Below are 55833 nucleotides of genomic sequence, written 5' to 3'. Positions count from 1 at the left end.
TGAAGGTGGTCGGCTCCCCTATTTCCGAGAGCCGCCTGCGTGCACTCTATTTCACTCGCGCTACAGCTCCCTATGGCGATGGCCCGCTCTACCATCACATCGGCCTCTATACCTATCGCCGCACGGCCCTTGAGCGTTTCGTTTCGCTCGGACCATCCGTGCTGGAAATGCGCGAGAAGCTGGAGCAGCTGCGGGCGCTGGAAGCGGGCATGCGGATCGACGTGGAGATCGTTGACTCGGTGCCGCTCGGCGTCGATACTCCCGAAGACCTCGAAAAGGCCCGCGCGATCCTCGCCGGCCGCCCCCTCTGAACGGACAAAAATTGATGGTTTCGCAAACCAACCGCATCGCCTTCCAGGGCGATTTTGGCGCCAATTCCGACATGGCCAGCCGCGACATGTTCCCGGCCATGGAACCCCTGCCCTGCCCCACCTTCGAGGATGCCTTTACGGCTCTCGAAAGCGGCGAAGCGGATCTGGCGATGATCCCGATCGAGAATACGCTGGCCGGTCGCGTGGCCGACATCCATCACCTGCTGCCGGAATCACGCCTTCACATCATCGGCGAATATTTCATGCCGATCCGCTTCCAGCTGATGGTGCTGCCTGGTGTTAAGCGCGACGAGATCCGCACCGTGCATAGCCACATCCACGCGCTTGGCCAGTGCCGTAAGATCATCCGCTCGAATGGCTGGAAGGGCGTTGTGGCCGGCGACACCGCAGGCGCCGCGAAGCTGGTGCAGGAACGCGGTGACCGCTCCATGGCGGCGCTCGCGCCACGTCTTGCCGCCAGCCTCTACGGGCTCGATATCCTGCAGGAGAATGTCGAGGATTCCGAAAATAACGTCACGCGCTTCGTTGTGCTGTCCCGCGATGAAAAGTGGGCGAAGCGCAAGACAGATCAGGACGTGATCGTCACCACCTTCGTCTTCAACGTGCGCAACATTCCGGCAGCGCTTTACAAGGCGCTCGGCGGCTTCGCGACGAACGGCATCAACATGACGAAGCTCGAAAGCTACCAGCTGGGCGGCAAGTTCGTGGCGACGCAGTTCTACGCGGATATCGAGGGCCATCCCGACGATGCACCGGTACGGCGTGCGCTGGAAGAACTGCGCTTCTTCTCGGAGAAGGTCCGCATCCTCGGTGTCTATCCCGGCCACCCGATGCGCGGGTCGCTGAACGGCGGCTGAGTGTCGGGGCTAAAGCTACGGCACCGGGCATTGTGATCTATTGTCCTGTTAGTGCAGGAGATAAGGAGCCCGCATGCTCGTCGGTATTCTGGCCGGGCTGTTCACCGGTGCGCTCTGGGGGCTGACGTTCGTGGCGGCACCGCTTGCCGCCCCTTTCAGCATGTGGGACCTGACAATTGCCCGCTATGGCATTTTCGGGCTCACTTGTCTTGTTCTGATGCTGCATCCGCGCTTTCGCCTGCAGCCGGATCTTGGTGCAAAACGAATACTGATGGGCATGGGCCTCGGGCTCATCGGTTATGTCGGCTACTTCCTGACAGCTTCGCAGGCGGTGCTGTGGGCTGGCCCTATCATTCCGCCGCTGATCATCGGCACTATGCCGGTCGTGCTGCCCGCGATTGCCAATATATTGGACAAAACCATGCAATGGCGGCGCCTTGCCATGCCCCTTGTCATGATTGCGCTCGGCATCCTCGTCGTGAATGTGGAACTGGTGACGAGGCTTGACGTCCAGGGCCAGCGCATGACGCTGGCGGGCGCAGGCTGCGCAGTGGCTGCGCTGCTGGTGTGGGTGGGTTACGGCATCATCAATGCCAATGTGATGCGTTCACCGAACCGGCCGAGCAATCTGGACTGGACGAACCTGCATGGGTTTGGCGCGGCACTCGGCTCCCTCACACTGCTGCCGCTCGCCTCAGAACATTTCACCACGGCGCCGACCGAGATGCAGATCCGGTTCTGGGGCATCGCTCTCATCCTCGGCATGGCAGCTTCCTGGGCCGCCACCTGGTTCTGGAGCCTGGCTTCCCACCGTCTGCCGCTCGCCTTGACGGCGCAGCTTATCGTGGCGGAAACCCTGTTCGGGTTGATCTTCGGGCTTATGCTCAACGAGCGCTGGCCGACGCCCTATGAGACGATCGGCTGCTGCCTGCAGATCGTTGGTGTATCGCTCGCCGTGCGGGCCTTCACCCGCAAGCCGGCGCCCTCGCCATCAACGTGACCACTCCACCCAGTCGCGCATCAGACGGTGGGCGATGGCCCCGCGCGGCGGCGCCGACGGCCCCTGCGCGCCGGGATCCGCCTCTAGCATGGCGGCAACCTCCTGCCGCGTGAACCAGCGGCAGTCCTCCAGCTCCTGCTCGTCACGGGAAATCTCGGTCGACAGCGCCTCGGCATAGCAGCCGATCATCAGCGAATGCGGCATTGGCCAGGGCTGTGACGCATGGTAGCGCACGCGGCCCGTGCGGATGCCAGATTCCTCCAGTGTTTCGCGGCGCACCGCATCTTCGATCGTCTCGCCCGGCTCCACAAAACCGGCGAGCGTGGAATACATCCCCGGCGCGAAATGCGGCCCCCGCCCCAAGAGCACCAGATCGCGCTTCACATCGACCGTCAGCATGATCACGACAGGGTCGGTGCGGGGAAAGAGCATATGCTCACACGCCGTACAGACCCGCTTGTAGCCGCCAAGCCGGCTGACGGTCGGCGCACCGCACTTGCCACAGAAACGGTTGGCATCGTTCCAGTTCATCAGGCTGAGTGCCTGCGCCATCTCGCCCAGCGTCTCCTCGTCCACCAATGCGAAGCGAAATGCGGAGCGGGCATCGGTGGCCTGGAAGGGGGCAGACACATCATCGGGCTCGATACGGGCGGGTACGGCCAGGCGAGGTGAACCATCGGCGCGATGCCCCAAGAGGATCGTATCCTCCCAAAGCGGCTGGAACTGGTCCGCCTCGGACCTCAGAAATACCGGCCGCAAGCTTGCACCTTCGTTTTTGAGGATAAGCTTGCCCTTGGCGAAGATGAGAAGTGCGGCTTTCTCAGCGGCGAGCGCCGAGGAGAGGCTCTCTTCCGTGCGATGTTCGGCATCGCGGTTCAAACGGTTTCCGGCAAAGGCGGTGAGGCGACTTGCTTCCGGATGGGGAGCGGAGGTCTCGAACAGATCAACAGTCATGGAATCATAGAGCCTGCATCAGAGAGCGGAGAAAAGTCTGCTTGACGGTTTCGTCATACGCTACGGCGGAACCATAGCCCCAGATCGGCCCAGGCCAGTTGGGATCGCCTTCATTGCGGGCCACCACATGCACATGCAACTGGCTGACCACATTGCCCAAGGCGCCGACATTGATCTTCCGGGCGCCCGTGACTGTCTTCAACGCCTCTGCGACGAGGTTGGTCTCGAAGGTCAGCATGGCCTGATCGAGCGGCGCGAGTTCGAAGATCTCCGTCTTGTCCGGCCGCTGTGGCACCAGCATCAGCCAGGGCCAACGGCTGTCTTTCAGCAGGCGCAGCTGACAGAGCCCAAGGATCGTGAACAGCTCGGAATCCTTTTCCAGCCGGGCATCCAATGCAAATTCGCTCAAGGTTTCCTCCTTGTTTTTCAAAACTGCTAGCAGTTTTTTTGGGGCTTGGCTTGCATTTGCTGCGGGAAACGAACATATGTCCCCTCGGGAGGTTGGTGGTGGACGAGCCACTCGCCAACCGGGTCAGGTCCGGAAGGAAGCAGCCCTAACGAGCCCGGCACGGGTCGCCGTGCCAGCCTCCCACCTCGTTATTCACTGATCATCATCCAGGTCAGCTTCCGGTCGGCTTTCTCAAGGCTGGAATGGCCATGCAGGCTGGCGGACGACATGAGCGACACCGGACCGACACAGACGGGACAGTCCGGCAGCGGAGGCGGCGCCTACCGCGTTCTCGCCCGCAAATACCGCCCCAAGGATTTCTCGGACCTCATGGTCGGCCAGGAGCCGATGGTCCGCACGCTGACCAATGCGTTCGAGACCGGCCGCATTGCGCAGGCCTATATGCTGACCGGCGTTCGAGGCGTCGGCAAGACAACCACGGCCCGCATTCTCGCCCGCGCGCTGAACTACAAGACGTCTGAGATCGACAAGCCCACCATCGACCTGCGCGTGCCCGGCGAACATTGTCAGGCGATCATGGAGGGCCGCCATGTCGATGTGATCGAGATGGACGCCGCCTCCCATACCGGTATCGATGATATCAGAGAGATCATCGAGCAGGTGCGCTACCGCCCGGTTTCGGCGCGCTATAAGGTCTATATCATCGACGAAGTGCACATGCTCTCCACGCAGGCCTTCAACGGCTTGTTGAAGACGCTGGAAGAGCCACCAGAGCATGTGAAGTTCATCTTCGCCACGACAGAAATCCGAAAAGTTCCAATCACGGTGCTGTCACGCTGCCAGCGCTTCGACCTGCGCCGTATCAGCGCCGCCGATCTGGTGCATCTGTTCTCGTCCATCCTCGGCAAGGAAGGCGTCGATTTCGATTCCGATGCGCTAGCTATGGTCGCGCGCGCCGCTGAAGGCTCAGCTCGCGACGGCCTTTCGCTGCTCGACCAAGCGATTGCCCATGGCGGCGGACGGGTTGAGATCGAGACCGTGCGCAGCATGCTGGGCTTGGCCGACCGTGCCCGCATCGTGGATCTGTTCGAACATGTGGTGCGCGGCGACGTGACGGCGGCGCTGACAGAATTCACCGCACAATATGAAGCGGGCGCCAACCCGGTCGTGGTGCTGACCGATCTCTCCGACTTCACCCATCTTGTGACCCGCATCAAATACATCCCCGAAGCCAGCGAAGATGCGTCGCTGAGCGAAGTGGAGCGCCTGCGCGGCGCCGAGTTTGCGAAATCCGTTGCGGTCACCACGCTGTCACGCATCTGGCAGATGCTGCTGAAGGGCATTCCGGAAGCGGAAAATTCGTCGCGTCCGGCAGGGGCTGCCGAAATGGTGCTGATCCGCCTGACGCATGCCGCCAATCTTCCCTCGCCGGAAGATGCGGCGCGACGCGTCGCAGAGATCGTCAATGGCGGAGGTGCTGCGGTTACCGGCCCCTCCGGTGGCAATGGCGGGCCAAGGGCAAGCCTTTCGCAATCTGCGCCTGTCATGGCCCGCGGCACCGATTCGGGGAATGCCCAGCGCATGCAGTCGGGCCAGCCGACTGCCATGCTGCAAGCGGTTCCCTCCCCGGCACCGGATGCGGTGCCCGTGGGCCGCGTTGAAGCAAAGCCTGCCGATGCGCCGCAGCCGAAAGTACCGGTGCGCTCGCTGCAGGACATATCCGATCTCTGCACACAGAACCGCGACCCGAAGCTGAAGGCGCTGTTGCGCAGCTTTGTGCGGCTGGTGAAGCTGGAGCCGGGTCGGCTCGAAATCAATCTGCCGCCTGATGCGCCGAAAAGCATTGTCGGCGATCTTCAGCGCCGCCTTGAGGAATGGACCGAGATCCGCTGGATGGTCATCCTCAGCCGTGAGGCAGGCGCGAAGACCCTTGCCGAAGCCGAAAGCGACATGCGCGAGGCACGGCTCACCGATGCACGCTCCGATCCGGATGTCGCGGCGATCCTTGCCCAGTTTCCGGGCGCGCGCATTACCGACGTACGGGTGACGCTGAAGGTCGAGGACACGGAAGACGAAGCGCCGCCACCGGCCGTGGTGGAAACCGAAGAGGGTGACATCCTGCCCGGCGACGATATCGAGTTTTGACAGGACCACATCAAGAACAAGGAGAACAGCCTTATGCGTGACATCATGGGCATGATGGGCAAGGTCAAGGAAATGCAGGCCAAGATGGAAAAGATGCAGGCGGAAATCGCCTCTCTCGACGTCGAAGGCAAGGCAGGCGGGGGTCTTGTGACCGTACGCCTCAACGGCAAGGGCGAACTGCTGGGCCTGAAGATCGACCCATCCCTCTTCAAGGAAGACGAGGTTGAAATCCTCGAAGATCTCGTCATTGCCGCCCACAAGGACGCCAAGGAGAAGGCCGAATCGATCGCTGCGGAAAAGACCCGCGAACTGACCGCCGGCCTGCCGATCCCGCCCGGCATGAAGCTGCCGTTCTAAATAATTACTGTGCCTCGATTTCGGCTCTCAATCGCGCATTGATGGGTGCCAAGAGAAAGCGCGAGCGGCTCTCCTCAGAAAGCCGCTTCCGGAAATGCTGCATCATTTCCGGGATCGTCACGCGCTCGCCCTCAAAGGCCTGAGAGGTTGCGCCTTCGCCCACCATCACGGAGCCCCCGGCAATCACCCGACAATAGAATCCGGGCCTGAGTGCCTTGGTGTAACGCTTCGGAAAGGTCGGATCGTCCATCCGCGCCGCAAAGGTGGCGCAGGGAATGCGCGCCGAGGTGGCCTCCAGGATAACGCCACCCTCCAGCACCAGCCGGTCGCCTGCGGCAATATCCCGGTTATCGAGCCCGTCGATGACGAGGTTCTCGCCGAAGGTGCCAGGTTCGAGCGGTCTTCCCAACTGCTCCGACCACCAGTCCAGCGTGACGCCACCTTCCACATAGACCGCCTGCTCCGGCCCGCCATGATATTTGCGGTTACAGATCTTGTCGCCGAGCAAGCCATTCTCGTCGATCAAGACCGCGCCGGTGACCGGCATTTTGTTGATGCCTGTCTTGTAGCTTTTGCCGGGCAGCTTTTCCGCGCGACCGATACAGATGGCACTGACTTTCATGCGGGATGCCTCAAACTCATGATTCCGTTTGCGCAGCATATCGTCTAAAAGCGGCGCATGGCAAAACGCGTCACCGGTCCTGAAATCGAAAAACTCATCCAGCTGCTTGCAAAGGTGCCGGGGCTCGGCCCCCGCTCCGCCCGGCGAGCGGCGCTGCATCTCATCAAGAAGCGCGAACAGCTGATGGGGCCGCTTTCCCATGCGCTAGGCGAAGCCTATGACAAGGTGAAGGTCTGCTCGCGCTGCGGCAATGTCGATACCATCGACCCCTGCACCGTTTGCACCGATGACCGGCGCGACCAGTCCGTCATCATCGTGGTGGAAGACGTCTCCGATCTCTGGGCGCTGGAGCGGGCCGGCGCCATGAACGCCGCCTATCACGTGCTGGGCGGGACGCTGTCGCCGCTGGACGGTGTCGGCCCCGATGACCTCAACATCAAGGGCCTGATCGACCGGGTGAGCGAAGGCGGCATTCGCGAAATCATCCTGGCGGTCAACGCGACCGTCGAAGGACAGGCCACCGCGCACTATATCACCGACCGGCTGACGGAACTGCCGGTCAAGATCACCCGCCTGGCCCATGGCGTGCCCGTTGGTGGCGAACTGGATTATCTCGACGAGGGCACGCTGACGGCGGCACTTCGGGCGCGGACAGTGATTTGAGGGGATGGAGAGCGACTATGAATGACTTCGTGCGGGCGCTCACCTCCTTCTGGTTAAAGGCTATAATTCCAATCTGGCGACAGCCGTTGGGGCACCCCTACCTCCCCTTGAGGGGGAGGTGGGAGAACGCAGCACTCTTCACTCGCCTTCTCGCAACACTGGTTATCGCAGCACTCCCCCTCCCCGCCCATGCCGCTCCCTCCAAGTCCGAGGTCGAAGCGCAGTTCCGCGGCTGGATCAAAAGCGAAATCATCCCCGAAGCCAGAAAGGCTGGCATATCCGCGCGCACCATCGACACGGCCTTCGGCGATGTGAAGCTCTACTGGGACTTGCCGGACCTGGTGCCGCCGGGCACGACACCACCGAAACAGCGGGACCAGAGCCAGGCAGAATTTGCCTCACCGGGCGCCTACTTCTCCGAGCAGCGTCTCCAGATGCTGGCAACGACGGGCCGCTCGCTTGCCGCGAACTACGCCAGCACGCTGAAGAAGATCGAGCAGACCTATGGCGTGCCGGGCGAGATCGTGCTTGCCGTCTGGGGCCGCGAATCCGGCTATGGAAAGGCGAAGCTGCCCTATTCGGCGCTCAGCGTTCTCGCCACCAAGGCCTTCATGTCCACCCGCAAGGATATGTTTCGCAAAGAGCTGATCGACGCGCTGAGGATCATCGAGCATGGCGACGTCACGCCGGACCGGATTATGGGCTCCTGGGCGGGCGCGCTCGGCCAGCCGCAATTCATGCCCTCCAGCTATACCAAATATGCCGTCGATTTCGATGGCGACGGGCGGGCAGACATCTGGAATTCCGTGCCGGATACGTTGGCCTCGATTGCGCATTACCTGGCGCTGCGCGGTTGGCAGCGCGGCCGCGACTGGGGGTTCGAGGTGGAAATTCCGGCCAAAGTATCCTGCGCACAGGAAGGGCCGGATCTGGCAAAACCCATATCAGCTTGGTCAAAGCTCGGCATCAGCAGGATTGGCGGCAAGGCCTTTCCCTCAGCAGAGACAAGTGCAGACGGGATGATGATGGTGCCGGCCGGCCGGCATGGGCCGGAATTCATCGTGACGCCGAATTTCTACGTCATCAAAGAATACAACAATTCAGATCTCTATGCCCTCTTCATCGGCAATCTGGCCGATCGCATCGCCCATGGTGGCGGCGCCTTCCAGGCGCCCTGGGGCAATGTCGGGCATATGCTGCGCTCAGATGTGCTGGCTATGCAGAAAGCCCTGCAGGCCAAGGGCTACGACATTGGTAATGCGGATGGTTTGGCAGGCTTCAAGACACGCAGGTCGCTCGGCGACTGGCAGGCCAAGAACGCTATTGCACCCACCTGCTTCCCGGATGAGAGCCTGAAGACCAAGCTTCGCTGATCCTCAAAAGGTTAGTTTGAACCCCTCATGCGTCGCTTCGAAGCCGAGCTTTTCGTAGAACCGAAGGGCATCCTCGCGGCGCTTGTCGGAGGTCAGTTGTACAAGGCCGCAGCCGCGGGCGCGACATTGCTCGATCGCCCAGCGGATCATCTCCCCACCCAGACCGCTGCCGCGCTGGCTGCTGGCAATACGCACGCTTTCGATCTGGCCACGCCACAAGCCCAGCCGCGACAGGCCGGGGATGAAGCTCAGCTGCAGGCAGCCGATCACCGCATCCTCATCGTCCACCGCAACGGCCAGCCACTGGTTCGGATCCCGTTCAATTGCCTCGAAGGCCTCCACATAACGGCGATCGACAGGATCGGAGATCACCTCGCGCGTCAGCCCCAGCGCATCGTCAGCCAGCATGGCAATGATGGCAGGCAGATCGGAAGCGGTTGCCTTGCGAAACTCAGCCATGGCAAGCCTCAATGGTGGATATCTAGTGCGGTCTTGTGAAACACGTCGTCGCGCGGCGGGATAGCTTGCCGCTCGATCATGCGATGAACGCGGGGACCCTCCGGCCCCGCATGCAGCGCACGGATTCGTGCCCAAACTTCCGAGTCCGCCTGGGTGCGACGCTGGTTATGGCGCACATAATCCGCCCAGGTGGCTGTGTGATAGGTTTCGGTCCAGATATCAGGGTTTTCCAGATCACGCAGCAGCGCCCATTGGCGAGCGCCATCGCGAATGCGGATGCGCCGCCGTTCCTGCATCAGTTCCAGAAATTCAGGCACATTCTCCTCGCGGATCGTATAGTCGATCAGAAGCACAATCGGCCCGCTGCGCGGCTGCAGGTCGAGCCGGAGGGACGGCTCGCGGAAGGTGCCGGCGGGATCGAGGTTCAGCGTCTCCAGCGAGGGAAGCGCGAATTTCCAGCCGACGGCTGCGCCGAATACCATGGCAAGGCTTGCCAGCATCAGCGAGGTCCCAACGCCGTAATCTTCCGCCAGAGAACCCCAGATCCAGCTGCCGGCGGCAATGCCGCCAAAAGCAGCCGTCTGGTAGAAGGAGAGAGCCCGTCCGACGACCCAGCGCGGGGTGGAGAGCTGCACCGTGGTGTTGAAGAGCGAGAGCGCCAGCACCCAGCAGGCGCCGGGAATGAGCAGGACCGCACAGGTGAGCCAGGTGTTCGTGCTCAAGGATGTCACGACGGCACTGACCGCGAAGCCGGTGAAGGACAGGCGCACGATCATCTCGCTGGAGAATAGCTCGCGCAGCCGCGCATTCAAAAGCGCCCCGCCGATGGCGCCGACACCGAAGGCTCCCAGCATCAAACCGTAGGTCAGTGGTCCGCCGGAAACCAGATCGCGCGCGACAAGCGGCAGAAGCGCGAGGATGGCGCTGGCGGCAATGCCGAACAGAGCCGAACGAAACAGCACCTTGATGAGCTTCGGTGACATCGCCACGTAGCCGAAGCCGGCAGAGAGCGCGCGGCCCAGGGTCTCGCGGGGTAGCGTGCTGACAGGCACATCCGGTTGCCAGCGAAACAGGGCGTAGAGCAGCGGGAAATAGCTCAGCGCATTGGTGGCGAAGGCAGCAGCAGCACCGAGCGCTGCAACGATGGCGCCACCAAGCGCGGGCCCCAGGCTTCGCGTGATGTTGAAGCCAACGCTGTTCAAGGTCACCGCCGCGGGTAGCACTTCGCGCGGCACGATATCACCCACCGAGGCCTGCCAGGAGGGGTTGTTGAGCGCCGTGCCGCAGCCGATCAGAAAGGTGAAGGTGAGCAGCAGCCAGGGCGACAGCCAGCCGAAATAGGCGAAGATCGTTAGCAGGATGGAGACAGCGAGCATGAAGACCTGCGCGGTCAGCGTGATGCTGCGGCGATTATAATTGTCGGCGAGAGCCCCCGATACCAGCGAGAACAGCATGATGGGCAGAGCGGTTGAAGCCTGGACCAGCGCCACCATGTTTTCCGAGTCGGAAATCGCCGTCATCATCCACGCCGCACCGACCGCCTGGATCAATCCGCCGAAGTTCGATGCAATGCTGGCGATCCAGATGGTGCGAAAGGTCTGGTGCGCGAAAGGCGCCAGAGGCGAGATTCGCGTGGGCACGTGCAACCTCTTGGTTTTGTTTTTGAGTCGTGTTCCGCCTAACCTAGTTCCTATGAGCGCATGGGCAAGCCAAAATCGCACGCAGCACGCTCTTGGCCCCTGCCCTTGCAATGCCGGGCATTCAAGAGTATATGAAACCTAAATTCTTGATCGTCAGATGAAGAGTGGGCCCGGAACGGACCCGCTCTTTTTTGTTAGGCGGTCATGGCAAGCTAAGTTTCTCGCCCCTTGTGCGAACAGCGCCGGAAGACCATATGCAGGAAAGCCTAAAAGAGCCGCGTCTCATTGTCGAGACCGGCCTCGATCTCAGGATCGCTGAAATCATCGAGCCTACACTCGACGCGATGGATTTTCGCCTCGTGCGGGTCCGGCTCCTGAATCAGAACGGGCTCACCCTTCAGATCATGTGCGAGCGCAACGACGGAACCATGACCGTGGAGGACTGCGAAGCGGTTTCCATGGCGATTTCTCCGGTTCTGGATGTGGAAGATCCCGTCGATAAGGCGTATCATCTGGAAGTGTCGTCGCCGGGCATCGATCGCCCCATGGTGCGCAAATCCGATTTCGCTCGCTGGAGCGGGCATCTCGTGAAATGCGAGACCTCGGTTCTCCTGGATAACCGCAAGCGTTTTCGCGGCAAGATCACGGAGGCCAATGACGAGGGCTTCACGCTGGAGCGCGACCAGGTTGCCTACGGCGAGGAGCCGCGTGTGACCATTCCGTACTCGGCTCTGTCCGAGGCGAAACTTATTCTGACCGACGATCTGATCCGCGACGCACTGCGTGCGGACAAGTTGGCAAAGGCCGAGGCCGCCAACCAGAACGACGAATCAGACGACGAGTAATCAGTTAGTTTTTGCGGGTGCTTGAGGATAAGCCCCCGGATATCGATCCACGGAGACCGACGACAATGGCAGTGAGTGCGAACCGGCTAGAACTTCTGCAGATCGCAGATGCAGTGGCGCGCGAAAAGGTCATCGACCGCGAAATCGTGCTGGCCGCCATGGCCGATGCTATTCAGAAGGCCGCCCGCTCCCGTTACGGCACGGAGAGCAATATCCGCGCCGACATCAACCCGAAGACCGGCGAAATCCGCTTGCAGCGTCTTCTTGAGGTGGTCGAGCAGGCCGAAGACTACAGCACGCAGATCCCGCTGCTTCTGGCACGCGACCGCAACCCGGATGCCAAGATCGGCGACTACATTGCCGATCCCCTGCCGCCGATGGATTTCGGCCGCATTGCCGCCCAGTCCGCCAAGCAGGTCATCGTGCAGAAGGTGCGCGAAGCCGAGCGTGACCGTCAGTATGACGAGTTCAAGGATCGCGTCGGCGAAATTGTCAACGGCACGGTCAAGCGCGTGGAATATGGCAACGTCATCGTCGATCTCGGCCGTGGCGAAGGCATCATCCGCCGCGACGAGATGATTCCGCGCGAAAACATGCGCTATGGCGACCGCGTCCGCGCCTATGTCTACGACGTCCGTCGCGAGCAGCGCGGCCCGCAGATCTTCCTGTCGCGCACACATCCGCAGTTCATGGTGAAGCTGTTCACCATGGAAGTGCCAGAAATTTACGACGGCATCATCCAGATCAAGTCGGTTGCCCGTGATCCGGGTTCGCGCGCCAAGATCGCCGTCATCTCGAATGATAGCTCGATCGACCCGGTCGGTGCCTGCGTCGGTATGCGCGGCTCGCGCGTTCAGGCCGTTGTCGGCGAACTTCAGGGCGAAAAGATCGACATCATTCCGTGGACCGCCGAACCGGCTTCCTTCATCGTCAACGCCCTGCAGCCGGCGGAAGTCGCCAAGGTCGTTCTGGACGAAGATGCAGAGCGCATCGAAGTGGTCGTTCCGGACGAACAGCTGTCGCTTGCCATCGGTCGTCGCGGCCAGAACGTGCGCCTGGCTTCTCAGCTGACCGGCTGGGACATCGACATCATGACGGAAGCCGAGGAATCGGAGCGCCGCCAGAAGGAATTCAACGAGCGTACGAACCTGTTCATGGATGCGCTCGACGTGGACGAAATGGTCGGCCAGGTTCTGGCCTCGGAAGGCTTTGCCCAGGTGGAAGAACTGGCTTACGTCGATCTCGACGAAATTGCCTCAATCGATGGCTTCGACGAAGATACCGCAAACGAAATCCAGACCCGCGCCCGCGAATATCTGGACCGTATCGAAGCGGAAATGGATGCCAAGCGTCGTGAACTGGGTGTTCAGGACGAATTGCGCCAGATCGACGGCCTGAACGGCAAGATGCTGGTGGCACTCGGTGAAGACGGCATCAAGACCATTGAAGACTTCGCAGGCTGCGCCGCTGACGATCTCGTCGGCTGGAGCGAGCGCAAGAACGGCGAAACGAAGAAGTTCGAAGGCCTGTTCTCCAAGTTCGACGTATCGCGCGTCGAGGCGGAAAACATGATCCTTCAGGCGCGCCTGGCGGCTGGCTGGATCACCGAAGAGGATCTGGCCCGCGAACAGGCAGCGCTGGAGGCTGCATCGGATGAATCGGAGGAGGCGGAAGCCGCCACCGAGGAATGATGGCCGCGGCAATTGCCGAGGACCGGGACGATGATGACGGAGAGATCGTTGTGAACGACCGCACCTGCATCGTCACCCGGGAGGCTACCTCACCGGAACGGCTGATCCGTTTCGTTGCAGGCCCGGATGGAGCAATCGTTCCGGACCTGAAGCGGCGCCTGCCGGGTCGGGGCTGCTGGATCAAGGCCGAACGCGCGCTGGTCGAAAAGGCCATTGCGCGCAAGCTTTTTGCCCGGGCGCTGAAGGCGGAGGTGAAGGCCTCCCCAGAGCTTGGCGCCCTGGTTGACCGTCTTCTGGTCGCCGACGTGGCAGGCATGATGAACATGGCGCGCAAGGCCGGCCAGTTCATCAGCGGCGCCATGAAGGTGGATGCTGCGATCCGTTCGGGAGAGGCCGTAGGCGTCTTCCACGCGGTCGATGCGGCGGCAGACGGTGTGCGAAAGATTGACCAGGCCCGCAAGGCCTGGCGGCTCGGAACGGATGCAGACGAGGATATTCCATCCTTCAAGCTCTTTTCCGCGGCCGAAATGGACGAACTGATGGGTCAGAATGCTTTTATCCATGCCGCGGCGCTTGCCGGACAGGCGGGTGAGGGTGTAGTGAAGCGCGCAACAATGCTCGAAATGTACCGCAATGGCGGTCAATCCGGAGCGGAAGGCGGCGCCGGCCGGTCAGACACATGACGCGCGGTCAAGGGCATAAGCCGGCAACCGCAATGGATGAGATGTATTGAACGACAGGATCTGATGGTTGCCATCTGTTCCTGCCGGAAGGAACAGGAACGGAATGACCGACAGTAAAGACGACAAGACACTCAGCGTTTCGGGCAAGAAGACCCTCACCCTGAAGCCCTCCGGGATGAGCCAGGGTACCGTACGCCAGGACATGGGTCGCGGTCGCACGAAGGCGGTCGTGGTCGAAACCCGCAAGCGCCGCCCGATGCGGCCTGAAGACGAAAAGCCGATTACGCCAGTGGCAGCACCTGCACCGCGCCCTGTTGAGGCCGCCCAGCCGGCAGCCCAGCCACGCCCAACACCAGCCGCCGCTCCTGCTTCGGCATCGGCGCCTGCTCCTGCTCCGCGCATTCACCAGCCGGCTCCGCAGGGAAACAATCGCCCGCAGCAGAACAACCAGCAGGGCCACCGTCCGCAGCAGTCGAACAACTATCAGAACCGTCAGCAGGATCGTCCACGCGGTGCCGTTCTGCATGATCTGTCTGCGAACGAGATGGATGCACGCCGTCGCGCGCTGATGGAAGCCCAGGCGCGTGATGCAGCCGAAGCCAAGCAGCGTGCCGAAGATGAAGCACGCCGTCGCATCGAGGACGAGCGCCGCGCTGCAGAACAGCGTGCGGAAGACGAACGCCGCGCCGCCGAAGCCAAGGCTGCCGCCGCTGCAGAAGCTGCCGCGCCGAAGTCGGAAGCAGCAGAAGCGGTAGCGCCTGCACAGCCAATTGCCGAAGCACCGGCATCGCGTCCCGCCGCACCCGCTGCCGCCCGCCCTGCAGCACCGGCTGGCCAGCGTTTCAACGATGGCCGTCCTCAGCCGAACCGTCCCGCGCCGCAGCCGGCACCGGCAGCGCCCGCGATGCCCGTTCGTGGCCGCAAGGCGTCCGACGACGAGGATGACGATCGCGGTCCAGCGCGTGGCGCCCCGGTTCGTGGCAAGGCACCCGTGCCTGCGCCCGCCAAGGTTCCTGCCCGTCCGAAGGAAGACGATCGCCGCCGTGGCAAGCTGACGGTAACAACGGCTGACGTGGATGACGACGGCAATGCGCGCGGACGCTCGCTGTCGGCCATGCGCCGCCGTCAGGAGAAGTTCCGCCGCAGTCAGATGCAGGAAACCCGCGAAAAGGTTATGCGCGAGGTGATCCTGCCTGAAACCATCACCATTCAGGAACTGTCGCAGCGCATGTCTGAACGCGCCGTCGATGTCATCAAGTACCTGATGAAGGAAGGGCAGATGATGAAGCCGGGCGACGTCATCGACGCCGACCTTGCTGAACTTATCGCGACTGAATTCGGTCATACCGTGAAGCGCGTATCGGAGTCTGACGTTGAAGAAGGTATCTTCAACGTGGCTGACGATGCCGGTGAAATGGTATCGCGTCCGCCTGTTGTCACGATCATGGGTCACGTGGACCACGGCAAGACCTCGCTGCTCGACGCCATTCGCAAGACCTCGGTCGTATCGGGCGAAGCCGGTGGCATCACCCAGCATATCGGTGCCTATCAGGTCGAGCAGAACGGCCAGAAGATCACCTTCATCGACACTCCCGGCCACGCTGCGTTTACTGCGATGCGTGCCCGTGGCGCGCAGGCGACGGATATTGCCGTTCTGGTCGTGGCTGCTGATGACAGCGTGATGCCGCAGACGATCGAATCGATCAACCACGCCAAGGCGGCCAACGTGCCGATCATCGTGGCGATCAACAAGATCGACAAGCATGAGGCAAACCCGGAGAAGGTTCGCCAGCAGCTTCTGCAGCACGAAGTCTTCGTCGAATCCATGGGCGGTGAAGTCCTTGACGTCGAAGTGTCTGCCAAGAACAGGCTCAACCTTGACAAGCTTCTGGAAGCTATCCTTCTGCAGGCAGAAGTTCTCGACCTGAAGGCAGACCCGACGCGTACCGCCGAAGGCACTGTCATCGAAGCGCAGCTCGACCGTGGTCGTGGTGCGGTTGCCACCGTGCTGATCCAGAAGGGTACGTTGCGTCCTGGCCAGATCATCGTGGCAGGCGATCAGTGGGGCCGCGTGCGTGCACTGGTCAACGACAAGGGCGAGCACGTCAAGGAAGCGGGTCCTGCCATGCCGGTCGAGATCCTCGGCCTGTCGGGCACGCCTGCTGCCGGTGACAAGTTCGCCGTGGTCGAAAACGAAAGCCGTGCTCGCGAGATCTCCGAGTATCGCCAGCGTCTGGCCCGCGACAAGGCCGCTGCCCGCCAGTCGGGTCAGCGCGGTTCGCTGGAACAGATGATGAGCAAGCTGCAGGATACGGGCTTCAAGGAATTCCCGCTGGTCATCAAGGCCGACGTGCAGGGTTCTGTCGAAGCGATCGTGGCAGCGCTCGACAAGCTCGGTACCGACGAAGTACGGGCCCGCATCGTCCATTCGGGCGCCGGTGCCATCACGGAATCGGATATCTCGCTGGCCGAAGCCTCGAACGCCGCCATCATCGGCTTCAACGTTCGCGCCAATGCGCAGGCTCGCACTGCTTCCGAGCGTGCCGGCATCGAAATCCGCTACTACAACATCATCTACGATCTGGTGGATGACGTGAAGGCAGCGATGTCGGGTCTGCTGTCGCCGGAACGTCGCGAAACCTTCCTCGGCAATGCCGAAATCCTCGAGGTGTTCAACATCACGAAGGTCGGCAAGGTCGCAGGTTGCCGTGTCGTCGAAGGGAAGGTGGAACGTGGTGCAGGCGTGCGCCTGGTGCGCGACAACGTGGTCATTCACGAAGGCAAGCTCAAGACGCTCAAGCGCTTCAAGGACGAAGTTGCGGAAGTGCCGATGGGTCAGGAATGCGGCATGGCCTTCGAAAACTACGAAGACATCCGCGCCGGCGACACGATCGAATGCTTCCGCGTGGAACACGTTACCCGTACGCTTTAAGCGTCCACGGAGCGTCTCACGTCTTCAAATCGCCGGCCTCAGTGCCGGCGATTTTCGTTTGCGCGCACGTATCCGGTTGCAAATTCCTGACTGTGACGGTCAATTATTTCTTGTGCTTTTTTCTCAAGTTTACTATCCGAGGTGCAATGGCATGGCCAGTGATACGCCAAGCCGACATTCGTCCCGGAGTATCCTGATGTCGAACCTCACCCCAGTAGACGTCCGTCCGACCATGGTGGCAGGGACTGCCTCTATTCCGGCAGTCCTGTTGGCGGCGGCATGGATGATCACGTTCAGCGCCCCGGTTTCTGCGCAGGATGCGGTTCCCAATCAGAGCGCGGCTGCCGCAACCGAACAAACCACTACTCTACCTTCATCGCTACCGGTTGCATCGCAGCCAACGGCTGGAAGCGCGCAAGCGCAGGCGACGAATACATCTGCGGTCCAGAATGCGGCCCCGGAGCCCGCAACCGAGCAAAGCTTTGTCACGCAATTGATGAACCCGCCGCCGCGTAAGGACATCCCGCACGATCTTTCACCGATCGGAATGTTTCTCGCAGCCGACCGGGTGGTCAAAGGCGTGATGATGGGGCTGGCACTGGCTTCCGTGACCACCTGGACAGTCTGGCTTGCCAAGACGCTGGAACTCATTGGTGCACGTCGGCGGGCGAAAAAGGTTCTTTCTGTCATTCGGGGCTCCAGAAGCCTCTCGGAAGCACTCTCCGCCGCCGAGCAAAAGGCTGGTCCGGCAGCGCTCATGCTGCGCGAGGCCGCTCATGAGGTCAAGCTGTCGGAAGGCGCTCTCGATCATGCCGAAAACGCCGGCGTAAAGGAGCGCATCTCCTCGGCTCTCGGGCGGATCGAGGCGGGAGCCGGCCGCCGGATGTTGCGGGGAACGGGCGCGCTGGCCACCATCGGCTCCGTCGCCCCTTTCGTAGGTCTGTTCGGCACAGTCTGGGGCATCATGAATTCCTTCATCGGCATCTCCAAATCCCAGACCACCAATCTCGCGGTCGTCGCGCCGGGCATTGCCGAGGCCTTGCTGGCGACCGCCATCGGCCTCGTGGCTGCCATTCCGGCGGTCGTGATTTACAACATGTTTGCCCGCTCCATCACTGGTTATCGGGGCCTGTTGGCCGATGCCGCAGCCGGGGTGGAAAGACTGGTGAGCCGCGACCTCGACTTCCGCAGGGTACCTCCCGGCAACCGCAAGCCATCCGTCTCCCTGATCGCGGGAGAATGAGCCATGGCCGGCGGCATTCGCGAAAGCCAGGGGGACGATCTTCCCGAAAACCACGAGATCAACGTCACACCTTTCATCGACGTAATGCTGGTGCTGCTGATCATCTTCATGGTGGCGGCACCGCTGGCGACCGTCGACGTGAATGTGGATCTTCCGGCCTCGACCGCCAAGCCTGTGCAGCGACCGGACAAGCCCCTCTACCTCACGCTCAAGCAGGACCTTTCGCTCAATATCGGCAATGACAATGTCGGCCGCACGCAACTGGCTGCAGCACTCACCAAGGCATCCGAAGGCAACAAGGATGTCAGGATCTTCCTGCGGGCTGATCGTGCCGTTGATTACGGTCAGCTGATGGACGTGATGAACCTGTTGCGGGATGCAGGCTACCTCAAGATCGCGCTGGTGGGACTTGAAACACTGCCCGGAATGGCAACGGGATCGCAGCCATGACAGCGCTCCTTGAGCGATCGGAAGGATTGCTGGTCCGCGATGCGACGCTCTGGACCGTCGCTGCCGCTCTCGTCGTGAGCGTGCACGTGGCCGGCGTCGGCCTGATGCTGCGTGAAAAGCCTGCGGAAGACATTGGTGCCGGTGATCCACCAGCCATCATGCTGGAGCTTGCGCCCGAACCTCAAGCCAGGATGCCTGAGGAAACGGTCGCATCCAAGGAAACAGAAACGGCGGAAGAGGTCAAAAGCCGGCAACTGGAGCCGGAAAAGCCAGCTGAGACTCCCCCACCACCAGAACCTCAACCACAGCAGGCCGCGGAGGTTCCGCCAGAGCCTCAGCCACCGGAGCCAATAAAGGAAGAGGTGCAACCGGAACCAACTCCTTCGCCCACTCCAGAGCCTCCTCCTCAGCAGACTCAGGAGCCGCAGCCGGAACCTGTGCCTGAACAGACGGCCACGATCCCCGAGGCGCTGCCACCGATTGCCGAAACGGTACCGGAGAAGCCACCGCTTCTGGAGAATGTGGAGGTTCCCCTGCCTGTGATGCGGCCACCTCCACCTGCGGAAGAGAAGGCTGAGAAGAAGCCCGATCCGCCGGAAAAGAAGAAGGTCGCGCAGAAGCCGAAGCCAAAGCCGCAGCAGCAGGCTTCGCAGCAAAAGGTCGAGGCCAAGACGGAAGCGCCGGTAGCGGACAAGACGGCAGCAAACCGCACCTCTCAGGAGCGAACCGGTACGTCGCGTCAATCGGAAGAATGGGAAAGCAAGGTCGCCTCCTATATCCGCAGGCGCAGTTCCTTCCGCTGCCCGGCCGGTTTCCACGGCAAGTCGCTGACGGCGACGATCGCCTTTCGCATCGATGCCTCGGGCAATATCCTGAGCGTGTCGCTGGCGAGAAGTTCGGGCTTCCCCGAGGTCGATGAGCAGGCGGTATCCAACATCAATCGCCTGTCTAGCGTCCCGACGCCGCCTTCCGATGCCAAGCTGACGATCAGGGTTCCCACCGGACCCACGGGTTGTTAAGACAGCCGAGCCGCCTTCTGCGTGGCTCGCTCTGTAATAACCAAGGCCCTCCTCATGCATTTCCAGATTGCCGAACTCACAGACCTCGTCACCGGCGTGTTCGAGAAGAATGGCGTTCGCCCGGCAGCGGCGGCATCGGTCGCCCGCGCACTTGTAGCCTCCGAAGCGGCAGGGCAATCGGGCCACGGGTTGCGCCGCGTTCCGGCGTATGTAAAGCAAGCGCGCGCGGGCAAGGTGAATGGGCAGGCGGAGCCCAGCGCAACGCGCCCCAAGCCGGGCTTTCTCGCCATTGATGTGCGGTTCGGCTTCGCCTATCCGGCGCTCGATCTTGCAGTGGCTGAGCTCCCGGCCATGACACGGGCGCAAGGCATTGCCTGCGCGGCCATTCACAATTCACATCATGCAGGGGTCATGGCGCTGACGGTGGAACGCCTGGCCGAGCAGGGCCTTGCCGCCATGATGTTTGCTAATGCGCCTGCCTCCATGGCGCCCTGGGGCGGCAGGAAGCCGTTGTATGGCACCAATCCCATTGCCTTTGCAGTTCCCATGGCCGGTGGCGATCCCATCGTCATCGACCTTGCGCTCTCCAAGGTGGCGCGCGGCAAGGTGATGGAAGCGCATCAAAAGGGTGCACCAATCCCGGATGACTGGGCGCTCGACGCGGACGGTAACCCGACCACCGATGCCGATGCGGCCCTGAAGGGGACCATGGCGCCTGCAGGTGGCGCCAAGGGTGCGGCACTGGCGCTGATGGTGGAAGTGTTGGCCGCCGGTCTCACCGGCGCGCATTTTTCCCATGAGGCAAGCTCGCTGTTTGACGACAAGGGTCCGCCACCGGCGCTTGGCCAGTTCATCATCACCATAGACCCGCAAGCGGCGGCTGGAGAGGCCGCCACGCAACGGATCGCCGCGCTTGCAAGCCTGATGACGGAAGAGGATGGTGTGCGTCTACCCGGCCGCAAAGGTCGCTCAGCACGGCGTCTGGCCGACCAGCAAGGCATCGAGATCGAAGACAGCGTGATGAAAGCCATCGCCGATCTCGGATAGGCGTAATTTATGCCCGCAAGGCCTGGGCCGGTGACTGGCGGTAGGCGAGAAGCGCCGGGATGGCGGCGAAGAGGGCTGCGAGCAGAAGCAATGCTGACGCCATGCGCCAGTCCTCCATCGCGAACTCCACGGGCAGGATGACGCCGGTCTGTGTCGTGAAGGCAGTTCCGATGAAACGGGCGCCCGTATAGCCCAGCGCGAAGCCAAGGCCGATGCCAAGGGCGACCAGCCCGAACAATTCGCTCCAGACAATAGAGAAGACGGCTGTGCGGGGTGCCCCGAAGGCCCTGAGCGCACCTATCTGGCGGCGTCGTTGGCCGACATGAATGAGGCTGACGAGCAGAAGAGCAGCCGCCACCAGCACTTGCGATCCGGCAGAGACGGCAGCAAGAACGAACTTGGCATCCCCCAGCGTTGCATAAAGTTTGGTCAGCACTTCACCCGGAAAGACGGCAAGCGTTGAACCGGAGCGATACTCCTGGCGCAGGCGATAGGCATCGGCGATTGTCTTTGGTTTTACGAGAATAGCCGGCAAGCCCGGCGCTTCTTGCGTAAAGGCCTCGTTGACTGGTGCATCCGCATCCACATGGCCGTGATGATGATCATGCTCGTCATGATGCTCCGGTTCAGCGGGGGCGTTCGCCGCCCCAGCCGTATCAGCATGGTCATGGTCGTCATCATGATCGTCATGCGCACCCAGGCCATGCAGATGCCAGACCGCCTGCACAGGCACCAGGATCGCACGGTCCCAGGGCGTGCCCGTTGGTTTCAACTTGCCGACGACGCGATAGGCGATCTCCTTGTGGGTCTCGCCGCCGGTTTCTGCCGTGCCATGCATGGGCTTGACCTCCGCGCCAACTGGGAGATCGACGCCGGCACCGACCACCGCCTCCCCCTCATGCGCAAAGACGGCACCGGCGGAAAATCCTGTTGTCGTTCCCGTAATCAGTTTTGTCGTCGTGCCGACGATGGGGTGACCCAGAAAACTATCGCCGAAGCCCACGGGTGCCGCCCAGGCGACGCGCGGATCGGCATTCAGCTTGGCCAGTACATCACCGGGCATCAGCGGCAGCGGAGAGGGCTGCAGGAAGACGGAGGAGAGAACAAGCTGCGTTTCGCTACCTGCGGCACTCACCACCAAATCGAAACGGTCTGCGGCACGAGCACTGCCCAACCGCAGCGCCCGCTCTTGGAGGGTGACGGTGACACCGAGAGCCGTTGCCAGCGCAACCAACAGGATCATGACGGCCGCGCCCAGCCAAAGGCGGCGCAGATCAGCAAGAATAAAGGAGATCATGCTGATGACTCCGCATCGACCGTATCGCTGACGATTTCACCGGCGCGCATAGCAATGCGGCGCTTCATTCTCTCCACCAGGCGCGGATCGTGCGACGCGACGAGAAGCGTGCAGCCGGTTTCTACAGCGATCGACAGCAGCAGGTTGGCAACCGCCTCGCCACTTTCGGCGTCGAGACTGGCGGTCGGCTCGTCAGCGACGATGATGCCCGGCTCGCGCAGAAGCGCACGGGCAATTGCCACGCGCTGCATTTCACCCCGCGACATGGTTTCGACATGCTGGTCCGGGCGCGACAGGCCAACCTTGACCAATAATTCGCCTGCCCGCTGCTTCAGCGCCTCACTTGCCACCCGGGCAAGCTTTGCGGGAAGCAAGACGTTTTCAAGAGCGGACAGCCCTGGAAACAGATGAAAATCCTGCATGACAAGGCCGACATGCTCGGCGCGCCAGCGATCACGGCCGCTTTCGCTCAAGGCAGCAATGTCCACCGCCTCCCACACGACGCGACCAGCTGTCGGCCTTTCCAGGCCGGACAGCACATTCAACAGGCTGCTCTTGCCCGACCCCGAGCCGCCGGTGATTGCCACATGTGCCCCGGAGCCGATCATCAAGTGATCGACATTCAAAACAGGCACGGCCATATCGGGCACGCTCAGGCGCACACCTTCCACAATCAGCGATGTCATGGCTTAGGCCATCCTGAAACTTGCATCTCGAATACGAAGCCGGCTGACGAACCCAGTCTCAGGATCAATCCACGAGCCCATGTCCAATTGGCCCTGCACTTCGATCAACTGGTTGGGCTGTGTGAAGGTCTGCTTGGCGCCGAGATAGACGACCACGATATTGTCGGGCCAATCCGCATCAGAGGAGCAAAAGGGGCAAAGCGACATCGGGATTTCGGTCAGCACGAAAAAAGCCGCTTCCGCCTTCAAAGGCGGCGCCATGAAGCCACGCATCGCGACCGGCTTGCCGGTGAGGGTCTTGACCTTGTCTGAAAATTCGAGGCCGAGAACGCTCACCTTGCCGTAGAGCTCGCCGAAGCTCAGCTGCGTGGTCGCGGCATAGGCTTCACGAAACGGCACGGTTGCGAAGGCAAGGCCTATCGTCGACAGAAATGTCCGACGGTCAAAGTGCAAAACGTCGATACCACGAGACATGGGCGACCTCCGACGAGAGAGAGCAAATCTTTAAACGGAAATATCCGGGCAGCAAGCTGCCCGGATAAGACTGCAAGCGAAAGATGGCTTACTTCTTGGCGCCGAGCGCGAAGGTATCGACCAACACCTTGTAGACGTCGCTTTCTTCCAGATAGCCCTTGAAGCCTTCGGAGCCCGGGCCCGTGGACTGCAGGATGACGTCATCAACAGCGTGAACGGCGGTATCAGCCGAACGCGGCAGGTTGCCTTCGCGGAAGACGGCACCCGGGACGTTCTTGTAAGCTTCGTTGGCAACGTACTGCTTCTTCTCATTCTGGACAGCCGGCTCGAACGGGCCGTCCATCTTCGGACGCCAGGTCTCGTAATAGTCCGGGAAGTTGGATGAGAAGACAGCCAGGCGACGGGTCACATCGACCTTGTCCGGATAGCCGTCGCCATCCTTGTCTTCGTAGTTCGGGAAGCCGGCATCCGCATAGGTGCCGACCTTCTCGCGCATGTCGGTGCCCGGCTTTTCATCATCGATCGTGCCGATGACGGAAACGCCGTGGGTGTGGTCGCCAGTCACGACGATCAGCGTGTCCGGGTTCTTCTTCAGGAATTCCAGGCCAAGGCCGACAGCCTGGTCGAATTCGATGGTTTCATACATGGCGCGGTCCCAGTCCATCGGGTGGGACATTTTGTCGATGGAGGCGCCTTCCACCATCAGGAAGAAGCCTTCCGGGTTCTTCGAGAGGTTGTCGAGGGCGACCTTGGTCATTTCAACAAGGCCGGGCTGGTTCGGGAACTTATCGACGGTGCCCTTCTTCAACTGCTGGCGGTCGAGGACGGAGTCCATGTTGCCGGTGTGGAAGAGACCGAGGATCTTGTCGCCGGACACCTTGGCAAGCTCGTTCTTATCGGTTGCCAGGCTATAGCCGGCGTCCTTGAACAGCTTGATGTAGTCCTTGTCGTCCTTGCGCTTGGAACCGGCCACATCCTTGGACAGGAAATAGGCAGAGCCACCGCCGAGAATGACGTCCGGCTTCACATCATACATCATGCCGACGATTTCGGCCTTGTCGGCACGGGCGCGGGTGTGCGCAACAACGGCGGCCGGGGTCGCGTCTTCGATTTCAGCGCCGGACACAATGCCGATCGACTTCTTCGTCGTGCGGCGAACAGCTTCGGCAATGGTTTCGACGCGCGGGTCATCCAGCGTATTCGGCGTACGGTCCGCGTAAACGCCAAGTGCGTTCACGGCCGTCTTATGACCGGTCATGTAGGCCGACATGGTGTTGGCACTGTCGGTTGCAATGGCGTTCGTGGAGGAGGTGCCGATGAAGGCAGCGCGATCCAGGGTGTCCATGTTCAGGTGGCCGTTTGCCTTGCCCTCCGTCATGCCCTTGGACATGATGCGGGCGCCGGTGCGGTGCGCAACAGACAGGCCATCGCCCAGGAAGAAGATGATGTTCTTGGCCTTCGGCTTGTCAGCCGTGGCGTAAACATCCCAGGTCACGGACTTCTTGTCGTCGCCAGCGGCAACTTCGATCTTGTAGGTGCCAGCCGGCAGCTTCGCGCCGCGCAGGATCAGGGCAGAACCGAGAACCTTGTCGTCCTTGCCCTTCTCTTCGGCAACGAACTTGGCTTCCGTGCCGAACACGGATTTGTAATCCTGACCGTTAACGGTCACCTTGACGTCCTCGGGCTTTACGACGGACTTGAATTCGACTTTGAAGTCAAACGGCGAACCGTTCAGAATAGTGGCGCGGTCCAGAGGATAAACGGTGGCGGCCTGGGCAGCACCAGCAAGTGCAGTGGTCGCAATCAGGGCAGCAAAAAGCGTGCGCATAAGGTCCTCACAACGATGTGTTCAATCACATCGTCGCTATAATCACGCCTTATGACAGCTGCGTGAAATCAACTATTCTAAAACAACTTAAGATACGTTATATTGTAACAAATCTGAAACGCAAAAAAGCCTGACGCGGGAGGAGGTGCGTCAGGCTTTTTAAACTCGACCGGCAATTGGGAGGAGGAGGATATTGCCGGTCCACATCGAGCGACACTGGGAGGAGGAGTGCGTCGCTGCGATGAGTTGGTTATACAGAAGAGCGCCTGCTCGGACAACAGCACTGCTGCAACGCAGCAATGCGTGAAACGCAAAGCTGAGCTATCCTGTGTGTTAGATTTGAGCATGGTGGTGTTGCGACCCCTCCGCTTCCGCTATAGCGAAGTTAAGTTTTCCAGGGATTGACCATGAGCACCATTCGCTATCACGAAGGCGATATCTCCGCCGCCGATGCTGCCCGCTATACCGACGCTGTCGCAATCGACACCGAGACGCTTGGACTAGTACCGCGTCGCGACCGACTCTGCGTGGTTCAGCTTTCGCCGGGCGATGGAACCGCCGATGTGATTCGCATCGCGGCCGGGCAGAGGCAAGCGCCCAACCTCGTCACGTTGCTGGCAGACACGAGCAGGCAGAAGATCTTCCACTACGGCCGCTTCGACATAGCGGTGCTGTTTCACACCTTCGGCGTCACGACCACACCGGTGTTCTGCACCAAGATCGCCTCGCGCCTGACCCGCACCTATACCGACCGCCACGGCCTGAAGGACAATCTGAAAGAGATGCTCGATATTGACGTCTCCAAGGCGCAGCAGCAGACGGATTGGGCGGCAGAAAAGCTCTCGCAGGCACAGCTGGAATATGCGGCCTCCGACGTCCTCCACCTACACGCCCTGCGCGACAAGCTCATGCAGCGCCTGGTACGGGACAATCGGCTGGAGCATGCCGCGGCGTGCTTCGAATTCCTGCCGACGCGTGCCAAGCTGGATCTTCTGGGCTGGGAGGAAACCGACATTTTCGCGCATAGCTAACCAGATTCCACAACCCTCGGTTATCCTTTCATTAATTGGTGCGTGCGACCGTCTCACACGGATTCGCACATATCCAAGGGAAGGAAACCATGCAGATTATATCAGTACCATCAGCAGGTAAGATCGCTATTGGCCTGATGCAATCCATGCTGGACGAGACCGAGGAGCGCCGCCAGCGCGAGCAGCAGGAAAAGACCGGACAGGCACCTGACCCCATGGCCGAGGCAAGGGCTGCCGCAGACCGGGCAAGCCTGAGGGCGCGGGACAAGATCAGCTCTGCCCTGTTTTCCGTGAACCATGTGGATATAAATACGCTGAAGGCGCAGCTTTATCAAAAGCTCGGCCAGGCGGTTGGCGTTGAGCAAACACCCGATATGTCATCCTTTACCTACGGCCGAGCGATCGAAGCGGCCGTGGCGGATCTGACGAAAAAGGCTACGGACGAACTCAGCAAGACCCTCGGGCTAGACAAGCTTGGCGTAACGCTTTCAACGGTCATTGAAGCCATCCAGAATCCGTATTCCGATTCGGCAAGCGCTGTCGAAAAGGCACTTGAACAGGAATATGGCGGCGACGGCCTGTCCGACCGCGACACGGCCAAAATCCTCCAACGGCTGGAAGACGTGGCAAAGCCGAAGACGCTGGCCGAACTGAAGCTGGGAGAGAAACAGGCCGACCCGACGCATGTCGAGGATGCCGAGACGCAGGCCGAACGGCAGAAGGATATCGCAGCCCGCGAGGTTTCCGCCAAGCTGGACAGTGTCGAGGCAATGCACAAGAAGATTGCCGAACGGACCAAGGCTTCCGGCACCGCAGAATCCGACGATCGAATAAATGGGGCATCCGGCACGGATATGCTTGCTTTTTTTGCGGCGGCTGTAGAGGCACCCGATCGCGATGAAAAAGCCGTAAGCCGACCCGAGCTGGTGGCGAACCCACACACGGAAAGCGACCCTTCATTATCAAAGGCCGAACAATCAGATCAGGCGTTGTTGAAAGTGGAAAAGGATCGAGATCAGGACACAAACGGTGAAGAGACGGTTCTGGTTTCGTTGGATGAGATCGGCCTCTACCGCCTGCTGAAGCCAAAGCACGACCAGAAGCAGATCCCGGCAACAACCTGAATGGCGGTACCGTGCCAGATGGGAAGTGAATGCGTCATGCCCGCATGAGGCGCATCGTCACTAATGAAACATTAATCTTTTGATGAGAATACTTACCATTAATCGGCAGCTATGACGCCATGAGGCGCTGCGGAATGGCTTTTAGTCACAATCAGTCAGGCCAACCCTTGTTCTCCGTAGCCGGTATGCCCCCTTAATCGACCAGCGCGAGGCAAGCCATGCTGCCACCCGTTGCATTCGCATCCAGTGCATCCCTCAGCGGCCACAGCCAGCAACATCTTCTTTCGGCTGCGATTCAGGCAGACGGCAGTCGAACCCGTTCGGAGTATTCGGCCAACACCGGCAACGGGGAGGCGGGAAGTTCCAGCCGCCTGAACCTTCTGTCCCTGTCGGGGCAACTGCAATTGGCGCAGGGACTTTCCGTGGTCGCCAGCACCATCGGCAAGCTTATCCGGCTTGATCGCCGTGAAGGCGAATCGCTGTCGGATTACACGGAACGTCTTTCCCAGGCGATGGCCTCGCTGACGCCGGAACAACGCGCACTTCTGCAAAAGGCCTTGAACCAGATCCTGCAGGGTCTCTCCCTGCGCCTGTTATCGGAGATCCTGCGCAATCCAGCCGGCCCTGATGCCGCCAAGGTGGCGCTTCAGTTGGAACTTGCCGCCTATGCGGAACGCGATCTGGCCGAACAGGTGGTGCTGACATCCTACCAGGAAAACGAAGGAGAGATTAGCCAACCGCCCAATCGTCAAGAGAATGCGGAGCGCCCGAAACAGCGGATCGATCTTACTCCCCCGCGAACCGGTGCCAACAACAACACGGCATCCACGGCCAGCACGGCAGTGCCGGTCGCCGCCATGACGCGTGCACCGGCGACAGCGCCCCTCGCAACCGGGACGCCCAACGGCCAAAGCAGGACCTCTCCCGCCTCACCGCCCGTCGCGCGGCAGGACATGGCGGCTCTTCAAAATACCCGAAGCTCCGCGCACCAGGTTGCGGATGATGGCGGAATCTACCACGCATTTGATATCCGCAGCGATTGGGAAGCGGTCCCACAATCCGAAAGTCCCCGGTCGGAAGCCCGCAGCCCCTCCGATGCTCCGGCAAGGGGGAACGAGGTCACCCGCGGTGGGCATCAGCCAGAAGCTGCAAAGCTAGAAGCCCATCGGGAACAATCTTATCCGGCGGCAGCCAACCGATTGCCGGCGGACAAAGCGTCACGTTTGCCAACATCTTCGTCGCAATCTTCACCGCATCTCAACCCAGCCACTCTCTACGAGGCCGAAGGCGTCATTCTGTGGCTTCAGGATCTTGTTTCTGAAACGCCGTCGCATGTGAGCGATAGAGCGCGGGACTTTTCCGGGAATGCGACGATGGCCAATCTCCAGAGTGACGAACGGGCAACAGCCGCGACGCTTGCCAAATCCAGCACCTGGAACGCGACATCCGGAGAAATGCCTGCTGACGTACCCGCAGAGAAGCCTGCGATATCCCCGGCGCAATCGCTGGCGGCCACCCTTGCGGCAGCAGCCATGCCGGGTTCCGTAGCCGGAAATACGCAGCCGGAAGCAACCGGCGTCATCCCCTTCCCCATTCCTTATCCTTATCCGCCGCGCGGTGACGATTTCGATGAGGAAGAGCCACTGATCAAGCCGGTGGAAGCGACAGACGAGGAGCGTTCCAAGGGCCGCCGCAAGGGGCAACCGCGTGGTGGCAACCGGCAACAGCCAGAGCAATCAGAAGGGTCGTTCGACGATGTATCTGAAGACGGCGAGGCGCAGGATTATTACCAGCGCATGAGCGGCTGGGTCTGACCCAAGACATTCAGGCAAAGAAAGTCAAAGAAAAACCCGCCGGAACCATTGCTCCGGCGGGTTCTTCAATTCAGCATGCAACGGCTATTAGTCGTTGCTGCGGTTCTTCAGGGCTGCACCCAGGATATCGCCGAGCGAAGCGCCGCTATCGGACGAACCGAACTGAGCGACGGCTTCCTTCTCTTCTGCGATCTCGAGAGCCTTGATCGACAGCATGACCTTGCGGTCCTTCTTGGAGAAGTTGACAACGCGAGCGTCGACAACCTGACCAACCGAGAAACGCTCCGGACGCTGGTCGTCGCGGTCGCGAGCGAGATCGCCGCGGCGGATGAACGAGGTGATGTCTTCGTGGTTCACGAGCTTCACTTCGATGCCGCCATCGTTGACGCCGATGACTTCGCACGAAACAACAGCGTTCTTGCGCAGCTCGCCAGAGGTTGCGGCTTCGCCGACCGAATCACGACCGAGCTGCTTGATGCCGAGCGAGATGCGTTCCTTTTCAACATCGACGTCCAGAACGACAGCCTTGACGACATCGCCCTTGTTGAACTCTTCGATGACCTGCTCGCCCGGACGGTTCCAGTCGAGGTCGGACAGGTGAACCATGCCGTCAACGTCGCCTTCGAGGCCGATGAACAGGCCGAATTCGGTCTTGTTCTTGACTTCGCCTTCAACTTCCGTGCCCGCCGGATGGCTGTAGGCAAATGCCTGCCACGGGTTTTCGAGGGTCTGCTTCAGGCCGAGCGAGATGCGACGCTTGGACGGATCGACTTCGAGAACGACCACGTCAACTTCCTGGCTGGTGGACAGGATCTTGCCGGGGTGAACGTTCTTCTTCGTCCAGGACATTTCGGAGATGTGGATGAGGCCTTCGATGCCCGGCTCCAGCTCAACGAATGCACCGTAGTCGGTGATGTTGGTGACGGTACCGGAGATCTTCTTGCCAACCGGGTACTTGGCGGAGATGCCATCCCACGGATCGGACTCGAGCTGCTTCATGCCGAGCGAGATACGGTGGGTTTCCTGGTTGATGCGGATGATCTGAACCTTGACCTGCTGGCCGATGTTCAGGATTTCCGACGGATGGTTCACACGGCGCCATGCCATGTCGGTGACGTGCAGCAGGCCGTCGATGCCGCCGAGGTCAACGAACGCACCGTAATCGGTGATGTTCTTGACGACGCCGTCAACAACCTGGCCTTCTTCCAGGTTCTGAACGATTTCAGAACGCTGTTCGGCACGGGACTCTTCCAGAACCGTACGACGCGAAACAACGATGTTGCCGCGACGCTTGTCCATCTTGAGGATTTCGAAGGGCTGTGCGTTGTGCATCAGCGGGGTTACGTCGCGGATCGGACGGATGTCGACCTGAGAACGCGGCAGGAAGGCAACGGCGCCGTCAAGATCAACCGTGAAGCCGCCCTTGACCTGGTTGAAGATAACGCCTTCAACGCGCTCGCCAGCTTCGAACTTGGCTTCCAGCTTGATCCAGCTTTCTTCGCGGCGAGCCTTCTCGCGCGACAGAACAGCTTCACCGAGAGCGTTTTCGATGCGCTCAACGTAAACTTCAACTTCGTCGCCGACCTTGAGCGAGCCGTCCTTGCCCTTGGCGCCGAATTCCTTCAGCGGAACGCGACCTTCAACCTTGAGGCCGACGTCGATAACCGCAACGTCCTTCTCGATCGCGGTGACGAGACCCTTGGCAACATAGCCTTCGGCCAGGTCGTGCGATGCGAAAGATTCTTCGAGGAGGGCTGCGAAATCCTCCCGCGAGGGGTTTGCTACTGACATGAAATCTCCTGATCGTGCCATTGGCACGCGATGCGCCGGGGGTTCGTGTTGCTCATACCCAAAGATCAAGTCCGCCCTACACACTTCGAGGGCAATCCGGCGCGGGACCCGTGTCTTCAAGTTACTCGTCTGACGGTGATGCGCCGGGCGGGCCGGCGGATCGTCAATTCCTGTTCAAGGCCGCGTCGATGATACTCTTCGCCGCTTGAAATGCGGCCTCTATACTCATTTCCGAGGTATCAAGCAAGTGCGCATCGACAGCCGGTTTTAAAGGACTGTCAGCACGACCCATGTCGCGCTCATCGCGCTTTTTAACATCTGCAAAGATCGCTTCATAATCCGCCTCGCTGCCGCTTGCGAGGATCTCATCGTAACGGCGCCGGGCGCGCACGTCCGGAGATGCGGTGACGTAGAGCTTCACCGGCGCATTCGGACACACCACCGTCCCGATGTCGCGCCCGTCAAGCACGGTGCCGGGTTCCCGCATTGAAAAGGCTTGCTGCGCCTCAACGAGTGCACGGCGCACGGAGGGCATGACCGCAATCTTCGAGGCGGCTTCACCAATGTGATGCTGCGCCAGGGCAGAGCGATCGAGACCGGCAAGATCCACCTCGCGCGCCACCCTCGCCGCGACCGTCTCATCATCCAAAGGCAGACCGGTATCCAGCAGCGCCTTGGCTGTCGCGCGGTAGGTGAGCCCCGTATCCAGATGATGGAAGCCGTAGGTCTCGGCAATCCTGCGCGAGAGCGTTCCCTTGCCGGCGGCGGCCGGGCCATCGATGGCGATGATGAAGGTCATGAGACAATCCTCTTGCATATCCCGCTGCCCATAGCGGAAACCACGACAAAAGGCCAAGCGCTTGCGGCTTTGCAGGCCACATTTGCCTTTGACTTAAGGATTTACAAGCATTATGGGGACCGGCTAACAATTTTGAGCGTCGCGATTGCGGCAACGCCGAACTGATCGGCCATTCTCACGAGGCATCCACAGTGGCAAAAGCGGAACTTGGTACCAAGCGCACCGACCCGGATACGGGCAAGAAATTCTACGACCTGAACCGTGATCCGGTCGTTTCCCCTTACACGGGCAAGTCCTGGCCGCTCTCCTTCTTCGAGGAGAACACGGCACAGATGAAGATGGAACAGGCTGAAGAAGAAGAAGTCGCAGAAGTCGATACCGAAAATCCGGACGTCGAACTGGTCTCGCTGGAAGAAGGCGATGATGCAGCCGGCGGCGACGACCTGCCTGACATCGGCGATGACGACGTCGAGATCGACGGCGACGATGACGACACCTTCCTGGAAGCCGATGAAGACGATGATGACGATGACGTCTCCGGCATCATCGGCGTCGGTGGCGACGAAGACGAAGTATAAGATTTCCCAATGGTTAGGCCCGGATGTTGAAAAAATGTCCGGGCCTTTCATTTTTCGGCTTGCGCTCCCGGAAAACCGGAAGTAATAAGCCGCCACCCCAAACGAAGCGCCGCTTCCGAAGGGGTTCCCGGAACCGGTTAATGCCCGGTACCCTGATGGGGCTATAGCTCAGCTGGGAGAGCGCTTGCATGGCATGCAAGAGGTCAGCGGTTCGATCCCGCTTAGCTCCACCAAGTTTTTTCTCCCACTCAACTGACAAATAGTGGCCTTAGCTGATCGTGAAACAAAGCTTGTAGGCAAAGCCATGTCCACGCAAGCTTGAGCTTCCGCTCCCGCGAAGTGGATCAACATAGATTGAAGGCTTGATCCAGGCCGCTTGTTCGCTTGTAGCGCATGCGCTACAATTCCTTTATGTTAGAGATCCGGGAAACTGAAGCTTTCGCCACATGGTTTTCCCGTCTCCGGGACGAGAGAGCAAAAGCGCGGATCAACGCCCGCATCTTTCGTCTTTCCATAGGAAACCCTGGGGACGTAAAGCCCGTCGGCGAAGGCGTCAGCGAGCTCCGGATTGATTACGGACCCGGTTATCGGATCTATTTCGTCAAACAGGGTAAGGTGGTGATTATCTTGCTGTGTGGCGGCGACAAGAGCACGCAAGCCGGTGACATTACTGCAGCAAAGCAGATGGCGAAGGACGCGAAGGGATAACGACTATGGCGCTGAAGACAACCAAATGGGATGTCACGCAGCATCTCGACACGGAAGAAAAGATCGCGCTGTTTCTGGAGGCCGTCTTCGAAGAGGGCGATCCCGCAACGATCGCTGCGGCAATCGGTGAGGTCGCCAAAGCCCGAGGTATGACCCAGATCGCCAAGGATGCCGGATTGTCCCGGGAGAACCTTTACCGGGCACTGAGTGCGGAAGGAAATCCGGAATTCGGCACGGTGATGAAGGTCATAAAGGCGATGGGTTTCGATCTCAGAGTTACCCCTCACAAAGCCGCTTGATAGGATTGAGCCCTCAGGAGCCTTCGCGGTTTCGCCGATGGTAACCGTGATCCAGGTCTTTCCAGACGTAGAATCCGTTCCAAATGCCAAGCCAGATATCCAGCGCTCCGAGAGAGCGGTAGTTTCGTATCGGAGCCCTTGAAGCTTTCACACGTGAAGCGTTGAATTTGTTCATATGCCAATCACAGAGTGCCATCACAATCCATCCTGCGAATAGCGGCACCGCAACGTCTGACCACGTATAAAGAAATACCGCCAAGCCGATGATCACGATCAATCTATAAATGTTGAGCTTGGACATTCGCCTTCCACCTGGAGTGAATAAGCTGACACCAACTTAAGCTACCCGAAACGATGGCCAGCAGCAACGAAGGTCGACAAGCTGCTCATCGCGCCGCCAACGGCCTCATAGTTCATATGCCAATGTGATCGCGCCTACCCCCGCGGCTCGCCGCCCGGCGCATAGACGCTTTTGCGGGCGAAGCGGAACTTGTGGCCGCATTGGCAGCGCAGCATATATTTCGCTGGGTCGCGGGAGGCGAACTCGGTCGAAAAGCCCTTGGGCATCTCATCGATCTGGAAGCCCGGATCCTTGCGGCGTGGATCATCATCTTCAGACACTTCGGCAAAGCCGGAATGTCCGCATTGGGGGCATTCGAGTTTTCGGGAATATCGGTCGCGTGCTGCCATGCCGCTTACCTAGAGATTCGAAGCTGGAGTGGCAAGGCAATGTGTAGGAACGATATGCCTGCTGGCGGCGATCGAGGACCAGAAACGGGTTGCGCGCCCGCCCCTATCGCGCCACATGCTAGATGCATGGCCGCTTCATCTGATCTCACACATTTCTTCAGTCGTTCTTCCGTCGAGGTCGCGCGCGACCTGATCGGCGCAACGCTACTCTTCAACGGCGCGGGCGGCATCATTGTCGAGACGGAAGCCTATCAGCCGGATGACCCGGCCTCGCACAGCTTCAAGGGCATGAATGCCACCAACCGCACCATGTTCGGGCCGCCGGCGCATGCCTATGTCTACCGCTCCTATGGCATCCACTGGTGTCTGAACTTCGTCTGCCTGCCCGGCAGCGCGGTGCTGATCCGTGCGCTTCAGCCGACAGAGGGCATCGAAGAGATACAGGCGCGGCGCGGTCGAAGCGATCTCGCCAGTCTCTGTGCGGGACCCGGCCGCCTCACCCAGGCGCTTGGCATCCACCTTGGCCATGATGGATTGACGCTGAATGCTTCGCCCTTCGCCTTGACCCTGCCGGCCGCGCCGTCTCCCGTCATCAGCGGGCCGCGGATCGGCATCACCCGTGCCATGGAGCTGCCATGGCGGTTCGGTCTGCAGAGTTCTCGCTTCGTCAGCAAGAAGTTCAGGCCGGTCTAATAAAAACGCACAAAGCTCCAGCGTGATAGAATCTAGTTTAAACCTAAAATATTTTGGTTATCATGCCCGGAAGAAAGATGGCCGCGCCTGAAGACAGACGTGTGCCTGCCAAGCAGGGATCTCAGGAATGGCCGATTTCGAACGGACGCGTCAGTTGTTTCACATGCCGGAGGGAGTGATCTACCTCGACGGCAATTCGCTTGGGCCGCTGCCGCTTGCCGCGCGCGAGCGCGTGTCGCGCATGATGCAGGACGAATGGGGCGAGATGCTCATTCGCGGCTGGAACCAGGCCAACTGGATGGCGATGCCGCGCCGCATTGGCGATCGGGTCGGTCGGTTGATCGGCGCGCCTGCGGGCAGCGTCGTGATGGGCGATACGCTCTCCATCAAGGTCTATCAGGCGCTCGCTTCCGCCATCGATATTGCCGCGGAGAAAGATCCATCCCGTAAGATCATTCTCTCCGACAACGGCAACTTCCCCTCCGATCTCTACATGGCGGAAGGCCTGATCGCCTATCTCGATCGCGGCTATCAGTTGAAGATCGTTGATCCGGAAGAGGTGGAGACGGCTATCGACGAGACGGTTGCCGTGACCATGCTGACGGAAGTGGACTACCGCACCGGGCGCTTGCATGACATGAAGGCACTGACGGCGAAGGCGCATTCGCAGGGTGCCCTCTGCGTCTGGGATCTTGCCCATTCCGCCGGCGCTTTGCCCGTCGATCTGCTGGGCGCCGATGCCGACTTTGCCGTCGGCTGCACCTATAAATACCTGAACGGCGGCCCCGGCGCGCCGGCCTTCATCTATGTTGCGCCGCGCTGGGCAGAGCGCGCGCGCCCTGCCCTTTCCGGCTGGCTGGGACATGAAAAACCCTTTGCCTTCGATCTCAACTATCGACCGGGCGATGGCATTGACCGCATGCGGGTCGGCACACCGCCCATCCTGGCACTGGCAGCCCTCGATGCGTCCCTTGATGCCTGGGAGGGCGTCGAGTTGGCCGATGTACGGGCCAAGTCGATTGCGCTCTGCGATCTCTTCATCCGGCTGGTGGAGGATAAGTGCCCGTCACTGACGCTCGGCTCGCCCCGGGATGGCACGAAGCGCGGCAGCCAGGTCTCCTTCCTACACGCCGAAGGCTATGCCATCATGCAGGCGCTGATCGCTCGCGGCGTGATCGGTGATTTCCGTGCCCCGAACGCGATCCGCTTTGGCTTCACGCCGCTTTATATCAGCGAGCGCGATGTAGAAGGCGCTGTCGACATCCTTGCCGATATCATGACGAACAATCTTTGGGATGCCCCGGAATTCAAGCAGAAGGCGCTGGTAACGTGACCGTCACTCCTTACGATCCCGCGCAGGAAGGCGCTGAAATGTCCTTCCGGGAGCGCATGTCCTATACGGATTATCTGCAGCTCGACCCTATCCTTTCGGCGCAGAAGCCGCTCTCAACCGCGCATGACGAGTTGCTGTTCATCATCCAGCACCAGACGTCGGAGCTCTGGATGAAGCTCGCGATCCACGAAATTTCGTCGGCGATCAATGCCATCCGCCGGGACGAGCCGCAGCCCGCCTTCAAGATGCTGACGCGCGTGGCGCGCATTTTCGAACAGCTCAACAGCGCCTGGGATGTGCTGCGCACCATGACGCCCAGCGAATATACCGAGTTTCGCAATGCGCTTGGCCAATCCTCCGGCTTCCAGTCCTATCAGTATCGGGCGATCGAGTTTCTGGCCGGCAACCGCAACCTCGCCATGCTGGGGCCCCACAAGCACCGAAATGACCTGACACAAGGGCTGGAAGACATTCTCTCCCGCCCCAGCCTCTATGACGAGGCGATCCTGCTTCTGGCGCGCAACGGCTTCGATATCGGCGAAGATGGCCAGCGCACCAGCTGGCGGGAAAAGCGCAGCGAAAACGAAAAGGTGCTGGAAGCTTGGCGCCAGGTCTATCTGGCCCCTGCCCGTTACTGGGATCTCTATGAGCTGGCGGAAAAGCTGGTCGATTTCGAGGACTATTTCCGCCGCTGGCGTTTCAACCATGTCACCACGGTCGAGCGCGTCATCGGCTTCAAGCGCGGCACCGGCGGGACGTCGGGCACCCAGTATCTCAAGAAGATGCTGGAAGTGGAGCTTTTCCCAGAACTCTGGCGCGTGCGCACCGTCCTCTGACAAAACGATGAGCAAGGAGCCTAGCGGATGATCTTCCACCGGATCGAGGATTTCAACGACGCCTATACCAATGGCGCCAATATTCCGCAGGGCGAGCGCTGGCCGGAGGCCTGGGTGGCCCCGGCAAAAGCCTATCGGGAGACGATGTTTGCCAAGGGGCAGGCGCGGCTGGATCTCGCCTATGGCAAAAATTCGCGTAACCGGCTCGACCTCTTCCTGCCGCAGAGCACGCCGCTCGGTCTCGTGGTGTTCGTACATGGCGGATACTGGCAGGCGCTCGACAAATCCTACTGGTCGCATCTGGCGGCCGGTGCGGTGGAGAGCGGCTATGCGGTGGCGATGCCGAGCTACACGCTCTGCCCCGATGCTCGCGTCGGCGGGATCGTGACGGAAATCGGACAGGCCTTGACCGCCGCAGCTGCGATGTTGGACGGCCCCTTGCATCTGACCGGCCATTCCGCCGGCGGGCATCTCGTCACCCGCATGATCGCTGCGACGTCACCGCTTGCCTCCGATGTTCGAGCCCGCATTCGCACCGTGGTTTCCATTTCCGGCGTGCATGATCTGCGACCGCTGATCCATACCGGGCTCAACAACAACCTTCGCCTGGCCTCGGAAGAAGCGGCAGCGGAAAGCCCGGTGCTCATGACGCCCGGCGAAAACACGCGCCTGTTCTGCTGGGTGGGCGGCAATGAGCGTGCGGAATTCATCCGTCAGAATGCTCTGATGGCGAGCCTGTGGCTCGGGCTCGGCGCGGAAACGGGTGCTTACGTCGAGCCGGACCGGCACCATTTCAACGTGATCGACGGACTTGCCGACCCGAACCATGCGCTGACGCGGACTCTTCTGTCCTGATCTATTCCCAATTCCTCTGTGCCTGCCGTAAGCTGGAGCCGAGTCCGTGAGTCGCCTTCATTGCATTCGCGGCATGTTGAGGATGGCATGACGAGAGAAAGACGGCGGCGGATAATCAAGACGCAGCGGCGTAGCACAGGCGTCGCACTGGTGGCGGCCATATCCTACATCGCGGGCATGACGGATGCGATCGGGCTCCGCCTTTCGGGGGATTTCGTGTCCTTCATGACCGGCAACACCACCCGCTCCGCCATTGCCTTGGCTGACGGTGAGGATGCTCATGCCTTTGTGCTGCTGGGTGCGATCCTCGTCTTCGTGGCCGGTAATGCCATCGGCGTCATCATCGGCTATCTCGCCGACCGTCGCATTTTTGCGGTGCTGGCGAGCGTCAGCATCTTGCTTTCCTTCGCCGCCATACTGAATTCGCCTGCCGCGCATTATCCACGCTTCTATCTGGTCGTGCTGGCCATGGGGCTGGTGAATGCCGCTGTCGAGCACATCGAGGGCCTGCCGATCGGCCTCACTTACGTGACCGGCGCACTGTCGCGTTTCGGGCGCGGGCTTGGCCGCTTCATCTTGGGCGACCGGCAGTTCGACTGGAACATCCAGGCGGTGCCGTGGATCGGCATGGTCACAGGTGCACTCTCCGGCGCCATCCTCGGGCTCGCTCTGCCGGATCTGGCTCTCTTCATCGCCGCACTGCTGACACTTTGCGTCGCTCTTTCCACGCTGATGCTGCGCCGGGCCCTGCACCGGCGCTATAACCAGCGCGTGACCCGGGCCCCTCAGCGGAAGTGATTGATGTTTTACGTATCGAAGATCGTCTGGCTGCTGGCGCAGCCCCTGTCGCTCGCCTTTTTCCTGAGCGTATTGGCGGGGCTTTTGGGTCTGCTGGGCTGGCGGCGCCTTGGCTCGAGTATGGCGCTTGCCACTGCGCTGGTGCTTTTCCTGACGCTTTACACCACCACCGGAAACCTGATGCTGCAGGCGCTGGAAGACCGGGTACCGCGGCCCCAGGCCGAACCGCGCGAGATTGCCTGCATGATCGTGCTGGGCGGCGCCATCGAAAACGAGGTCATGAACAGTCGTGGCGGTATCGAATTCAACGCTGCTGCGGACCGCTATACCGAAGCGCTTCGACTGGCGATCGCGCATCCCGAGGCCAGGATCCTCGTTTCCGGCGGCGATGGCTCCTTCAGCGGCCGCTACGAGGGTGAGGCTGCCGCCGCCGAACGCTTCTTTTCGAGCTACGGCGTCTCGACAGCGAGAGTCATCAAGGAAAACGAGTCGCGAAATACCTGGGAAAACATGCAGAAGACAAAGGCACTGCTGGAAAAGCAGGGCCTCAAAGAGTGCCTGCTCATTACCTCGGCTTTCCACATGCCGCGCGCAACCGCGCTGTTCGAAAAGGCAGGGCTGGCCGTCAAACCCTGGCCGGTGGACTACCGGACGAGCGGTACGGTTTCACCCGGACTGGATTTCACCCAGCCATCGCTCAACGCGCAAAACACATCGACAGCGGTTCGGGAATGGCTGGGTCTTATCGGATACCGGCTGGCGGGCCGCATAGACTGACGCAAAGCGTCATTTCTTCGAGATCGTGAACATCTCCGCGCCGCGCACGCGCACGGTCATCAGGCACGGATCGCCGGCGAGGCGATCGCAATATTTGGGATGCATCTTGAACACGAAGACCATGTTGCCGAAGCGCTTGATGAAATCATAGCCGTAGATCTGGGCGGTTGCCATCAAGAGATAGCCGCCCTCCTTGACCTGGATGTAGAAGTTGTAGGGGCAACCTTCGCCGTTGCAGCCAACGCCCTTCTCGCCGTCACAGATCATCGAACCGTGGTTGATGACCACGTCCTGCAGGCCGTCATTGTTGATGTCGAGCTTGGTCGCGAATTCGTCGCCGAAGTCGACTGACTTGCACTGCTTGGAAAAATGGCTTTTCTCGAACGAGACAGGATCGTCGAGCAACTGTTGCTGTGACAGCGCAAGCGTCGGCATCAGGATGAGCCCGAGGGCCTGTACGAGAATCATCAGAAGCTTTGCCACCCGGCTCTCCTTCACCCAAATTGCTGTAGACAACGGACCTTCGCCGATGGCAGGCGCAGGCGCACCTTTCTATTGTAACCGCCTGGTACTTGCGTGACGCTGGAGACGGGGGCGGAAGCATCCAAGCTTTCGTGACACGTTCTGCCCTTAATAGTGACCTTTAGACACTTTGACCGAGCACCGACACCCATGTCCATTCTGACCTTTCTCGATTACGCCGGGGTCGCGCTGTTTGCCGCAACGGGCGGGCTTGCGGCATCGCGCAAGCAGCTGGACTTCGTAGGCTTCCTGTTCTTTGCCGCCACCACGGGCATTGGCGGGGGAACGCTGCGAGACCTCGTTCTGGGCGGTGGTCCGGTCTTCTGGGTGAAGGACCCGACTTACCTCATCATCTGCTTCATGGTTGGAATCTTCGTCTTCTTCACCGGCCATCGTGTCGAATGGCGCTATCGCCTTTTGGTGTGGCTCGATGCCGTGGGGCTCGCCGCCTATTGCGTCATGGGTGCGGCCAAGGGCCTGGCGGCTACGGGATCGCCCACGATTGCGATCGTGACAGGCACCATGACGGCAGCCTTCGGCGGCATCCTGCGCGACCTCATCGCCAATGAACCTTCGATCCTGCTGCGACCTGAAATCTATGTGACGGCCGCCATGGCCGGCGCTGCCGTCTTTACCGGCGCAACGCTCGGGGAATTGCCGCTCTGGCTGTCATCCTCTCTGGGCATGGCGGCCGCCTTCGGCCTACGGGGCGGCGCAATCCATTACGGGTGGATGCTACCAAGGTTTCACTCACGCCCCGGTCGTCCGACCGAGGAGGCTATGAAGGGCAAATCCAGGAGAAAGGGTTGATCCCGATCAGCGCTGCTTTTCACGCAGGCGGATGATCACGTCCACGTGCGAGATCTCCATGCCTTCCGGCGGCGCAGGCAGGTTGGCGATCTCGATATTGTTCACCGGAATATCGAGAACCTCGTTGCGGCCTTCGACAAAGAAGTGGTGGTGATCGGACACGTTAGTGTCGAAATAGGTTTTGGCGCTTTCGACGGCGAGAACGCGAATCAAGCCCGCTTCCGTAAACTGATGCAGCGTATTGTAGACAGTGGCCAGAGAAACCGGCACGCCGGCGGTGATCGCCTCCTCGTGCAGCTCTTCGACCGTCAGGTGCCGGTCGCCCTTGGCAAACAGGAGATCGGCCAGCGCAACGCGTTGGCGCGTGGGGCGCAGCCCGCAATCGCGCAATCTTGTTTCTACATCGATGCTGGCGTCTGCCATTAGGACGTTCTCTTCCCGTCGCCTGATTATTCTCGACTAAATGATATAACTTTTGCCGCCCACCCTTTCAATAGCCTGAAAGGGGCCACAAGGCCGGCTAGGGCGGGGAAATGCGAAAATTTGACCCGGAAGCCTCTGGTTTGCCGGGTCCGCTTCCTATATGCGGACCAGACTGAAAGCCGGTATTGTCCTGATCCTGATGATCGGGACATCGTGGCATGCTTTAAATAGGATCGGCGTTGGAATACACGTTCGGGGCGGATGTCGAGGGGACGAGAAGACCTCATGGAAAATAGAAAATCGAGTTTCACCTACGAAGAAATACTGCAGTGCGCCCACGGCGAACTCTTCGGGCCAGGCAATGCCCAATTGCCGCTGCCGCCCATGCTCATGGTTCACCGCATTACGGAAATTTCCGAGACCGGCGGCGCCTTCGACAAGGGTTACATCCGCGCCGAATACGACGTGAAACCCGACGACTGGTATTTCCCCTGCCATTTCGAAGGCAATCCCATCATGCCGGGTTGCCTGGGCCTCGACGGCATGTGGCAGATCACCGGCTTCTTCCTCGGCTGGCTCGGTGAAGAAGGCCGCGGCATGGCGCTTTCCACTGGCGAAGTGAAATTCAAGGGCATGGTTCGTCCTCACACCAAGCTTCTGCAATACGGTATCGACTTCAAGCGCGTCATGCGCGGTCGTCTGGTTCTCGGCACAGCCGATGGCTGGCTGAAGGCGGACGGGGAAACCATCTATCAGGCGACCGATCTGCGTGTCGGCCTTTCGAAGGACAAGACTGCCTGATATTCGTTGGGCATGTTTTCAGAAAACAACAAGGGTTAGATCAGATGCGACGGGTAGTTGTCACCGGTCTTGGTGTAGTGTCATCGATCGGCAATGATGCCGATCAAGTGACTGCCTCTCTCCGCGATGCCAAGTCCGGCATCTCCTTCTCCAGCGATTTTGCCGAACATGGTTTCAAATGCCAGGTCTGGGGAAAGCCGAACCTCGACCCCACGGATCTGGTCGATCGTCGCGCCATGCGTTTCCTGAGCCAGGGCGGCGCCTGGAACCATGTGGCCATGAAACAGGCCATTGCCGATTCCGGCCTTGAGGAGAAGGACTACGCCCAGAACGAGCGCGTCGGTATCATCATGGGTTCCGGCGGTCCATCCACCCGCACCCTGATTGAAGCAGCCGACATTACGCTGAAGAACAACAGCCCGAAGCGCATCGGCCCGTTTGCCGTTCCCAAGGCCATGTCCTCAACGGCATCCGCAACGCTTGCCACCTGGTTCAAGATCCACGGCGTCAACTATTCCATCTCGTCCGCCTGCTCGACATCGGCGCATTGCATCGGCAATGCCGTCGAGATGATCCAGTGGGGCAAGCAGGACATGATGTTTGCCGGCGGTCACGAAGACCTCGACTGGACCATGTCGAACCTGTTCGACGCGATGGGTGCCATGTCCTCCAAGTACAACGAAACGCCGGACAAGGCTTCCCGCGCCTATGACGCCAACCGTGATGGCTTCGTCATTGCCGGCGGTGCAGGCGTTCTGGTTCTCGAAGAACTGGAGCATGCGAAGGCCCGCGGCGCTAAGATCTATGCGGAAGTCGTCGGCTACGGCGCGACCTCCGATGGTTACGACATGGTGGCTCCGTCAGGCGAAGGTGCGGTACGCTGCATGCGCCAGGCGCTTGCGACCGTGAAGGGCGATGTGGACTACATCAACACCCATGGAACTTCGACGCCGGTCGGCGATTCGAAGGAAATCGGCGCGATCCGCGAAGTCTTCGGGGCCAAGATCCCTCATGTCCAGTCCACGAAGTCGCTGACCGGCCATTCGCTGGGTGCTGCCGGCGTGCAGGAATCGATCTATTCGCTGCTGATGATGCAGGCGGGCTTTATCGGCGAAAGCGCGCATATCGAGGAAATCGATCCGGAATTTGCCGACGTGCCGATCGTGCGTCAGCGGATCGACAACGCAAAGATCGATATCGCCCTCTCCAACTCTTTCGGGTTTGGCGGCACCAATGCCACGCTCGTTTTCCAACGCTATAACGGATAAGGCCCATGAGCGGTATCATGCAGGGTAAGCGCGGCCTCATCATGGGCGTCGCGAACAATCATTCCATCGCCTGGGGCATTTCCAAGGCGCTGGCCGCACAGGGCGCGGAACTGGCCTTCACCTTCCAGGGTGAGGCGCTGGGCAAGCGCGTGAAGCCATTGGCGGCTGAACTCAATTCGGACTTCGTCGTTCCTTGCGACGTGGAAGATCTGGCTTCCGTCGATGCCACCTTCGACGCCATCAAGGAACGCTGGGGTTCGCTGGATTTTGTCGTGCACGCCATCGGCTTTTCCGACAAGAACGAGCTGAAGGGCCTTTACGCGGATACGACCCGCGAGAACTTCAGCCGCACCATGGTCATTTCCTGCTTCTCCTTCACGGAGATCGCCAAGCGCGCCGCTCCCTTGATGACCGAGGGCGGCTCCATGCTGACGCTGACCTATAACGGCTCGCAGCGCGTCATCCCGAACTACAATGTGATGGGCGTTGCCAAGGCGGCTCTCGAAGCCTCCGTCCGCTATCTGGCGGCTGACTACGGTCCGAACGACATCCGTGTCAACGCAATCTCGGCTGGCCCCGTGCGGACGCTTGCCGGCGCCGGCATTTCGGACGCGCGCGCCATCTATTCGTGGAATCAGAAGAACGCGCCGCTGCGCCGTACGGCAACCATCGAGGATATTGGCGGTTCCGCCCTTTACCTACTGTCGGATCTGTCGCGTGGCGTGACAGGCGAAATCCACTATGTGGATGCTGGCTACAGCATTACCTCGCTGCCGACGCTGGAGCGCCTGCGCAAGGCCGACGTGGAATAGGCAGCTCTCCATCGAGATACAAAACAGCCCCTGCGCTCGTCGCGTCAGGGGCTTTTCCGTATCTACCGATGCGCAGAAATTACTTGCGCGCCCAGAGAACCTTATAGCGCGCATTGCGGCAGGTCTCGCCGCTTTCCTTGAACTCGGCAGTGAGCGTTGTCTCATAGGGCAGGCCGCGATTGGCAACCATCAGAAGACGTCCCCCGATGCGAAGCGCGTCCGATGCCGCCTTGATGAAGGCCTGACCGAGGCCCGGCTCCGCCGCATGCCCCTCATGGAAGGGTGGGTTCATGATGACGAGATCGTATTTTTCCTTCACCGGCTCGGAGGAAAGATCCTGCCAGAAGAAACGCGTTGCCAGATCCGGGCAATTGCGTGCGAGGTTCTTCTTGGCGAACTCCAGCGCGCGATGGTCATTCTCGAAGAGATCAATGCGGTTGGTGCGTGGCGAGGCTTCCGCGAGCTTGACGGAGAGATAGCCCCAGCCGGCGCCGAGATCCGCTGCATTGCCATCGAAATCCGTTGGCAGGCGGCTGGCAAGCAGTTCGGAACCTGCATCGACGCGATCATGCGAAAAGAGACCGGGAATGGTTTCGAACTGCTCCTCGACCCATTGCACCGGTTTCGAAAGCTTGGCGATGGCAGCCGTCGCATCCTGCGGGCGTGTGAACCAGACGGCCACACCGTGGTATTTCGGCATATGCTCGACATCCAAGCCCAGCTGCGCCAACTGCTTGCGCAGCGGCTGGATGCCATCTTCCTTCGAGCCAGCGGCAACGATCAGGCCGCCCGGCTTGACGCGGGCCAGAGCTTCCGCTGCATTCTGCTCATTCTCACCGCGATGCTTGCCGCAGAGGATCAACGCAGCATCGTAACCTTCGCCTTCGATCTCGGGAGACACCTGAACGCCGCGGGCCTGCAGCGGGCGAAACAGGCCACGCAGAGGCTGCACGTTGACGAGATCGCCCGCAAATCCCTCGGGGAGCGGCGGCCATGCTTCCGCCGCCAGAAACAGCACGCGCTCGCCGGCTTGCGGCCCAGGCAGTGTTTCCGTGGCAAAGGGATGGAACAGGGTCTTTACGGCATCGCGGCTCATGACGGCTCCGTCTTCAAATTGGTTTGGCGCACCATGGAGGTGCGCAAGCATTTATGCAAAAGGGCGCGGATCGCTCCGCGCCCTCGATGACTGCGAGGAAGAGGCGATTACTCGGCGGCTTCGCCGTCTTCAGCCTTCTTCTTTTCAGCAACGATTTCCTGGCCGGTGGCCTGATCGACAACCTTCATCGAGAGGCGAACCTTGCCACGCTCATCGAAGCCCATGAGCTTCACCCAGACCTTGTCGCCTTCCTTGACGACGTCGGAGGTCTTGGCAACGCGCTCGGAAGCGAGCTGCGAGATGTGCACGAGGCCGTCACGGGCACCGAAGAAGTTGACGAAGGCGCCGAAATCAGCGGTCTTCACAACAGTACCTTCGTAGATTGCGCCGACTTCCGGCTCGGCAACGATGGAGTGGATCCACTTGCGAGCCGCTTCGATCTCCTTGCCAGAAGCAGAGGCGATCTTGACGGTGCCATCGTCTTCGATGTTGATCTTGGCGCCGGTTTTTTCAACGATTTCGCGGATGACCTTGCCGCCCGAACCGATGACTTCACGGATCTTGTCGACCGGAATGTTCATCACCTCGATGCGCGGTGCGAATTCGCCGAGCTGGCCACGGCTCTCGGTGATGGCATTGGCCATTTCGCCGAGGATGTGGTTACGTCCGCCCTTGGCCTGGCTGAGCGCGACCTTCATGATCTCTTCGGTGATACCGGCGATCTTGATGTCCATCTGCAGCGAGGTAATGCCTGCTTCCGTACCGGCAACCTTGAAGTCCATGTCGCCGAGGTGATCTTCGTCACCCAGGATGTCGGAAAGAACCGCGAAACGGTCGCCTTCAAGGATCAGGCCCATGGCGATACCGGCAACCGGCTTTGCCAACGGCACGCCTGCATCCATCAGCGCCAGCGAAGTGCCGCAAACGGTTGCCATGGAGGACGAACCGTTGGACTCGGTGATTTCGGAGACGACGCGCAGCGTGTACGGGAACTGTTCCGGCGTCGGCAGCATCGGGTGGATGGCGCGCCATGCGAGCTTGCCGTGGCCGATTTCACGACGGCCCGGGGAACCCATGCGGCCGGTTTCACCCACCGAGTAGGGCGGGAAGTTGTAGTGGAGCATGAACTGCTCCTTGTACATGCCCGTCAGGCTGTCGACATACTGTTCGTCTTCGCCGGTACCAAGCGTCGCAACCACGAGAGCCTGGGTTTCACCACGGGTGAACAGGGCCGAACCGTGCGTGCGCGGCAGCAGGCCGACTTCGGCAACGATCGGGCGAACCGTTTCCAGGTCGCGGCCATCGATGCGGCTCTTGGTGTCGAGAATGTTCCAGCGAACGATCTTGGCCTGCAGGTGCTTGAAGACGGCACCGACGACTTCTGCCGTGTACTTGGCTTCACCTTCGGCCGGCAGGAAGTGTGCCTTGACCTTCGCCTTGACGGCATCAACGGCAGCGTAGCGGGCAGCCTTTTCGGTGATCTTGTAGGCAGCGCGCAGTTCGGTTTCGGCCAGCTTCAGCATTTCGGCTTCGAGTTCGGAATGATCTTCCGGTTCGAATTCGCGGGGCTCCTTGGCAGCCACTTCAGCGAGCTTGATGATTGCGTCGATGACCGGCTGGAAGCCCTTGTGGCCGAACATGACGGCGCCGAGCATGACTTCTTCGTTGAGTTCCTTGGCTTCGGACTCAACCATCAGAACGGCGTCCTGCGTACCGGCCACGACGAGGTCGAGGCTCGACTCGTCCATCTCGTCGAGATGCGGGTTCAGAACGTATTCGCCGTTGATGTAGCCAACGCGTGCACCGCCGACCGGGCCCATGAAGGGAACGCCGGACAGCGTCAGGGCAGCCGAGGTCGCAACCATGGACAGGATGTCCGGGTTGTTTTCGAGGTCATGCTGGATGACGGTAACGACAACCTGCGTGTCGTTCTTGTAGCCTTCCGGGAAGAGCGGGCGGATCGGGCGGTCGATCAGGCGGGAAACGAGCGTTTCGTTTTCCGACGGACGGCCTTCGCGCTTGAAGTAGCCACCCGGGATCTTGCCAGCGGCATAGGTCTTTTCCTGGTAGTTGACGGTCAGCGGGAAGAAGTCCTGGCCTGGCTTCGGCTCCTTGGCGGAGACGACGGTGGCGAGAACGACGGTTTCGCCATAGGTGGCGATGACGGCGCCATCAGCCTGGCGGGCAACCTTGCCCGTTTCGAGCTTCAGCGGGCGGCCTGCCCATTCGATTTCAACGGCATGTGTTTTGAACATGATGTCAGTCCTTCACTGCCTCCAGCCTTCTCTCGAAAACTTCAATGGTTTCCAAAAGGCTTGGCTATACGAGGCGTTGCGACACGATCACGGGCAAGACAACGGGAAGCTTCCTCCACCTTCGGCCCATCCGCCCGAAGGGTTTGCGACGGCCTCCAAAGGTCTCGCCGCGCGCCGGATTGTCATTTCATCCAGCGAAGCATCCGGCAATCCTGCCCCATGACAGGTCATCGGTTTCGTCTTCGGCGACCCGGCCCATCCGGTCCGCCACATCAGGCCATCCATCTTGCTGGATGACAGAACCGGATTTTCACGAAAAACCGGAAACGAAAGCGGCGGGCGACATGGCCGCCCGCCGAATGAAATTAGCGGCGAATGCCCAGAGCTGAAATGAGCTTCGAGTAACGGCCTTCGTCCTTCTTCTTCAGGTAGTCGAGAAGCGAACGGCGGCTGGAAACGAGCTTCAGGAGGCCACGACGGGAGTGGTTGTCCTTCTTGTGGTCCTTGAAGTGCTCAGTCAGGTTGTTGATGCGCTCGGTGAGGATCGCGACCTGTACTTCCGGCGAACCCGTGTCACCTTCAGCGGTTGCGTATTCCTTGATGAGAGCAGCCTTGCGATCAGCAGTGATCGACATCGTGTAATCCTTTCTATGTTTAAGGAATTGCGGACGCCATAGGCCGGGATGTCGGCCAGCCTTGGCCATGAAAGCAGGTGGGCGCGTACACCCTGTCCAGCTGGCGGTCGCTATAAACCATTCCGCCAGCCTTGGGAAGGGGCTTGCACAGCCTTAACGGCTCAAGCGAACACCCGCTTCGGGCGGAACTCACCCTGACCGATCTCGCCGATCGCGATCAACTTGCCGCCGGCAAGGGCCACCGCTTCCGGTTCCGCCACGGGCGCATCACGCCCGCGCAGGATGATGGGATTGCCCATCTTCAGGCGATGGGCCTGGTCGTCGCTGATGCGGATCTGCGGCAGTGCCGCAAGCGCCTCGCCGGTATCGACCAGGTAGGCATCAAGTGCTGCAAGACGCTCGTCGCGATCCTCGATCTTTTCGAGCTCGATCAGCGCTTCGAGTGGCACCATCTTCTCTTCGGCAAAGGGCGCGACGAAGCTGCGGCGCAGGCCGGAGATGTGGCCAAAGCAGCCGAGATCGCGGCCCATGTCGCGGGCCAGCGCCCGCACATAGGTGCCCTTGCCGCATTCGACTTCAAAGAAGGCGCGGTCCTGCTCGCTCTTCAGAAGCGTCAGGCGGAAGATTTCCACTTCACGCGCCGGAATTTCCACCACTTCACCGTCACGCGCCAGATCATAGGCACGCTCGCCGGCGATCTTGATGGCCGAGAATTGCGGCGGGATCTGCTCGATCGTGCCGGTATATTTTGGCAGGAGCGCGCGGACATCCTCCTCCGTCGGGCGCTTGTCGGAGCTTGCCGTCACTTCGCCTTCCAGGTCATCGGTCGTGCGCTCTTCACCCCAGCTGACGGTGAATTCGTAGATCTTGCGGCCATCCATCACGTAAGGCACGGTCTTGGTGGCATCGCCCAGCGCGATCGGCAGCATGCCGGACGCAAGCGGGTCGAGCGTGCCGGCATGGCCGGCCTTCTGGGCATTGAACAGCCACTTGATCTTGCCGACTGCTTCGGTCGAGCCGAAATCCAGCGGCTTGTCGAGAATGAGCCAGCCGGAGACCGGGCGGCCCTTGGGTTTACGCGGTTTGGACATGTCTTGCTATTCTTGTTCCTGGTCGTCTTCAGCGGCCCCATTCTGGGCCGACAGGTCGCGGCGAACTTCGGGCGAGCGAAGCAGAGCGTCGATCTTCTGGTAATTGTCGAAGCTGGTATCGTCGCGGAAACGCACTTCCGGCATATACTTCATCTGCCGCAGGGCGCCGCTCAGGCAACCGCGAATGAACTTCGCATTGCGGTTCAACGCGTCTATCACCTTGTCGTGGTCCTTGACGCCGAGCGGCGTCACATAGGCGGTGGCGATCTTGAGATCCGGCGACATGCGCACTTCGGAAATCGAGATCACGGTCTTTTCAATCAAATCATCGCGCACTTCGCCCCGCTGAAGCACTTGCGTGATGGCAGCGCGGACCTGCTCGCCAACACGAAGCATCCGCTGGGAAGGCGCGGAAGTTGTAGCTTTGCTCATTTTTGTTTTTCTTTCGATCGGCCGGTTCGGATGCATCCTAGCACAAAAACTGCCGACCGGCGCGGGCAGGCGTGCTCCATGCCCTGCAAAGGCCAAAAGGTCAAGGTAAACGGCGAAGCTTGGTGAATGTTGCAGCCGCTGCGGCACACCCCGCGACAAGCCTATTGACCTTCGCGGCAATTTCTCCACTTTAGAGAGGTCTCCGCAAGCACAACCGAAGCTTCCGGATTGAACACTGGTGCCGGGCCCCTCTGGCGAGAGTTTTCACGGCGCTCTCGCGATGTCGGTACCGCCTGCAAATGAGCCGGCGGATAGAACCCCATGACAAGCTTGTCGATCCGTACCACGGGCGCGATGCCGATGGCATGCGCCCATCGTAAATTGAAATTCATCACTTCTTTGCCGGAGGTCCGCGCATGAGCCAGCCGACCTCTCAAACCTCAACGCTCGGCTATTTCCGCTGGGCTTTCATCGTCACCGTGCTTGGCCTCATTCTCGGCGGCGTGCTCGGATGGCAGTCGGAAGGCACGATCGGCGGCATGCTGACGGTCTTCTTCATCTGCGCCGTTCTGGCGGTGCTGGAAATTTCCCTGTCCTTCGATAATGCCATCGTCAATGCCAACAAGCTGAAGGACATGACACCCGTCTGGCAGCAGCGGTTCCTCACCTGGGGCATCCTGATTGCCGTGTTTGGCATGCGCATCGTCTTCCCGCTTCTGATCGTGGTGATCGCCGCCGGCATCGGCCCGATCGATGCCGTCATTCTCGCCGCCGCACGGCCGGATGAATATGCGCGCATCATGAACGAGGCGCATCTGCCGATCGCCGCCTTCGGCGGTACCTTCCTGATGATGGTTGGCCTCAGCTACTTCTTCAAGCAGGAGAAGGACGTCCACTGGATCGAGGTGATCGAAAGCCGCATGGCCCGATTTGCCAGCATCAAGGGCGTGGAAATTGCCTTCGTGCTGCTGTTGATCATGCTGTTCTCGCGGCTTCTTCCGGAAGCGGAAGCTTCGACCTTCGTGCATTCCGCGGTCTATGGTCTTCTCACCTTTCTGCTGGTGGAAGTGCTAGGCGGCTTGCTGGATGCCCAGCAGAAGACCATGAGTGCCGCTGCCAAGGGCGGTCTCGGTGCCTTCATCTATCTCGAAGTGCTGGATGCCAGCTTCTCCTTCGATGGCGTCATCGGCGCCTTCGCGCTAACGCAGAACCTGTTCGTCATTGCCATCGGCCTTGGCATCGGCGCCATGTATGTGCGCTCCATGACCATTATGCTGGTGGAAAAGGGTACGCTTGCCGAATACCGCTATCTGGAGCACGGCGCCTTCTACGCCATCCTGATCCTTTCGGTGATCATGTATGTGCAGACCATGGTGCATATTCCGGAAGTCATCACGGGCCTTGGCGGCGCCGGCCTGATCGGCCTCTCGCTCTGGTCTTCCATTCGCTACAATCGCATGGAACGGCAGCGGGAAGCATCGTCAGGCATGAAGCATAGCCACGCATAAGATTACCGGCCGGCGGATCGCGGGATTCGCCGGTGTCTCACACAGCGAGCCTTGTGCGGCGCCTTGCCCAGATCTCGAGCGCCGTCAATGCGTCATGCGCCAGGACGGCCAGCCCTGCCACCGCCAATCCCCCTTGAACGATGAAGGCCAGATTGTTCGACTGCAATCCGGCGATGATGACCTCACCCAGCGTGCGCGCAGCGACAGTCGAGCCGATCGCCGCTGTCGACAGGCCGATCACCAGCGAAAGCCGGAAGCCCGCGACGATCAAGGGCAAGGCGAGCGGCAATTCTACCGTGCGCAGACACTGCCACTCGGTCATGCCGCTGCCGCGCGCAGCCTCCATCACGGGTGCAGGCAGGGTTGTAAGCCCGGTCAGGGTCGTCTCGAAGATCGGCAACAAACCATAAATCAAAAGAGCGACGAAGGTTGGCCTATCCCCGAAACCAAGCGCGGGAACCGCCAGCGCCAGCACCGCAACCGGTGGAAAGGTCTGGCCGATATTGGCGATGCTGCGCGACAGCGGCAGGAAGCTTGCGCCCCAGGATCGGGTCACCACCACGGCAGCGGATACCGCCAGTATAAGCGCTCCAAGGGTTGCACCCAGCGCCAGCACCACATGCGAAAGGGCCAGCGACCACAATTCCGCCTGGGCATAGATCGACGGTGCGCTGGTATTGGCCAGTGGCCGGAACACAGGTTCGAACAACTGCGGCTGCAGAAACAGGCCGAGCAGCAGGCAAAGGCCGATCAATCTCGGGATCGCGCGCGAAGCAAAGGTCATTGCGGCCTCTGAGCGGCCTGTTTCAGCCGCTCCAGCGCTACGCGCCCTAACACGGTTCCACGTGAATCTGTCACCGGAGCCGCAGCCTTTCCGCTCCAGAGCAAGGCGGCAAGCGCATCGCGACGGCTGGTCGTGACGGAAAGAGTGTCGCCAATGGCGTCGCCGGGCTCCACGAGGTCGCTGATGTCTGTCAGCGACAGCAGACGGAAGGCCTGCTCGTTTTCTCCCAGGAACGTCTGAACAAGCGGGTCGGCGGGATGCACCAGCACATCCTCAGGCCTGCCGGCCTGTAACAATCGCCCGCCTTCCATGACCGCGATCTGATCAGCCAACCCAAAGGCTTCATTCATGTCATGGGTGACGAGCAGGATAGTGATGCCGAGACGTCGCTGAATATGCAGCAGGTCGCTCTGCGCCTTGGCGCGCACCAGCGGATCAAGCGCTCCGAAGGGTTCATCCATCAGCATCAGCCGGGGACGGGCCGCGAGAGCCCGCGCCACGCCCACGCGCTGCCGTTGCCCGCCGGAGAGTTCATGCGGATAGCGGCGGGCAAACACGGCAGGCTCCAGCTGGAAAAGCTCCAGCAATTCGGCCACCCTCGCCTCTGTCTGCTCTTTCGGCCAGCCGAGGAGATCCGGAACGGTCGCAATGTTCTGCGCCACAGTCCGATGGGGAAAAAGCCCGTGACCCTGGATGGCATAGCCGATACGGCGACGCAGCTCATGCGCCGGCAGTTGCCGGTGATCCTGCCCTTCGATGGTGATCGTGCCGCTGGAGGGCTCCACCAGCCGGTTGATCATCTTCAACAGGGTCGTCTTGCCAGAACCGGACGTTCCGACGATCGCCGTGATCGTACCTTCCGGTACCCTCAGCGAAACACGATCCACCACCGTCCGGTCCGCGTACCGTTTGCTGACATCTTGGATCTCGATCACGCAATACTCCCCCTGCCCTTGCGTGGTGCGCTCCAGGCAATCAGCGCGTCCATGATGACAGCCGCCACGAAAGCGAGACCAACTGTCGGCAGCGCTCCGAGCAAAATAAGATCGGCAGCATTCTGACCGAGCCCCTGGAAGACGAAGACACCGAAACCACCACCGCCAATCAACGCCGCGACCGTCGCAAGGCCGATATTTTGCACCAGCACGATGCGCACGGCGGCCAACAGTACCGGCAGTGCCAGAGGCACTTCCACCTTCCAGAGCCTCTGGCGATCCGTCATGCCCATTCCCCGCGCTGCCTCGATCAGATCCCTCGGCACGGCGGCGAGACCGCTCAAGGTGTTGGCCACCATCGGCAACAGCGAATAGAGCAGAAGCGCGACAAAGGCCGGTGCGGCACCGATGCCTGCTATGCCAAGGGCCGATGCACCCGGAACATGGCTTCCGATCCAGGCCATGGGTCCGATCAGTATGCCGAACAGGGCAATCGACGGGATGGTCTGCACGATGTTGAGACCGTTCAGCGCCACCGCTTTCAATCTCGGTCGGCGATGGCAGAGAAGTCCAAAGGGAATTCCGATGATGATTGCGGCAGCGAGCGATCCGATCGCCAACCAGACATGCTGGACTGCCTCGCGCCAGAAGACATCCGAACGGCCCTGATATTCCCTGAGAATGGAAATGCCGGACAGCCAGCCGCTGGAGAAGAGCCCGGCGAGGATCAGCACGGCAGCCAAGACGGCCATGAGGCCTGCCAGAGGCGAAGGTTTAAGCCGCGCAAAGCCATCGGCAATGCCAAGACCGAGGGCGCCGGTCAGCAGCCAGAAGCCTGCAGCGGGAGATAACCTGGCGTAGGCGTTACTTGGCGGCAGATGACCTGCCGTACTGCCCAGAGCAAGGATGACCGCCATCAAAGCAGTCGCCGTCACGACAATGCGAAGAGATGGACGGCACCCCAGCCATGTTACGGTCGCAAGCGCGATCAGTGCCAGGATCACAAGCGCACGCGCCCAGAACGGCGGCCCATCCAGCAGAAAAAGCGGCTGGCCGGGGACGATGCGGTTCGGCTTCAGCGTCGCAAACGGCAAGGCCAGCGCAAAGGCTATCAAGGCAGCCAGTACCAGTTGAACTGCATCGGCCTGCGGCTTGATGGACATGGGGGCCGCAGGACGCAAACCAGCTCTCCCGCGTCTCTTACTTCAGAAAACCCTGCTTCTTCAGGAAATCATCCGCCACGCCCTTGGCCGGTTCACCGCCCAGCTGCACGCGCCCGTTCAATTGCTGGAGCGTGACCAGATCGAGCTTTTCGAAGACGGGTTTCAGGATCGTCTCGATGTTCGGATATTTCTTCAGAACCTCTTCACGGATGATCGGCGCCGGCTGGTAGACGGGCTGCACGCCCTTGTCGTCATCCATGACCACGAGGCCCGAAGGCGCAATGCCGCCATCCGTGCCATAGACCATGGCGGCATTGGCGCCGCTTGTCTGGTTGGCCGCTGCGGCAATGGTGGCCGCCGTATCACCGCCCGAAAGCGTGATCAGCTGCTCCGGCTTCATGGTGAAACTATAGGCCTTCTGGAACGCCGGCAACGCGGCGGCGGAATTCACGAATTCTGCGGAGGCCGCCAGCTTCACCTGCCCGCCGCCTGCAACGTATTTGCCGAAATCGGAGAGCGTCTTCAGCTTGTTCTTGTCCGCCACATCCTGGCGAAGCGCGATCGCCCAGGTATTGTTGGCCGGCGATGGCGTCAGCCAGACGATCTTGTTGGCCTTGTAATCGAGATCCTTGGCAGCGGCATAGGCTTTGGCGGCGTCGTTCCAGACGGGCTCTGCGCTCTTCTCAAAGAAGAAGGCGGCATTGCCGGTATATTCGGGATAGATATCGATCTCACCGGCGGTGATCGCCTTGCGCACAACAGGCGTCGCGCCGAGCTGGATGCGATCTTTGGTCTCGATACCATTGGCTTTCAGCATCGACAGGATGATATTGCCGAGTACCCCACCTTCCGTATCGATCTTGGAGGAAACTACAACTTGCGCTGATGCAGAGCCAGCCATCAAAGCCGCCAGCATCAATGCACCTGCCAATGTCCGAATGGAACGCATCGCTTCCTCCCTTGTTCGACGACGTCGCGTCTCACCATAATTTCAGAATGCGTGCAGATAGGCTTGCGCACAAGAAAGAACAGGGCGACGGAGAAAGGAATCTGCTGTCCTCAGCAGGAATGATTGTATGCTTGGCTTGCAAGAGCCAATGGCACACCATTTTTGCTCAAGGGTTCGGCTTGAAGTGAACGCAAGCTGCAGAGCCTAGAAAAGCGCCGCATCGAGATCGTCGTCCGAAAGCGCCATCGTCAGCGGAGCCTCCTCGGGCGCTTCGGTGCCGAGAACGGCAGCATGTAGCTCCCGTTCCGATGCCATGGTGTACTTCTTGTTGATACGTGGACCGATCACCGCAATAGCACCCTCCAAACCGGACATGTCGATCTCATCCGGAACGGTCGATGCCATATCCTCGTAGCAGCGACGAAGGATCTCGCCGAGTTCTGCCTGGAAGTCTAGGCGCGAGAGCGCTTTGTTCATGTCGTCAACACCGCGCTGACCTTCGCCGGCCATGACGCCGAGGTCGCTTTCCATCTGGTCGCCCGCGCTGCGGATGCGGCCCAAAGCGCGCTCAAGCCGTGTGTCCAGGCTTTCCTCATCCGTAAGCGTCGCCGGCTGATCGAGCAGATGCTTTGCCGCATCTTCCAGCGGGTTCAACTGGACAAGAATCAGTTCCGCCGATTCATCGAGCTGCGCCGCAAAGTGTCGCAGCTCAGCCGTCACGACGTTGATTGCCTTGCCTTCTTCACCAATCCGGCTGCAACGCAGGTTGGTGTTGAGTGCCATATAATGAATGTCACCACGGACGTTCTGGACGACGCTGATGCCATCGAGCAGCTCGCGCACGGTCTGCACCGTATCTTCGCTCAGCTTTTCAGCGGCACGGGCAACCTCTTCAATTTCCGCCACAGCAGAGCGCGCCTCAGCGATACCGCTTTCCAGCTCGCGCAGAACGCCGTTGCTCTGGCCTTCGGAGCCGCCTGTCATCGCCTGCTGCACGGCGGTGATTTCGCCAAGATCAGACCGGAAGCTGGCAATGGTCTCGACGATACGCGCCGTGTCACGATCAAAATCGGCCCGCGACTGATCCAGCTGCAAGGCCACCAGCCGACTGATGATGGCTGTCAGTCTTTGCCGGTCATTGGCATTCAATTCGGACCCTTCAGGCGATGCCAGATAATCCGAGAGAACCTCGAAGCTATACTGGCAGTGTTCAATAC

General features: G+C 60.5%; 57 protein-coding genes, 1 tRNA gene and 1 other RNA gene (2 of these 59 running past the window's edge). 34 read left to right on the top strand and 25 right to left on the bottom strand.

The window, feature by feature from the left end:
- From Q2T52_RS00525 to Q2T52_RS00515, 3 genes are all read left to right on the top strand, one after another.
- Positions 1-311: the 3' portion of a 3-deoxy-manno-octulosonate cytidylyltransferase gene (locus Q2T52_RS00525; RefSeq protein ID WP_302074732.1), read on the top strand. The gene continues 445 nt to the left of window position 1, outside the view; 311 of the gene's 756 nt are visible here — the last part of the coding sequence; the start codon falls outside the window, past its left edge; its stop codon occupies positions 309-311.
- A 14-nt stretch (positions 312-325) separates the two neighbouring features.
- Positions 326-1189, top strand: a complete 864-nt coding sequence (locus Q2T52_RS00520) for a prephenate dehydratase (protein ID WP_302074731.1) — start codon at positions 326-328, stop codon at positions 1187-1189.
- 73 nt (positions 1190-1262) lie between these two features.
- Positions 1263-2189 carry a DMT family transporter gene (locus Q2T52_RS00515; RefSeq protein ID WP_302074730.1) on the top strand — a complete coding sequence of 309 codons (927 nt, stop codon included), beginning with the start codon at positions 1263-1265 and terminating at the stop codon, positions 2187-2189.
- On the opposite strand, the gene nudC is transcribed toward Q2T52_RS00515, so the two are convergent.
- Both nudC and Q2T52_RS00505 read right to left on the bottom strand, forming a co-directional pair.
- A complete protein-coding gene (nudC, locus tag Q2T52_RS00510) occupies positions 2181-3143 on the bottom strand; it encodes an NAD(+) diphosphatase (RefSeq protein ID WP_302074729.1) in 963 nt (320 codons plus the stop codon). The two genes, Q2T52_RS00515 and nudC, sit on opposite strands and share 9 nt — an antisense overlap.
- Before the next feature lie 4 nt (positions 3144-3147).
- The gene (locus tag Q2T52_RS00505; protein WP_302074728.1) at positions 3148-3552 is read right to left on the bottom strand and encodes an HIT family protein; all 405 of its coding nucleotides are present in this window, start codon (positions 3550-3552) and stop codon (positions 3148-3150) included.
- Between the two features lie 87 nt (positions 3553-3639).
- On the opposite strand from Q2T52_RS00505, the gene ffs reads away from it, so the two are divergent.
- From ffs to Q2T52_RS00490, 3 genes are all read left to right on the top strand, one after another.
- Positions 3640-3736: signal recognition particle sRNA small type (gene ffs / locus Q2T52_RS00500), an RNA gene on the top strand.
- An 83-nt stretch (positions 3737-3819) separates the two neighbouring features.
- The gene (locus tag Q2T52_RS00495; protein WP_302074727.1) at positions 3820-5697 is read left to right on the top strand and encodes a DNA polymerase III subunit gamma/tau; all 1878 of its coding nucleotides are present in this window, start codon (positions 3820-3822) and stop codon (positions 5695-5697) included.
- A gap of 33 nt (positions 5698-5730) precedes the next feature.
- The gene (locus Q2T52_RS00490; protein ID WP_302074726.1) at positions 5731-6054 is read left to right on the top strand and encodes a YbaB/EbfC family nucleoid-associated protein; all 324 of its coding nucleotides are present in this window, start codon (positions 5731-5733) and stop codon (positions 6052-6054) included.
- Between the two features lie 4 nt (positions 6055-6058).
- Here Q2T52_RS00490 and Q2T52_RS00485 read toward each other — a convergent pair whose 3' ends face one another.
- Positions 6059-6676 carry an MOSC domain-containing protein gene (locus tag Q2T52_RS00485; protein ID WP_302074725.1) on the bottom strand — a complete coding sequence of 206 codons (618 nt, stop codon included), beginning with the start codon at positions 6674-6676 and terminating at the stop codon, positions 6059-6061.
- A gap of 57 nt (positions 6677-6733) precedes the next feature.
- Between Q2T52_RS00485 and recR the strand changes: the two genes are divergently transcribed.
- Both recR and Q2T52_RS00475 read left to right on the top strand, forming a co-directional pair.
- Positions 6734-7339 (top strand): recombination mediator RecR, encoded by a 606-nt coding sequence (gene recR, locus Q2T52_RS00480; protein WP_302074724.1) that lies wholly within the window; start codon positions 6734-6736, stop codon positions 7337-7339.
- Positions 7340-7356: 17 nt separating this feature from the next.
- Complete coding sequence (locus tag Q2T52_RS00475) at positions 7357-8712, top strand: lytic murein transglycosylase (RefSeq protein ID WP_302074723.1); 1356 nt, start codon at positions 7357-7359, stop codon at positions 8710-8712.
- A gap of 3 nt (positions 8713-8715) precedes the next feature.
- On the opposite strand, the gene Q2T52_RS00470 is transcribed toward Q2T52_RS00475, so the two are convergent.
- Together Q2T52_RS00470 and Q2T52_RS00465 are read right to left on the bottom strand one after the other, a co-directional pair.
- Complete coding sequence (locus Q2T52_RS00470; protein WP_302074722.1) at positions 8716-9171, bottom strand: GNAT family N-acetyltransferase; 456 nt, start codon at positions 9169-9171, stop codon at positions 8716-8718.
- An 8-nt stretch (positions 9172-9179) separates the two neighbouring features.
- Positions 9180-10811: an MFS transporter gene (locus Q2T52_RS00465; RefSeq protein ID WP_302074721.1), complete on the bottom strand. Its 1632-nt coding sequence runs from the start codon at positions 10809-10811 to the stop codon at positions 9180-9182.
- A gap of 254 nt (positions 10812-11065) precedes the next feature.
- On the opposite strand from Q2T52_RS00465, the gene rimP reads away from it, so the two are divergent.
- From rimP to Q2T52_RS00425, 8 genes are all read left to right on the top strand, one after another.
- Positions 11066-11656: a ribosome maturation factor RimP gene (gene rimP / locus Q2T52_RS00460; RefSeq protein ID WP_302074720.1), complete on the top strand. Its 591-nt coding sequence runs from the start codon at positions 11066-11068 to the stop codon at positions 11654-11656.
- A gap of 65 nt (positions 11657-11721) precedes the next feature.
- Positions 11722-13347, top strand: coding sequence for a transcription termination factor NusA (gene nusA, locus Q2T52_RS00455; protein WP_302074719.1), 1626 nt, complete (start codon positions 11722-11724; stop codon positions 13345-13347).
- On the top strand, positions 13347-14030 hold the full coding sequence (locus Q2T52_RS00450; protein ID WP_302074718.1) for an RNA-binding protein: 684 nt from the start codon (positions 13347-13349) through the stop codon (positions 14028-14030). The genes nusA and Q2T52_RS00450 overlap by 1 nt, the downstream gene beginning before the upstream one ends.
- Before the next feature lie 103 nt (positions 14031-14133).
- Positions 14134-16962, top strand: coding sequence for a translation initiation factor IF-2 (gene infB, locus Q2T52_RS00445; protein ID WP_302074717.1), 2829 nt, complete (start codon positions 14134-14136; stop codon positions 16960-16962).
- 196 nt (positions 16963-17158) lie between these two features.
- Entirely contained in the window at positions 17159-18205 is a 1047-nt protein-coding gene (gene exbB / locus Q2T52_RS00440) for a tonB-system energizer ExbB (RefSeq protein WP_302074716.1), read from the top strand.
- Positions 18206-18208: 3 nt separating this feature from the next.
- Positions 18209-18655, top strand: a complete 447-nt coding sequence (gene exbD, locus Q2T52_RS00435; protein ID WP_302074715.1) for a TonB system transport protein ExbD — start codon at positions 18209-18211, stop codon at positions 18653-18655.
- Positions 18652-19674, top strand: coding sequence for a TonB family protein (locus Q2T52_RS00430; RefSeq protein WP_302074714.1), 1023 nt, complete (start codon positions 18652-18654; stop codon positions 19672-19674). Before exbD ends, Q2T52_RS00430 begins: the two co-directional genes overlap by 4 nt.
- A gap of 54 nt (positions 19675-19728) precedes the next feature.
- Positions 19729-20721 (top strand): Ldh family oxidoreductase, encoded by a 993-nt coding sequence (locus Q2T52_RS00425; protein ID WP_302074713.1) that lies wholly within the window; start codon positions 19729-19731, stop codon positions 20719-20721.
- 7 nt (positions 20722-20728) lie between these two features.
- Here Q2T52_RS00425 and Q2T52_RS00420 read toward each other — a convergent pair whose 3' ends face one another.
- The 4 genes from Q2T52_RS00420 to Q2T52_RS00405 all read right to left on the bottom strand — a co-directional run bounded on the left by Q2T52_RS00420 (position 20729) and on the right by Q2T52_RS00405 (position 25006).
- The gene (locus tag Q2T52_RS00420; RefSeq protein WP_302074712.1) at positions 20729-22018 is read right to left on the bottom strand and encodes an FtsX-like permease family protein; all 1290 of its coding nucleotides are present in this window, start codon (positions 22016-22018) and stop codon (positions 20729-20731) included.
- On the bottom strand, positions 22015-22704 hold the full coding sequence (locus Q2T52_RS00415; protein ID WP_302074711.1) for an ABC transporter ATP-binding protein: 690 nt from the start codon (positions 22702-22704) through the stop codon (positions 22015-22017). The genes Q2T52_RS00420 and Q2T52_RS00415 overlap by 4 nt, the downstream gene beginning before the upstream one ends.
- Positions 22705-22707: 3 nt before the next feature.
- Positions 22708-23178 (bottom strand): hypothetical protein, encoded by a 471-nt coding sequence (locus tag Q2T52_RS00410; protein ID WP_302074710.1) that lies wholly within the window; start codon positions 23176-23178, stop codon positions 22708-22710.
- Positions 23179-23266: 88 nt separating this feature from the next.
- The gene (locus tag Q2T52_RS00405; protein WP_302074709.1) at positions 23267-25006 is read right to left on the bottom strand and encodes an alkaline phosphatase; all 1740 of its coding nucleotides are present in this window, start codon (positions 25004-25006) and stop codon (positions 23267-23269) included.
- Positions 25007-25413: 407 nt separating this feature from the next.
- On the opposite strand from Q2T52_RS00405, the gene Q2T52_RS00400 reads away from it, so the two are divergent.
- The 3 genes from Q2T52_RS00400 to Q2T52_RS00390 all read left to right on the top strand — a co-directional run bounded on the left by Q2T52_RS00400 (position 25414) and on the right by Q2T52_RS00390 (position 28975).
- Positions 25414-26037 (top strand): ribonuclease D, encoded by a 624-nt coding sequence (locus Q2T52_RS00400; RefSeq protein ID WP_302074708.1) that lies wholly within the window; start codon positions 25414-25416, stop codon positions 26035-26037.
- An 89-nt stretch (positions 26038-26126) separates the two neighbouring features.
- Positions 26127-27161, top strand: a complete 1035-nt coding sequence (locus Q2T52_RS00395; RefSeq protein WP_302074707.1) for a hypothetical protein — start codon at positions 26127-26129, stop codon at positions 27159-27161.
- A 218-nt stretch (positions 27162-27379) separates the two neighbouring features.
- Complete coding sequence (locus Q2T52_RS00390) at positions 27380-28975, top strand: hypothetical protein (protein WP_302074706.1); 1596 nt, start codon at positions 27380-27382, stop codon at positions 28973-28975.
- 87 nt (positions 28976-29062) lie between these two features.
- On the opposite strand, the gene rpsA is transcribed toward Q2T52_RS00390, so the two are convergent.
- Entirely contained in the window at positions 29063-30766 is a 1704-nt protein-coding gene (rpsA, locus tag Q2T52_RS00385) for a 30S ribosomal protein S1 (RefSeq protein ID WP_302074705.1), read from the bottom strand.
- 163 nt (positions 30767-30929) lie between these two features.
- Positions 30930-31565 carry a (d)CMP kinase gene (gene cmk, locus Q2T52_RS00380; protein WP_302074704.1) on the bottom strand — a complete coding sequence of 212 codons (636 nt, stop codon included), beginning with the start codon at positions 31563-31565 and terminating at the stop codon, positions 30930-30932.
- A gap of 191 nt (positions 31566-31756) precedes the next feature.
- On the opposite strand from cmk, the gene Q2T52_RS00375 reads away from it, so the two are divergent.
- The 4 genes from Q2T52_RS00375 to Q2T52_RS00360 all read left to right on the top strand — a co-directional run bounded on the left by Q2T52_RS00375 (position 31757) and on the right by Q2T52_RS00360 (position 33150).
- Positions 31757-32143 carry a TIGR02300 family protein gene (locus Q2T52_RS00375; RefSeq protein ID WP_302074703.1) on the top strand — a complete coding sequence of 129 codons (387 nt, stop codon included), beginning with the start codon at positions 31757-31759 and terminating at the stop codon, positions 32141-32143.
- Positions 32144-32300: 157 nt separating this feature from the next.
- Positions 32301-32376, top strand: a tRNA-Ala gene (locus Q2T52_RS00370).
- A 178-nt stretch (positions 32377-32554) separates the two neighbouring features.
- Entirely contained in the window at positions 32555-32851 is a 297-nt protein-coding gene (locus Q2T52_RS00365) for a type II toxin-antitoxin system RelE/ParE family toxin (RefSeq protein WP_302075986.1), read from the top strand.
- A gap of 5 nt (positions 32852-32856) precedes the next feature.
- A complete protein-coding gene (locus Q2T52_RS00360; RefSeq protein ID WP_302074702.1) occupies positions 32857-33150 on the top strand; it encodes an addiction module antidote protein in 294 nt (97 codons plus the stop codon).
- Between the two features lie 13 nt (positions 33151-33163).
- On the opposite strand, the gene Q2T52_RS00355 is transcribed toward Q2T52_RS00360, so the two are convergent.
- On the bottom strand, positions 33164-33451 hold the full coding sequence (locus tag Q2T52_RS00355; protein ID WP_302074701.1) for a hypothetical protein: 288 nt from the start codon (positions 33449-33451) through the stop codon (positions 33164-33166).
- A 134-nt stretch (positions 33452-33585) separates the two neighbouring features.
- On the bottom strand, positions 33586-33840 hold the full coding sequence (locus Q2T52_RS00350; RefSeq protein ID WP_302074700.1) for a hypothetical protein: 255 nt from the start codon (positions 33838-33840) through the stop codon (positions 33586-33588).
- Between the two features lie 126 nt (positions 33841-33966).
- Here Q2T52_RS00350 and Q2T52_RS00345 point away from each other — a divergent pair, with 126 nt between their 5' ends.
- The 6 genes from Q2T52_RS00345 (at position 33967) to Q2T52_RS00320 (ending at position 39132) form a co-directional block, all read left to right on the top strand.
- Positions 33967-34533 (top strand): DNA-3-methyladenine glycosylase, encoded by a 567-nt coding sequence (locus tag Q2T52_RS00345; protein WP_302074699.1) that lies wholly within the window; start codon positions 33967-33969, stop codon positions 34531-34533.
- A gap of 127 nt (positions 34534-34660) precedes the next feature.
- Positions 34661-35866 carry a kynureninase gene (gene kynU / locus Q2T52_RS00340; RefSeq protein ID WP_302074698.1) on the top strand — a complete coding sequence of 402 codons (1206 nt, stop codon included), beginning with the start codon at positions 34661-34663 and terminating at the stop codon, positions 35864-35866.
- Positions 35863-36702: a tryptophan 2,3-dioxygenase gene (kynA, locus tag Q2T52_RS00335; RefSeq protein ID WP_302074697.1), complete on the top strand. Its 840-nt coding sequence runs from the start codon at positions 35863-35865 to the stop codon at positions 36700-36702. The genes kynU and kynA overlap by 4 nt, the downstream gene beginning before the upstream one ends.
- Before the next feature lie 27 nt (positions 36703-36729).
- Positions 36730-37557: a hormone-sensitive lipase gene (locus tag Q2T52_RS00330; RefSeq protein WP_302074696.1), complete on the top strand. Its 828-nt coding sequence runs from the start codon at positions 36730-36732 to the stop codon at positions 37555-37557.
- Between the two features lie 87 nt (positions 37558-37644).
- Entirely contained in the window at positions 37645-38355 is a 711-nt protein-coding gene (locus tag Q2T52_RS00325; RefSeq protein WP_302074695.1) for a YoaK family protein, read from the top strand.
- A 3-nt stretch (positions 38356-38358) separates the two neighbouring features.
- Positions 38359-39132: a YdcF family protein gene (locus tag Q2T52_RS00320; RefSeq protein WP_302074694.1), complete on the top strand. Its 774-nt coding sequence runs from the start codon at positions 38359-38361 to the stop codon at positions 39130-39132.
- A 9-nt stretch (positions 39133-39141) separates the two neighbouring features.
- Here Q2T52_RS00320 and Q2T52_RS00315 read toward each other — a convergent pair whose 3' ends face one another.
- Entirely contained in the window at positions 39142-39615 is a 474-nt protein-coding gene (locus Q2T52_RS00315; RefSeq protein ID WP_302074693.1) for a hypothetical protein, read from the bottom strand.
- A gap of 189 nt (positions 39616-39804) precedes the next feature.
- On the opposite strand from Q2T52_RS00315, the gene Q2T52_RS00310 reads away from it, so the two are divergent.
- Positions 39805-40464, top strand: a complete 660-nt coding sequence (locus Q2T52_RS00310; protein WP_302074692.1) for a trimeric intracellular cation channel family protein — start codon at positions 39805-39807, stop codon at positions 40462-40464.
- 6 nt (positions 40465-40470) lie between these two features.
- Here the strand turns inward: Q2T52_RS00310 and irrA are convergent, their stop codons facing one another.
- The gene (irrA, locus tag Q2T52_RS00305) at positions 40471-40887 is read right to left on the bottom strand and encodes an iron response transcriptional regulator IrrA (RefSeq protein ID WP_302074691.1); all 417 of its coding nucleotides are present in this window, start codon (positions 40885-40887) and stop codon (positions 40471-40473) included.
- 285 nt (positions 40888-41172) lie between these two features.
- On the opposite strand from irrA, the gene fabA reads away from it, so the two are divergent.
- Genes fabA through fabI form a run of 3 tightly spaced genes read left to right on the top strand, consistent with a single transcriptional unit; the run spans position 41173 to position 43768 of the window.
- Entirely contained in the window at positions 41173-41688 is a 516-nt protein-coding gene (fabA, locus tag Q2T52_RS00300) for a 3-hydroxyacyl-[acyl-carrier-protein] dehydratase FabA (protein ID WP_302074690.1), read from the top strand.
- Between the two features lie 44 nt (positions 41689-41732).
- Positions 41733-42956, top strand: a complete 1224-nt coding sequence (fabB, locus tag Q2T52_RS00295; protein ID WP_302074689.1) for a beta-ketoacyl-ACP synthase I — start codon at positions 41733-41735, stop codon at positions 42954-42956.
- Between the two features lie 5 nt (positions 42957-42961).
- Positions 42962-43768: an enoyl-ACP reductase FabI gene (fabI, locus tag Q2T52_RS00290; RefSeq protein WP_302074688.1), complete on the top strand. Its 807-nt coding sequence runs from the start codon at positions 42962-42964 to the stop codon at positions 43766-43768.
- Positions 43769-43847: 79 nt separating this feature from the next.
- On the opposite strand, the gene Q2T52_RS00285 is transcribed toward fabI, so the two are convergent.
- From Q2T52_RS00285 to rbfA, 5 genes are all read right to left on the bottom strand, one after another.
- The gene (locus tag Q2T52_RS00285; RefSeq protein ID WP_302074687.1) at positions 43848-44864 is read right to left on the bottom strand and encodes a class I SAM-dependent methyltransferase; all 1017 of its coding nucleotides are present in this window, start codon (positions 44862-44864) and stop codon (positions 43848-43850) included.
- 107 nt (positions 44865-44971) lie between these two features.
- The gene (pnp, locus tag Q2T52_RS00280; RefSeq protein WP_302074686.1) at positions 44972-47119 is read right to left on the bottom strand and encodes a polyribonucleotide nucleotidyltransferase; all 2148 of its coding nucleotides are present in this window, start codon (positions 47117-47119) and stop codon (positions 44972-44974) included.
- 365 nt (positions 47120-47484) lie between these two features.
- Positions 47485-47754, bottom strand: a complete 270-nt coding sequence (gene rpsO / locus Q2T52_RS00275; RefSeq protein WP_302074685.1) for a 30S ribosomal protein S15 — start codon at positions 47752-47754, stop codon at positions 47485-47487.
- Positions 47755-47915: 161 nt separating this feature from the next.
- Positions 47916-48845 carry a tRNA pseudouridine(55) synthase TruB gene (truB, locus tag Q2T52_RS00270; RefSeq protein WP_302074684.1) on the bottom strand — a complete coding sequence of 310 codons (930 nt, stop codon included), beginning with the start codon at positions 48843-48845 and terminating at the stop codon, positions 47916-47918.
- Between the two features lie 6 nt (positions 48846-48851).
- Positions 48852-49277 carry a 30S ribosome-binding factor RbfA gene (gene rbfA, locus Q2T52_RS00265; RefSeq protein ID WP_302074683.1) on the bottom strand — a complete coding sequence of 142 codons (426 nt, stop codon included), beginning with the start codon at positions 49275-49277 and terminating at the stop codon, positions 48852-48854.
- 416 nt (positions 49278-49693) lie between these two features.
- On the opposite strand from rbfA, the gene Q2T52_RS00260 reads away from it, so the two are divergent.
- Positions 49694-50785: a DUF475 domain-containing protein gene (locus Q2T52_RS00260; protein ID WP_302074682.1), complete on the top strand. Its 1092-nt coding sequence runs from the start codon at positions 49694-49696 to the stop codon at positions 50783-50785.
- A 37-nt stretch (positions 50786-50822) separates the two neighbouring features.
- On the opposite strand, the gene Q2T52_RS00255 is transcribed toward Q2T52_RS00260, so the two are convergent.
- From Q2T52_RS00255 to Q2T52_RS00235, 5 genes are all read right to left on the bottom strand, one after another.
- The gene (locus Q2T52_RS00255) at positions 50823-51569 is read right to left on the bottom strand and encodes an ABC transporter permease (protein ID WP_302074681.1); all 747 of its coding nucleotides are present in this window, start codon (positions 51567-51569) and stop codon (positions 50823-50825) included.
- The gene (locus Q2T52_RS00250; protein WP_302074680.1) at positions 51566-52504 is read right to left on the bottom strand and encodes an ABC transporter ATP-binding protein; all 939 of its coding nucleotides are present in this window, start codon (positions 52502-52504) and stop codon (positions 51566-51568) included. The genes Q2T52_RS00255 and Q2T52_RS00250 overlap by 4 nt, the downstream gene beginning before the upstream one ends.
- Positions 52501-53667 carry an ABC transporter permease gene (locus Q2T52_RS00245; RefSeq protein WP_302074679.1) on the bottom strand — a complete coding sequence of 389 codons (1167 nt, stop codon included), beginning with the start codon at positions 53665-53667 and terminating at the stop codon, positions 52501-52503. Before Q2T52_RS00245 ends, Q2T52_RS00250 begins: the two co-directional genes overlap by 4 nt.
- A gap of 37 nt (positions 53668-53704) precedes the next feature.
- Positions 53705-54616, bottom strand: a complete 912-nt coding sequence (osmF, locus tag Q2T52_RS00240; RefSeq protein ID WP_436799467.1) for a glycine betaine ABC transporter substrate-binding protein OsmF — start codon at positions 54614-54616, stop codon at positions 53705-53707.
- A gap of 204 nt (positions 54617-54820) precedes the next feature.
- Positions 54821-55833, bottom strand: partial view of a methyl-accepting chemotaxis protein gene (locus Q2T52_RS00235; RefSeq protein WP_302074678.1) — the 3' portion only. Its footprint extends 727 nt past the window's final position; only the last 1013 of its 1740 coding nucleotides appear in the window; its start codon lies beyond the right edge, outside the window; it ends in the stop codon at positions 54821-54823.

This window comes from Rhizobium oryzicola (assembly GCF_030504645.1).
Classification (GTDB): Bacteria; Pseudomonadota; Alphaproteobacteria; order Rhizobiales; family Rhizobiaceae; genus Neorhizobium; species Neorhizobium oryzicola.
The sequence above is the reverse complement of the archived record's forward strand: the minus strand, read 5'-3'. Positions and strand labels throughout refer to the sequence as shown.

What these genes read in the sequence shown, in the direction of transcription:
- Q2T52_RS00330 (WP_302074696.1), top strand. Translation starts at nt 36,730, where the DNA reads ATGATCTTCCACCGGATCGAGGATTTCAACGACGCCTATACCAATGGC.
- Q2T52_RS00470 (WP_302074722.1), bottom strand. Translation starts at nt 9,171, where the DNA reads ATGGCTGAGTTTCGCAAGGCAACCGCTTCCGATCTGCCTGCCATCATT.
- rimP (WP_302074720.1), top strand. Translation starts at nt 11,066, where the DNA reads ATGCAGGAAAGCCTAAAAGAGCCGCGTCTCATTGTCGAGACCGGCCTC.
- cmk (WP_302074704.1), bottom strand. Translation starts at nt 31,565, where the DNA reads ATGACCTTCATCATCGCCATCGATGGCCCGGCCGCCGCCGGCAAGGGA.
- Q2T52_RS00425 (WP_302074713.1), top strand. Translation starts at nt 19,729, where the DNA reads ATGCATTTCCAGATTGCCGAACTCACAGACCTCGTCACCGGCGTGTTC.
- Q2T52_RS00495 (WP_302074727.1), top strand. Translation starts at nt 3,820, where the DNA reads ATGAGCGACACCGGACCGACACAGACGGGACAGTCCGGCAGCGGAGGC.
- Q2T52_RS00245 (WP_302074679.1), bottom strand. Translation starts at nt 53,667, where the DNA reads ATGTCCATCAAGCCGCAGGCCGATGCAGTTCAACTGGTACTGGCTGCC.
- nudC (WP_302074729.1), bottom strand. Translation starts at nt 3,143, where the DNA reads ATGACTGTTGATCTGTTCGAGACCTCCGCTCCCCATCCGGAAGCAAGT.
- rpsA (WP_302074705.1), bottom strand. Translation starts at nt 30,766, where the DNA reads ATGTCAGTAGCAAACCCCTCGCGGGAGGATTTCGCAGCCCTCCTCGAA.
- infB (WP_302074717.1), top strand. Translation starts at nt 14,134, where the DNA reads ATGACCGACAGTAAAGACGACAAGACACTCAGCGTTTCGGGCAAGAAG.
- pnp (WP_302074686.1), bottom strand. Translation starts at nt 47,119, where the DNA reads ATGTTCAAAACACATGCCGTTGAAATCGAATGGGCAGGCCGCCCGCTG.
- Q2T52_RS00450 (WP_302074718.1), top strand. Translation starts at nt 13,347, where the DNA reads ATGGCCGCGGCAATTGCCGAGGACCGGGACGATGATGACGGAGAGATC.
- kynU (WP_302074698.1), top strand. Translation starts at nt 34,661, where the DNA reads ATGGCCGATTTCGAACGGACGCGTCAGTTGTTTCACATGCCGGAGGGA.
- Q2T52_RS00355 (WP_302074701.1), bottom strand. Translation starts at nt 33,451, where the DNA reads ATGTCCAAGCTCAACATTTATAGATTGATCGTGATCATCGGCTTGGCG.
- Q2T52_RS00365 (WP_302075986.1), top strand. Translation starts at nt 32,555, where the DNA reads ATGTTAGAGATCCGGGAAACTGAAGCTTTCGCCACATGGTTTTCCCGT.
- Q2T52_RS00430 (WP_302074714.1), top strand. Translation starts at nt 18,652, where the DNA reads ATGACAGCGCTCCTTGAGCGATCGGAAGGATTGCTGGTCCGCGATGCG.
- osmF (WP_436799467.1), bottom strand. Translation starts at nt 54,616, where the DNA reads ATGCGTTCCATTCGGACATTGGCAGGTGCATTGATGCTGGCGGCTTTG.
- exbB (WP_302074716.1), top strand. Translation starts at nt 17,159, where the DNA reads ATGTCGAACCTCACCCCAGTAGACGTCCGTCCGACCATGGTGGCAGGG.
- Q2T52_RS00515 (WP_302074730.1), top strand. Translation starts at nt 1,263, where the DNA reads ATGCTCGTCGGTATTCTGGCCGGGCTGTTCACCGGTGCGCTCTGGGGG.
- Q2T52_RS00420 (WP_302074712.1), bottom strand. Translation starts at nt 22,018, where the DNA reads ATGATCTCCTTTATTCTTGCTGATCTGCGCCGCCTTTGGCTGGGCGCG.
- Q2T52_RS00285 (WP_302074687.1), bottom strand. Translation starts at nt 44,864, where the DNA reads ATGAGCCGCGATGCCGTAAAGACCCTGTTCCATCCCTTTGCCACGGAA.
- Q2T52_RS00390 (WP_302074706.1), top strand. Translation starts at nt 27,380, where the DNA reads ATGCTGCCACCCGTTGCATTCGCATCCAGTGCATCCCTCAGCGGCCAC.
- Q2T52_RS00415 (WP_302074711.1), bottom strand. Translation starts at nt 22,704, where the DNA reads ATGACATCGCTGATTGTGGAAGGTGTGCGCCTGAGCGTGCCCGATATG.
- fabI (WP_302074688.1), top strand. Translation starts at nt 42,962, where the DNA reads ATGAGCGGTATCATGCAGGGTAAGCGCGGCCTCATCATGGGCGTCGCG.
- Q2T52_RS00320 (WP_302074694.1), top strand. Translation starts at nt 38,359, where the DNA reads ATGTTTTACGTATCGAAGATCGTCTGGCTGCTGGCGCAGCCCCTGTCG.
- fabB (WP_302074689.1), top strand. Translation starts at nt 41,733, where the DNA reads ATGCGACGGGTAGTTGTCACCGGTCTTGGTGTAGTGTCATCGATCGGC.
- Q2T52_RS00400 (WP_302074708.1), top strand. Translation starts at nt 25,414, where the DNA reads ATGAGCACCATTCGCTATCACGAAGGCGATATCTCCGCCGCCGATGCT.
- nusA (WP_302074719.1), top strand. Translation starts at nt 11,722, where the DNA reads ATGGCAGTGAGTGCGAACCGGCTAGAACTTCTGCAGATCGCAGATGCA.
- fabA (WP_302074690.1), top strand. Translation starts at nt 41,173, where the DNA reads ATGGAAAATAGAAAATCGAGTTTCACCTACGAAGAAATACTGCAGTGC.
- Q2T52_RS00260 (WP_302074682.1), top strand. Translation starts at nt 49,694, where the DNA reads ATGAGCCAGCCGACCTCTCAAACCTCAACGCTCGGCTATTTCCGCTGG.
- recR (WP_302074724.1), top strand. Translation starts at nt 6,734, where the DNA reads ATGGCAAAACGCGTCACCGGTCCTGAAATCGAAAAACTCATCCAGCTG.
- Q2T52_RS00360 (WP_302074702.1), top strand. Translation starts at nt 32,857, where the DNA reads ATGGCGCTGAAGACAACCAAATGGGATGTCACGCAGCATCTCGACACG.
- exbD (WP_302074715.1), top strand. Translation starts at nt 18,209, where the DNA reads ATGGCCGGCGGCATTCGCGAAAGCCAGGGGGACGATCTTCCCGAAAAC.
- Q2T52_RS00490 (WP_302074726.1), top strand. Translation starts at nt 5,731, where the DNA reads ATGCGTGACATCATGGGCATGATGGGCAAGGTCAAGGAAATGCAGGCC.
- Q2T52_RS00395 (WP_302074707.1), top strand. Translation starts at nt 26,127, where the DNA reads ATGCAGATTATATCAGTACCATCAGCAGGTAAGATCGCTATTGGCCTG.
- Q2T52_RS00485 (WP_302074725.1), bottom strand. Translation starts at nt 6,676, where the DNA reads ATGAAAGTCAGTGCCATCTGTATCGGTCGCGCGGAAAAGCTGCCCGGC.
- Q2T52_RS00325 (WP_302074695.1), top strand. Translation starts at nt 37,645, where the DNA reads ATGACGAGAGAAAGACGGCGGCGGATAATCAAGACGCAGCGGCGTAGC.
- Q2T52_RS00405 (WP_302074709.1), bottom strand. Translation starts at nt 25,006, where the DNA reads ATGCGCACGCTTTTTGCTGCCCTGATTGCGACCACTGCACTTGCTGGT.
- Q2T52_RS00475 (WP_302074723.1), top strand. Translation starts at nt 7,357, where the DNA reads ATGAATGACTTCGTGCGGGCGCTCACCTCCTTCTGGTTAAAGGCTATA.
- Q2T52_RS00345 (WP_302074699.1), top strand. Translation starts at nt 33,967, where the DNA reads ATGGCCGCTTCATCTGATCTCACACATTTCTTCAGTCGTTCTTCCGTC.
- rpsO (WP_302074685.1), bottom strand. Translation starts at nt 47,754, where the DNA reads ATGTCGATCACTGCTGATCGCAAGGCTGCTCTCATCAAGGAATACGCA.
- truB (WP_302074684.1), bottom strand. Translation starts at nt 48,845, where the DNA reads ATGTCCAAACCGCGTAAACCCAAGGGCCGCCCGGTCTCCGGCTGGCTC.
- Q2T52_RS00520 (WP_302074731.1), top strand. Translation starts at nt 326, where the DNA reads ATGGTTTCGCAAACCAACCGCATCGCCTTCCAGGGCGATTTTGGCGCC.
- Q2T52_RS00310 (WP_302074692.1), top strand. Translation starts at nt 39,805, where the DNA reads ATGTCCATTCTGACCTTTCTCGATTACGCCGGGGTCGCGCTGTTTGCC.
- Q2T52_RS00350 (WP_302074700.1), bottom strand. Translation starts at nt 33,840, where the DNA reads ATGGCAGCACGCGACCGATATTCCCGAAAACTCGAATGCCCCCAATGC.
- Q2T52_RS00410 (WP_302074710.1), bottom strand. Translation starts at nt 23,178, where the DNA reads ATGTCTCGTGGTATCGACGTTTTGCACTTTGACCGTCGGACATTTCTG.
- Q2T52_RS00255 (WP_302074681.1), bottom strand. Translation starts at nt 51,569, where the DNA reads ATGACCTTTGCTTCGCGCGCGATCCCGAGATTGATCGGCCTTTGCCTG.
- irrA (WP_302074691.1), bottom strand. Translation starts at nt 40,887, where the DNA reads ATGGCAGACGCCAGCATCGATGTAGAAACAAGATTGCGCGATTGCGGG.
- rbfA (WP_302074683.1), bottom strand. Translation starts at nt 49,277, where the DNA reads ATGAGCAAAGCTACAACTTCCGCGCCTTCCCAGCGGATGCTTCGTGTT.